Source organism: Stieleria sedimenti (assembly GCF_025060895.1).
In the GTDB taxonomy this organism is placed as follows: domain Bacteria; phylum Planctomycetota; class Planctomycetia; order Pirellulales; family Pirellulaceae; genus Stieleria; species Stieleria sedimenti.
Window position 1 is genome coordinate 1 of sequence record NZ_JANZKV010000283.1, and the last position, 52,360, is coordinate 52,360.

The 52,360-nt window shown below is 58.1% G+C and carries 34 protein-coding genes; 23 read left to right on the top strand and 11 right to left on the bottom strand.

Features of this window, described 5'->3' with window-relative positions; genetic code table 11:
- Window positions 1-64: 64 nt before the first annotated feature.
- Together NZK35_RS30020 and NZK35_RS30025 are read right to left on the bottom strand one after the other, a co-directional pair.
- Entirely contained in the window at window positions 65-2,242 is a 2,178-nt protein-coding gene (locus tag NZK35_RS30020; RefSeq protein ID WP_259636224.1) for a sialate O-acetylesterase, read from the bottom strand.
- 297 nt (window positions 2,243-2,539) lie between these two features.
- Complete coding sequence (locus tag NZK35_RS30025; protein ID WP_259636225.1) at window positions 2,540-5,029, bottom strand: PAS domain S-box protein; 2,490 nt, start codon at window positions 5,027-5,029, stop codon at window positions 2,540-2,542.
- Window positions 5,030-5,364: 335 nt separating this feature from the next.
- Between NZK35_RS30025 and NZK35_RS30030 the strand changes: the two genes are divergently transcribed.
- Together NZK35_RS30030 and NZK35_RS30035 are read left to right on the top strand one after the other, a co-directional pair.
- Window positions 5,365-7,209 (top strand): sulfatase-like hydrolase/transferase, encoded by a 1,845-nt coding sequence (locus NZK35_RS30030; protein WP_259636226.1) that lies wholly within the window; start codon window positions 5,365-5,367, stop codon window positions 7,207-7,209.
- A gap of 186 nt (window positions 7,210-7,395) precedes the next feature.
- Window positions 7,396-9,726, top strand: a complete 2,331-nt coding sequence (locus NZK35_RS30035; protein ID WP_259636227.1) for a sulfatase-like hydrolase/transferase — start codon at window positions 7,396-7,398, stop codon at window positions 9,724-9,726.
- Window positions 9,727-9,829: 103 nt separating this feature from the next.
- Here NZK35_RS30035 and NZK35_RS30040 read toward each other — a convergent pair whose 3' ends face one another.
- Complete coding sequence (locus tag NZK35_RS30040; RefSeq protein ID WP_259636228.1) at window positions 9,830-10,783, bottom strand: WD40 repeat domain-containing protein; 954 nt, start codon at window positions 10,781-10,783, stop codon at window positions 9,830-9,832.
- 324 nt (window positions 10,784-11,107) lie between these two features.
- On the opposite strand from NZK35_RS30040, the gene NZK35_RS30045 reads away from it, so the two are divergent.
- Complete coding sequence (locus NZK35_RS30045; RefSeq protein WP_259636229.1) at window positions 11,108-13,255, top strand: glycogen debranching protein; 2,148 nt, start codon at window positions 11,108-11,110, stop codon at window positions 13,253-13,255.
- 779 nt (window positions 13,256-14,034) lie between these two features.
- Entirely contained in the window at window positions 14,035-14,520 is a 486-nt protein-coding gene (locus tag NZK35_RS30050) for an ankyrin repeat domain-containing protein (protein ID WP_259636230.1), read from the top strand.
- A gap of 196 nt (window positions 14,521-14,716) precedes the next feature.
- On the opposite strand, the gene NZK35_RS30055 is transcribed toward NZK35_RS30050, so the two are convergent.
- Both NZK35_RS30055 and NZK35_RS30060 read right to left on the bottom strand, forming a co-directional pair.
- The gene (locus NZK35_RS30055) at window positions 14,717-15,400 is read right to left on the bottom strand and encodes a hypothetical protein (RefSeq protein WP_259636231.1); all 684 of its coding nucleotides are present in this window, start codon (window positions 15,398-15,400) and stop codon (window positions 14,717-14,719) included.
- A 171-nt stretch (window positions 15,401-15,571) separates the two neighbouring features.
- The gene (locus tag NZK35_RS30060; RefSeq protein WP_259636232.1) at window positions 15,572-17,305 is read right to left on the bottom strand and encodes a sulfatase-like hydrolase/transferase; all 1,734 of its coding nucleotides are present in this window, start codon (window positions 17,303-17,305) and stop codon (window positions 15,572-15,574) included.
- A gap of 153 nt (window positions 17,306-17,458) precedes the next feature.
- Here NZK35_RS30060 and NZK35_RS30065 point away from each other — a divergent pair, with 153 nt between their 5' ends.
- Complete coding sequence (locus NZK35_RS30065) at window positions 17,459-18,181, top strand: PEP-CTERM sorting domain-containing protein (RefSeq protein WP_259636233.1); 723 nt, start codon at window positions 17,459-17,461, stop codon at window positions 18,179-18,181.
- Between the two features lie 192 nt (window positions 18,182-18,373).
- On the opposite strand, the gene NZK35_RS30070 is transcribed toward NZK35_RS30065, so the two are convergent.
- Window positions 18,374-19,753, bottom strand: a complete 1,380-nt coding sequence (locus NZK35_RS30070; protein ID WP_259636234.1) for an ammonium transporter — start codon at window positions 19,751-19,753, stop codon at window positions 18,374-18,376.
- A 910-nt stretch (window positions 19,754-20,663) separates the two neighbouring features.
- Between NZK35_RS30070 and NZK35_RS30075 the strand changes: the two genes are divergently transcribed.
- From NZK35_RS30075 to NZK35_RS30150, 16 genes are all read left to right on the top strand, one after another.
- The gene (locus NZK35_RS30075; protein WP_259636235.1) at window positions 20,664-22,049 is read left to right on the top strand and encodes a hemolysin family protein; all 1,386 of its coding nucleotides are present in this window, start codon (window positions 20,664-20,666) and stop codon (window positions 22,047-22,049) included.
- 277 nt (window positions 22,050-22,326) lie between these two features.
- A complete protein-coding gene (locus tag NZK35_RS30080; RefSeq protein WP_259636236.1) occupies window positions 22,327-23,118 on the top strand; it encodes an N-formylglutamate amidohydrolase in 792 nt (263 codons plus the stop codon).
- A gap of 4 nt (window positions 23,119-23,122) precedes the next feature.
- Window positions 23,123-25,081, top strand: coding sequence for a flavohemoglobin expression-modulating QEGLA motif protein (locus NZK35_RS30085; protein ID WP_259636237.1), 1,959 nt, complete (start codon window positions 23,123-23,125; stop codon window positions 25,079-25,081).
- Complete coding sequence (locus NZK35_RS30090; protein ID WP_259636238.1) at window positions 25,078-26,109, top strand: glutathione synthetase; 1,032 nt, start codon at window positions 25,078-25,080, stop codon at window positions 26,107-26,109. Before NZK35_RS30085 ends, NZK35_RS30090 begins: the two co-directional genes overlap by 4 nt.
- Before the next feature lie 37 nt (window positions 26,110-26,146).
- Window positions 26,147-27,190 carry a glutathione synthetase gene (locus NZK35_RS30095; RefSeq protein ID WP_095739415.1) on the top strand — a complete coding sequence of 348 codons (1,044 nt, stop codon included), beginning with the start codon at window positions 26,147-26,149 and terminating at the stop codon, window positions 27,188-27,190.
- Between the two features lie 17 nt (window positions 27,191-27,207).
- Window positions 27,208-29,142, top strand: a complete 1,935-nt coding sequence (locus NZK35_RS30100) for a flavohemoglobin expression-modulating QEGLA motif protein (RefSeq protein WP_259636239.1) — start codon at window positions 27,208-27,210, stop codon at window positions 29,140-29,142.
- A complete protein-coding gene (locus NZK35_RS30105) occupies window positions 29,142-30,185 on the top strand; it encodes a glutathione synthetase (protein ID WP_259636240.1) in 1,044 nt (347 codons plus the stop codon). The genes NZK35_RS30100 and NZK35_RS30105 overlap by 1 nt, the downstream gene beginning before the upstream one ends.
- A gap of 153 nt (window positions 30,186-30,338) precedes the next feature.
- Window positions 30,339-30,803, top strand: a complete 465-nt coding sequence (locus tag NZK35_RS30110; RefSeq protein ID WP_259636241.1) for a chemotaxis protein CheW — start codon at window positions 30,339-30,341, stop codon at window positions 30,801-30,803.
- Complete coding sequence (locus tag NZK35_RS30115) at window positions 30,803-32,260, top strand: CheR family methyltransferase (protein ID WP_259636242.1); 1,458 nt, start codon at window positions 30,803-30,805, stop codon at window positions 32,258-32,260. The genes NZK35_RS30110 and NZK35_RS30115 overlap by 1 nt, the downstream gene beginning before the upstream one ends.
- On the top strand, window positions 32,257-32,877 hold the full coding sequence (locus NZK35_RS30120; protein ID WP_259636243.1) for a chemotaxis protein CheW: 621 nt from the start codon (window positions 32,257-32,259) through the stop codon (window positions 32,875-32,877). The genes NZK35_RS30115 and NZK35_RS30120 overlap by 4 nt, the downstream gene beginning before the upstream one ends.
- Window positions 32,874-35,423 (top strand): methyl-accepting chemotaxis protein, encoded by a 2,550-nt coding sequence (locus tag NZK35_RS30125; RefSeq protein WP_259636244.1) that lies wholly within the window; start codon window positions 32,874-32,876, stop codon window positions 35,421-35,423. Before NZK35_RS30120 ends, NZK35_RS30125 begins: the two co-directional genes overlap by 4 nt.
- 21 nt (window positions 35,424-35,444) lie before the next feature.
- Window positions 35,445-38,438 carry a hybrid sensor histidine kinase/response regulator gene (locus NZK35_RS30130; RefSeq protein WP_259636245.1) on the top strand — a complete coding sequence of 998 codons (2,994 nt, stop codon included), beginning with the start codon at window positions 35,445-35,447 and terminating at the stop codon, window positions 38,436-38,438.
- A 13-nt stretch (window positions 38,439-38,451) separates the two neighbouring features.
- Complete coding sequence (cheB, locus tag NZK35_RS30135; RefSeq protein WP_259636246.1) at window positions 38,452-39,513, top strand: chemotaxis-specific protein-glutamate methyltransferase CheB; 1,062 nt, start codon at window positions 38,452-38,454, stop codon at window positions 39,511-39,513.
- A 115-nt stretch (window positions 39,514-39,628) separates the two neighbouring features.
- A complete protein-coding gene (locus NZK35_RS30140; RefSeq protein WP_259636247.1) occupies window positions 39,629-42,364 on the top strand; it encodes a serine/threonine-protein kinase in 2,736 nt (911 codons plus the stop codon).
- A gap of 123 nt (window positions 42,365-42,487) precedes the next feature.
- Complete coding sequence (locus NZK35_RS30145) at window positions 42,488-42,859, top strand: hypothetical protein (protein ID WP_259636248.1); 372 nt, start codon at window positions 42,488-42,490, stop codon at window positions 42,857-42,859.
- Window positions 42,860-42,869: 10 nt separating this feature from the next.
- A complete protein-coding gene (locus NZK35_RS30150) occupies window positions 42,870-43,889 on the top strand; it encodes a glycosyltransferase family protein (RefSeq protein ID WP_259636249.1) in 1,020 nt (339 codons plus the stop codon).
- Window positions 43,890-43,942: 53 nt separating this feature from the next.
- Here NZK35_RS30150 and NZK35_RS30155 read toward each other — a convergent pair whose 3' ends face one another.
- On the bottom strand, window positions 43,943-45,229 hold the full coding sequence (locus NZK35_RS30155) for a sulfotransferase family protein (protein ID WP_259636250.1): 1,287 nt from the start codon (window positions 45,227-45,229) through the stop codon (window positions 43,943-43,945).
- A gap of 21 nt (window positions 45,230-45,250) precedes the next feature.
- Window positions 45,251-46,480, bottom strand: coding sequence for an aminotransferase class V-fold PLP-dependent enzyme (locus NZK35_RS30160; RefSeq protein ID WP_259636251.1), 1,230 nt, complete (start codon window positions 46,478-46,480; stop codon window positions 45,251-45,253).
- Between the two features lie 119 nt (window positions 46,481-46,599).
- Between NZK35_RS30160 and NZK35_RS30165 the strand changes: the two genes are divergently transcribed.
- Window positions 46,600-47,262 (top strand): glycosyltransferase family protein, encoded by a 663-nt coding sequence (locus NZK35_RS30165; protein WP_259636252.1) that lies wholly within the window; start codon window positions 46,600-46,602, stop codon window positions 47,260-47,262.
- Window positions 47,263-47,369: 107 nt separating this feature from the next.
- On the opposite strand, the gene NZK35_RS30170 is transcribed toward NZK35_RS30165, so the two are convergent.
- Window positions 47,370-48,050 carry a hypothetical protein gene (locus tag NZK35_RS30170; RefSeq protein WP_259636253.1) on the bottom strand — a complete coding sequence of 227 codons (681 nt, stop codon included), beginning with the start codon at window positions 48,048-48,050 and terminating at the stop codon, window positions 47,370-47,372.
- Window positions 48,051-48,326: 276 nt separating this feature from the next.
- Here NZK35_RS30170 and NZK35_RS30175 point away from each other — a divergent pair, with 276 nt between their 5' ends.
- Window positions 48,327-49,025 (top strand): hypothetical protein, encoded by a 699-nt coding sequence (locus tag NZK35_RS30175; RefSeq protein WP_259636254.1) that lies wholly within the window; start codon window positions 48,327-48,329, stop codon window positions 49,023-49,025.
- Here the strand turns inward: NZK35_RS30175 and NZK35_RS30180 are convergent.
- Together NZK35_RS30180 and NZK35_RS30185 are read right to left on the bottom strand one after the other, a co-directional pair.
- Complete coding sequence (locus NZK35_RS30180) at window positions 49,003-50,322, bottom strand: O-antigen ligase family protein (RefSeq protein ID WP_259636255.1); 1,320 nt, start codon at window positions 50,320-50,322, stop codon at window positions 49,003-49,005. The two genes, NZK35_RS30175 and NZK35_RS30180, sit on opposite strands and share 23 nt — an antisense overlap.
- A gap of 21 nt (window positions 50,323-50,343) precedes the next feature.
- Window positions 50,344-51,972 (bottom strand): GumC family protein, encoded by a 1,629-nt coding sequence (locus tag NZK35_RS30185; protein WP_259636256.1) that lies wholly within the window; start codon window positions 51,970-51,972, stop codon window positions 50,344-50,346.
- Window positions 51,973-52,360 lie beyond the last annotated feature (388 nt).

The window sequence follows — 52,360 nt, forward strand, 5'->3', positions numbered from 1 at the left end:
ACTTAGCGGTATTGGGCTTACGCCACTTGGCGGACGCAAGCTGGAAGCTTACGCCACTTTTGGGTCAATGTGCCGGGCGGACGTAGACCCGCAATCGTTTTTTGGCGTAGGAGCCGGCGTTTGCGGTGAAGGTCCAATCGCGGTGCTGGCCGGAGCTATTGCCGATGCCCAGATCGGCGCCCGCCGCGGCACTCCAATGGTTGATGGCAAAGACGGTCTGCCGTTCAGCAAAGTTGTGCACCTGCATCGATCCGTAACCTGCCGTTGGGGGCGACGGTTCGTCGCCGAAGTCATACTGGGTGTTCGATGCGTTTTTGACGCCAGCCTTGTTGGCCGGGCCGTAGTTGTTGGGCCAGAATTCGAGATTGCCGGTAGCGATCGAGCGGCCTTCGGTCACGGTTTCGACAGACGAAAACACGTCCATTGCTTCGACGGCTTGTTGAAACCGGGCTCCCGAGGCAGCCGTCGGAATGCCGATCTTTTTCACATCGTCGGTGAACGCCTTCATCGAGACAAACACGGCCTGGCCCTCGTCGCCCCCCGAGCCGAGTTCCAGCAAGTAGCCGATTCGATCGAACGCGGAAACGTTTTCGCTGTGGTCCACGTCGTACTCAATGCGTTCGTTCAACTTACTTAGATCGAGGTCATAGACCAGTTGATACTCGCGATCGATCGCCAGTGTGCTGACGAAATCGGGTTCTTCCCCACCTCGGAACGCCCCGACGGGCAGTCCGGTGCCACCGGTCAAGTTGGGCTCGGCCAGTTTGTGCCACGCGAATCGGAACGCGACCGGTTTCTCGACTTCGTCGGACGAAAGGATGACGGCGTCGCCATCGATGGTTGCGACGGCCGGCTGGTAACCGCCAGATCCGACGCCGATCACTTCGAAATGGCTTGGCGGTTTCCCATCGCGCGTTTTCAAGCCGCCCCCGGTGTCGCGGAACGTGATCTTCAGCCGGTCGTCGAGAATTTCCAGTGAATCCATTTCGGGACTGTTGGCGACAAGGTCGTCTTTACCGTAGTCGTTTTTCAAGGCGAGTCGTGCCAATCGATCGCCGACGTCTTGTTTGTTCGGCGGGTGGATGTTGCCGAGTGTGGCGATGTCGTTGATGACGACCATTGCGGTGTTGGGCAATTGCTCGACGGCGGCCTGTGCCTCCCAAAATCGCGGCAGAATCGTGGGGTCTTCATTGCCGTATTGGAAGGGAGCGATCTGGACGTAGTAGAACGGGAAATCACCTTGGCCCCACAGGGTTCGCCAGCCTCCGATCAAGGCCTTTTTCTTTTCGAAGTACAGCATGCCTTCGCCGTGGTTGGATTCTCCTTGATACCAGATGGCACCGCGGATCGGAAAACCGACCAGCGCGTGGATCATGCCGTTGTAGAGCATCGTCGGGTCTTGGTGACTTTGGAACGGCACCAGACCGGCCGGGAAGTCGGGGCTTGGCTGGACGGCAATTCCCGATTTCATCGCCTCGGTGGCCGTCGCGATCCAGGCTTCGGTCGTCTCGACGTGGTTGGCTAACGTCGCGCGGTACGATTCTGACCCGGGAGTTCTCTGAAGGACGGACTGATAAATCTCGCTCAACGCGTCGACTTGGCGAAATCCGATCGGCGGGGTCCAGGGTTCGACGCGGGTGCCGCCCCAAGACGAATTGACCAATCCGATCGGCACCTCCAGGTCTTGGTGCAGCCGACGCGCCATGAAGTATCCACAGGCGGTGAAGCCTCCCGCGGTCTCCGGCGAACAGACTTGCCACGGGGCGCTGATGTCCTTCAGCGGTGTGGTCGACGGTTTGCGAGGGATCTTGATGTGTCGAATCATCGGATACGTCGCCGCCGCGATTTCGGCCTTGGCATTCGCACTTGCCGCGACCGACCATTCCATGTTGGATTGTCCCGAACACAGCCAGACTTCGCCGATCAGGATATCCTTCACCTCGATCGTGTTGTTTCCCGTGACGGTCAGGGAATGGGGTTGGTTGCCGGCTTTCATGGCGGGCAATTCGACCTGCCAACGTCCGTCTTCGTTTGGCGTCGCGGTGGCTTTTTGTCCGGCCAAGGCGACTTCAACGGATTCTCCGACGTCGGCCCAACCCCACAGGCGAATCGGAGTTTGTTGTTGGAGCACCATGTGGTCGCCGATGAAGCCCGGCAAACGCACGTCGGCCCTCAGCGGTGAGCACGACATCACACCCAGCAACGTCAACACGATGACTTTCAACCCGGCCAGTTTCTTCATCCGACATTTCCTCTAGAGATCAACCCTCAATCAAAACTGCAATCGCGGATTCTACTCGATCGGCCGGCGCGTTGGCGGCCTGTGGATGGAATCACGCTCGAAATCTGAAGGGTAGGCAGTCGGCAGAAGGCCCATACCGCTGAGTGAAGCGTCATTTCCTTTCGTTTGGGCCCGTCGGCTTGAGTCAACCCGTCGGCTCGCGTCAACCCGTCGGCTCGCGTCAAACGGCTGGTCATCGTTTGGAATCAGCCGGTCCGCGCGATCGCGAGCGGCTTCCTCGTTGATGTTGACGTTGCACTAGGGACCGTCAGGCACCGGCAAGGCGGTGGCAAGGGTGAACGAAAAGACGGCGCCATGTTCGGGACCGTTCTTCGCTTGAAGCGTCCCGCCGTGTGCTTTGGCGATCGTGGTGCCGATGGCCAGTCCCAAGCCGAGCGCCTTCTTTTTGGTGGAGCAAAAGGCTTCGAAAATGGGGATGCCGTCGGGCAGACCGGGGCCGTTGTCGGTCACGGTCACGGCGACGCGGTCAGCTCGCGGCTCCGCAGAAACGCGTACCAGCGGATCGCCGTGCGATTCTTCCAAGACTGCGTCAAAGGAATTTTTCAACAGATTGACGAGGACTTGTTGGATTTGAACCGCGTCGGCTTTGACCGGTGGCAGTCCTGGGGCCGGGGTGTATTCCACGCGGATGCCGGCGACTTGGGCATCGTGTTTGGTCAGCATCAGCGCCGTCTTGATGATTTCATCCAGATCGCAGGTGGTCTTGTGAATCGGTTCGCGCGACACGAAACTCCGCAACCGCAACAGGATTTCGCCGGCGTACTGTGCGGTGGAGGTGATTCGGTCCAGCCATTGATGGAGGCGATCGCGGTCGATCTCTCCTTCGGCTGCGACGAGGTTGCCGCAGGCCTTGCCGAAGTTTTGAATCGCGTACAACGGTTGATTCAACTCGTGTGCCAGACCACCGACCATTTCCCCCATGGTCGAAACGCGTGCGACGTGGGCTAATTCGGATTCCAACCTCTTGAGTGATTCTTCGGCACGTTTCTTTTCTGTCACGTCCGTAACGCTGCCGCGAATGATCGTCCGGCCGTTTTCTTCGAGCGACAGCAGACGGATTTCGCAGGGGATCTCTGCTCCTTTGGCATCTCGATGTAACCATTCGAAAATCGGCGTTTCGCCGGCGCAAGCTCTCGAGATGACTTCGCGACTCTTATCCGCAGACGGCTGACCATCGGGCTGGATTTCGGGGCTGATATCGAGCGGTCCCATTTGGAGAAGCTGTTCGGCGGAGTACTTGTAGAGTTTTTCCGCCGCCTGATTCACCATCACAAAGCGTCCGGTCTGGGTGTCCAACAAGACGACGGCTTCGGGCGCGTGTTGAATCATCCGGCGAAATCGTTCTTCGCTCTGGACCAGTGATCGTTCGACGCGTTTGATTTCACTGATGTCCTGGGCCAAGCCGATGGTGCCGATGATGGTTCCGTTCGGATCACGCAGTGGTTCCACGTGGACCTGGAAAACGCGACCGGACCATTCGATCTCAGACGATCCCGAAACGCCTTGGAGCGCCGCAAAATGGATCGCGATGGGGCCAAAGCTCTCGTCATCGGTTTGGAAGTACTCGAACAGTGTGTGCCCGACAAACTGATTGGGCTTTTGGCCCATGCTTTTCAGACCCGCGCCGGTGGAGTGTGTGAAGCGAAGCTGAAGATCGGTGGTCCATAAGACGGTCGGCATCTGTTCGGTCAGAATACGCAGACGCATTTTGCTGGCGTGTTGTGCCGCTTCATTGACGGAGCGTTCGATCTCGATCGCCGTTCGATCACCAAACAACGCAATCATCTCACGAATGTCCGCGCGGTCCTCCATCGGCTTGTCGTCCAACACCGCCAGAATGCCCAAGACCTCTCCCGTTGAACTGATTAACGGTGTTCCGAGGTAGCTTTCCGCCTGGAACCGGGTCAAGGTGATGTCGTTCGGAAACCGTTGTTGAAGGTGTTCGGCACAGAATTCCATGGAATGGTTGACCACGTTGGCCGCCGGTGTTCCCGCCAGGTCGAATTCAAAATCGTCCTTCAACTGGCCCTCGGCAAAAAACGCGATGGTCCGTGCCCGCTGTGGCGAATCCTTGTCAATACGGGCGACGAACACGTAGCGGAAACCGAGCGATTCGGAGATGTATCGGACGAGCGCTTGAAAAAATGCCAAGCCGGTCGAACGGGCCGTGCCGACCGTGATCATCCGCATTGCGTTTTGAATGTGCAGCATGTGGCTCTCGACGCGCACACGCTCGGTCACGTCGTGGGGCAGCGAAATCGCGGCGGTGATCTGTCCCTGATCGTCGCGACGGACGGCGTTGAACCACTCGCAGTTGAGAACCGTTCCGTCTTTTCGGACATTGCGGTTGAAGCATCTGTTGAAGTCGACGTTTCTTTCCAGCAATTCTCGAACGGACTTTTCAACCAGGGGGATGTCTTGTTCATGCACGAATGAGAATTCGTCCCAACGCTTGCCCAGAACCTCGTCCGCTTTCCAACCGAAGATTCGCTCCGCCTGTGGGGTCCAACGGCGGATGGCACCGTCTGCGGCCCATTCGATCAATGCGATGTCGGCCTGCCGGGGATGGTCCGAGTCGACGAAATAAGATGCCGCCGAGCCCGTGTCGGCGTGCGGGGGATTTTCTTCGTGCTCGGGCGAATCAGAATCGTCCAATGTTGCGAGTTTCGCTTGTATTTCCGCGAGTTGTGCCAGCAATTCAGCGCGAGTCTCATCGACTCTGGGCATCTCCCCTCTCCCGTCGTTTCGTGATCCCGTCGTCTTCCGCTCCTGACGTACCGCCCGCCTGTGACGCGCGTCGCAGAGACCAGTTTACAGGGTTTGCCAGCGAATGGGTTGATTCGTGCACGGCACCGATGTGTTCGGCAATGCCCCGGTCCAACGGGCCGCGACGTGCATTCCGGGTTTTCCGCACTTTTGGTATCAATCGGCTCCATCTCGCCGTGTTGCAGCACCCCGACGCGAAGGGACGAGTTAAAATCGTCGGTTGATACCTGTGGGCCGTTGAAATGACGGTCCTGATATTCCCTCCCCCCGCCCCCATCTCCTCCAGCGGTCGTTCCATGCTTCATCGCTTTCTCTGGAATCTAGGTTTGCTCGTCGCCACCTTCATCGGCGGAATCGCGCTCGCCGACGAGCGTCCCAACATCCTTTGGCTGACTTGTGAAGACAACAACGTCAACTGGGTCGGGTGTTATGGCAACCCGTACGCCGACACTCCCCACATCGATGCCCTGGCGGCCGAGGGATTTCAGTACATGCATTGCTATGCCAATGCCCCCGTTTGTGCTCCCTCACGCAGCACCTGGATCACCGGTGTCCACGCGATTTCGATGGGGACGCATCCGATGCGGAGTCGCTATCCGATCCCGCACGACCGAATCCGGTACTACCCCGACTTGCTGAAGGATGCGGGATACTTCGTCGGCAACGAAAAGAAAACGGACTACAACATCGGCGGCCGAGACGATAAGAGTGCGTGGGATACCGACAAAGCGGATTGGGATCAGCTCAAGCAGCAGCAACCGTTTTTCATGGTCATCAATAGCACCAAGTCGCATGAGTCCAAGGCGTTCGGCGATGTCAACCACACCGAACACGATCCCGATCGAGTTCGGCTGGCAAAGTACCATCCAGACATTCCAGACATTCGCAAAAACTACGCGCACTACCATGACCAGATGAAGAAGATGGACGCCGACATCGGTCTCGCACTGCAGCAGTTGGAACAAGCCGGTTTGGCCGAAAACACGATCGTCATCCACAACTCGGACCACGGCGGAGTGATTGCCCGCAGCAAACGTTTTCTATTCAACAGCGGCACACACTGTCCATTGATCATTCGCATTCCCGAAAAATTCAAACACTTGCGTCCCGCCGAACCGGGCACCAAGGTCGACGATTTGGTCAGCTTCATCGATATGACCAAGACTTGGCTGGACGTGTGCGGTGCCGAGAAACCCGATTACTTGCAAGGCAAGGTGTTCTTGGGGCCGAACAAGGAGTCACGCGATTACCACGTCAGTTTTCGGACGCGGATGGACGAACGCTGTGATAACGTCCGGGCGATCCGCGACCGGCGGTTCTTGTACCTTCGAAACTACATGCCCTACGCGCCATGGGGACAGCACCTCAACTACCTGTGGATCATGCGGGCGACACAGGCGTGGGAGGAACACCACAAGGCCGGAAAGACCGATGCCGTGACCGGCCGATTCTTCGGCCCCAAGCCGATGGAAGAACTTTATGACACCTCGGTTGATCCAGACAACGTCAACAACTTGATCGACGACCCCCGCTACGCCGCCGACGTCAAGCGATTGAGCCAGGCGCTCGACCGTTGGCAACTCGATCACTTTGATGCCGGCTTGTTGCCCGAAAGCGAAGTGGTCCGCCGAAGCGAAGCGAGCGGCAAGACGATCTTTGAGATGGTGCGAACCCCGTCACTGTACGATGTGCCCGCGTTGCAACAGGCGTCCGCTCGGGCGTTGGCACAAGATCCCGAGAACCTCGATCGATTGTACGAGGACCTGCGGGCGAAAGATTCCGGTGTGCGTTACTGGGCCATCGTGGGCTGTTTTCTTCTGCAAGATTCCACCCCGTTGGACAACAACGAAATTCGCAAGGCGATTCAGGATGAATCACACCACGTGCGTGCGATGGCGGCCTGGATTCTGTATCGGGCAGGCGATCGAGCGGCCGCGCAACAGTGCTGGAACCAACTGCTGCAAGAAAGTTCTTACGCATCGTTGAAAGTGTTCAACATCATCGATTGGATCGGAGACGGGATCGAGCCCTATGCCGAGTCGATGAAACAGTGCAACTTTGATCATGGAGGCTACGTCGGCCGAATGAAGGAGTACATGGGGGTTGCCGAGAAGCCCGAAAAGAAGAAGCGGGCCAAGTAACGGAGACGCCGTACCGACGGCCTGCATGGACTTGATCCTGGCGGAAGTAATCGGTTTTTTGGGCCTCGGGTGTCACGAAAACCGATGTGGGATTGGAATCCAGGCTGCCAATTAGGATTCGGCAGTCGGGATACCGATTTCACTCGTTTCGCAACGGACACGGGCCATTCAGAGAGGGCTGTTTTTATGAGTGCCGGCTTCTACCGCAGGGTGTTGACAAGCTTCGTGATGATCGCGGCGGTCTGGGACGCCACTCCTTTCTGCGCGTGTGGCCAGCAGAGCATAGACCGCCTCGCCAAACCGAACGTGTTGTTCATTGCCGTGGACGACTTGCGGCCCGAACTGGGGTGTTATGGTGAAACGGCGGTTCATTCGCCGCACATCGATGCGCTCGCCCAATCCGGCGTCTTGTTTGAGCGTGCGTACTGCCAACTCGCCGTCTGCAATCCGTCGCGCGTGAGCATCATGACGGGGCTGCGTCCCGATACGACCAAGGTTTGGGACTTGGTGACGCGTTTCCGCAACACGCTTCCCGATGCGGTCACCCTGCCCCAGCATCTGATCCGACACGGCTACTATGCCGCGTCCTTCGGAAAGATTTTTCACAACCCTTGGCCGGACCATCAATCCTGGAGTCAGCCACATCGATGGCCGGAAAACCGCTCGCTGTGGTCACCCGAGGCGAAGGCCCGACAGGCTCAGTACAAAGAGAAGATGCGTGCCGATGGGCGTCCGGAACGGCGCATCTCGCGAATTCGGCCTCAGGCGACCGAAGTGGTCGACATCGACGACCACCTGCACATCGACGGCGCGATCGCGAAACAGGCGATCGAGGCGCTGGAGCGACTTTCAAAAAGCGATCAACCATTTTTTCTTGCCGCCGGTTTCGTGCGGCCGCACTTGCCGTTCGTGGTCCCACGCAAGTACTGGGATCTGTACGATCGGGAATCGATCGCTTTAGCACAGAATGCGTTTCTGCCAAAACAATCGCCCGGTTTCGCGATGAACACGATGTACGAACTGCGCGACTACATCGATTTCGATCAGACGCCGTCGCCCGATCAAGGACTGCTCGATGAAGCTCAGCAGCGACGGCTCAAACACGGTTATTACGCATCGGTCAGCTTCATCGACAGCTTGATCGGCGAAATGCTGGGGCGTCTGGATGCGTTGGGGTTGGCTGACAAGACCATCGTTGTGCTCTGGAGCGATCATGGTTGGAAGTTGGGCGAACACAACAGTTGGTGCAAGCAGACGAATTATGAGATCGATGCCCGCGTTCCGCTGATCATTCGAAAACCCGGTGCAGCGGGCAACGGCCAAGTGACGCCGGCGGTTGTTGAATTGGTCGATCTTTATCCGACACTTTGTGAATTGACCGGGCTGCCGGTTCCGTCACAACTCGAAGGCGAGAGCCTTGTCCCGTTGTTGGCCGATCCGAAAAAGAAATGGGAACGGCCGGCGTTCAATCAGTTTCGACGTCGAGTCGATGGCGAGCCGTTGATGGGGTACGCGATGCGGACCGATCGCTACCGCTATGTCGAGTGGCAGAATCGACGCACGGGCAAGGTCGTCGCGACGGAACTGTACGATCATCATCGCGATCCCGGCGAAAATTCGAATGTTGCCGAGGCGACCGAAAATAAATCGTTGCTCGAAGAGCTTCACCGTCAAATGTGGGCATCGCTTCCACCGCCTCCGAAATACAGTGTGCAACCCAAACCACGCCCGGAGATCGTCTTTCGCAATCATCGCGATCAGCCGCCAAAGGAAACCCAGGCGGCCGTCGATGGGCCGAAGATCGACACCCAGAAATCGTCGATGCGTTCGCGGCAGAAGCGAGAGGCCGAACGGATCAGGAGCAACGATCCGCGAGCCGCCGTGCCCGGATACGTGTCGCGCGCCGTCGAGGGCTGGCCGGTTCGGGTCAGTGAGCAATTGTTGCAAACACAAGCCGAGGCTACTGAGCGTGCCCTCGAACTGCTTGCCGAACAATTGCGGATGGTCAAACGGCTGATTCCGCAGTCCGCTGTCGCGCGGTTGATCGATGTCCCGATTTGGTTTTCGCCGAAGTACGAAGGGTTTGGTCCTTCCGGCGAATATCATCCGGGGGCCGATTGGTTAGCGAAACAAGGGCGACATCCGAAGTTGCACCGCTGTGTCGAATTCACGAACATCCCGATTTTTGAACGTGAAGTCGAGCGGATGCCGGTGCTGGTGATTCACGAACTCGCCCACGCCTATCACGATCAGGTGCTGGGATTCGACAATAGCGAAGTGCGCACGTTGTACGAAATCGCCAAGAACAACGGCAGCTACGATGCCGTGTTGCGGGGCAACGGCAAGACCGAGAAAGCGTACGCGATGACCAACGAACGCGAGTACTTTGCCGAGACCTCCGAAGCGTATTTTGGTCGCAATGATTTTTATCCCTTCGACCGCACCGAGCTGGAAGCGCATGACCCCAGAATGGTGAAGCTGCTGGGGGAATTGTGGCAGGATCGCAGCGAGCCGTGATCCTCGCGCGTTCGGATCGGAGGGCTCGCGCCCTGCCGCCAAAATCGTAGCGTAACGGCGCAAGCCGTCCGGTCTCACCCTACTTTTTAAAGTTGACGAAGCACTAATCCGCGGCGGACCACAAGTGGATGACACCGTCGTAGGATCCGCAGGCCAAGTGCTTACCATCCGGCGAAGGGTTGACCGACAGAATGGTCTCTCGGGGGCCGTAGCGCTCGTCGATCGGTTTCAGGGCCGGCATCGTCCAGGTGCGAATGACGCGTTCGCGCCCGCCGGTGAGAATCTGTTGGCCGTCGCCGGAAAAGCTGAGTGCAAACAGGGAATAGCGATCCGCCGTCACAGTCGCGACCTTCTTGAGCTCAACGGCGTCCCAAAGCGTCACCTTTCCATCGCTGCATGCCGACGCCAGCCAGCGACCATCGGGCGAGTAGGCGAGCTGATAAATCATTCCCTCGCCGGCGTCCAACTCCTTGACCAAGCGGCCGTCGGAGACATCAAAGAAATGAATCAGGTTTCGGGTTCCGCACGCAAGCTGTTCTTGGTTGGGAGAAAACGCGACGGTGAAATAGAGATCCGAATGCGGCGTCGCCCAGACTTCTGTTTCGCCTCGCCAGACTTGAATGTGCGAACCGGCCGTCGCCAGTTTCGTTCCGTCATCGGAAAAGGTGACGTCGATCATCGGGTCGCCGTGACCGGTCAGCGTCCGTTGCTTGGTCCAGCGACCGATCTCCCAAACGAAGGTGTGACTATCCCCGCCACAGGATGCCAGTGAGTTTCCGTCTGGTGAAAACGCCAAGCGAAATACCTGATCGGTGTGGCCCTCGAGTGTCGCGAGAAGCTCGGCATCGGCGACACGCCAGACCTTCACGGTGTTGTCGTAGCTTCCCGAAGCCAGGAGTGTTCCATCGGGAGAGAAGGCAATGTCGTAAACGGCGTCGGTGTGCCCCATTAGCACAGTTGGCTCCATCGCGCCGCTCTGGTCACGGTTCAAAATACCGAGGCCAAGGACAAATAGGCACAACGCCATGATTCGCGGTATGTCACGTGCATCGAGCATGGTGATTCCTCCACCCAATGCGAGGCGGCATTTTTTGTGCCGTTCCAAGCGAGGCCGGCCAGCTGACGATCGATTGGGGAAGAAGTGTCGGATTGATTGGAGTGGGATAGGCTTCCAGCCTGCCACCTGGGCGTCGATGCGCCTGGCGTGGGATTTGCACCCTGCGAATCGAAGCGAGACGCAGTGACACATCGTCACACGCGTCCGTTGGCGACGTTGCGGAGCGGGCACACCGGGGCGTTTTCAAATCAAATCCAGCAGGACGCGACACATCGAAGGGAGTTCTGACGTTGAGCAGCACCTTGAACAAGCGAGAGCATGGCCGTGGGAGCGATTGGAAACACGACCGTCACGACCGGTTGGTATAGCCGTGAAGGCAGCCCGAACCCGCTGGGGGTGGTTTGGTTGGAGGAAGAACGCGCCTTCAATTTTGCACTGTATTCCAACCATGCCACCGGCGTGTCGCTGTTGTTTTTCAAACCGGATCAACTTGCCAAACCCTGTCGACGGATTGACCTGGATTATCTGGTGAACAAGTCGGGGCGGATCTGGCATTGCCGCGTGCCGGAGTCCGATTTGGCCGGCGCGGTGTATTATGGCTATCAGGTTCAAGGCCCGCAGGGCGGTCGCAAGTACGACCTTCATGCGTTTGACGAACAGAAGCTGTTGATCGATCCCTACGCGACCGAAATCTATTTTCCCGAAACCTTTGATCGCTTGGCTGCGATTCGGCCGGGATCCAATGTCGGGAAAGCGCCCCTGGGCGTCCTTCCCAGCGTCAAAGAGCAGGAGGCGTATCCATGGAACAGTGATCGCGTGCGGTTCCATGAGCATGATCTGGTGATTTATGAACTGCACGTCCGCGGATTCACACGCAACCGCAATAGCGGTGTCGAAGCATCCCGACGCGGGAGCTATTTGGGCGCGATCGACAAGATTCCGTATTTGGTCGAGCTGGGAATCACGGCCGTCGAATTGATGCCGGTGTTTCAGTTTGACCCTCTCGAAGACAACTACTGGGGCTACATGCCCTTGAACTTCTTCGCCCCGCACTCCCAGTATGCCAGCCAACAATGCAACGCCGCTCGCGAGTTTCGCCAGATGGTCAGCGCGTTTCATCATGCGGGCATCGAAGTGATCTTGGATGTTGTGTTCAATCATACAACCGAAGGCGACGAGCATGGTCCCTGCTACAGCTTCAAAGGAATCGACAACAGCAGCTACTACATCACCAGCGGCGACCCGGAACATCCCTTCGCGAATTTTTCGGGCACCGGCAATACGCTTCACACCAAGAACCGTCACTGCGTTCGCATGATCCTGGACAGCATGCGGAGCTGGGTCAATCAGTACCACGTCGATGGATTTCGATTCGACCTTGCTTCGGTCTTTAACCGCCGTGGTGACGGCTCCGTCTCGTCCAGCCAATCGCGATTGGTCGCCGCCATTCGCGCCGACCCGGTGTTGGGGAAAGTGCGCTTGATCGCCGAGCCCTGGGACGCCGCCGGTCTGAACCAACTCGGGCGCGCGTTTCCGGGAAAACGCTGGCTTCAATGGAATGGTCTGTTTCGTGACGACGTTCGCCGCTTCGTCAAGGGCGACGCGGGACTGTTGCCCAACATGGTGCGGCGGTTGTACGGCAGCGATGATCTGTTCCCCGACTCGCTTCACGAAGCGTGCCACCCCTACCAAAGCGTCAACTACGTCAATTCGCACGATGGGTTCACCCTGTACGACCAAGTCTCATACAACCAACGACACAACTGGATCAACGGGGAACAGAATCGCGACGGGCACCGTGAGAACAACAGTTGGAACTGTGGTGTAGAAGGCGATGCCGGTGCGACCGATGAAATCATGAAGCTGAGGGTGCAGCAGGCAAAGAATTTCTGTTGCCTGTTGATGCTTTCCAACGGCACCCCGATGTTTCGCGCCGGAGACGAATTCTTACAGACCCAACACGGCAACAACAATCCCTTCAACCAAGACAACCAATTCAGCTGGCTCGACTGGGACCGTCTCAAAGAGCACGCATCGTTTCACCGCTTCTTTCGTTTGATGATCGCGTTTCGCAAGTCGCACCCGACGATCGCGCGGAGTCGTTTTTGGCGCGACGACGTCCGCTGGTACGGAACGGGGCCGCAGATCGACTGGTCGAGTGAATCACGACAGTTCGCCTATCATCTGCGAGGTGAATCGCAATACGATGTCGATCTGTACGTGATGGTCAATGCCGACTGGCACCCGCATACGTTTTCGATCCAAGACTACGATGCATCCGATTGGGAAGTCGCCGTCAACACCGCTGCCGAGTCGCCCGACGACATCCACGAAGCCGGGTACGGCCCGCGCGTCAGGTCGTCACAATTCCGGGTCGCCGACCGCTCCGTTGTCGTGCTCGTGTCGTGTCCACCGGCATGTCGAGAAAAGGCGGACCCGGCCCTCGAAGGCCCGCCGCTGAAGCCTCGTTAACAACCGTCAGGCCATCGCTCGATCGCTTCTCGACCGAAACGGACGACGTTTTGATCATTGATGTCGAACATCACCCGATTTTGACCTTGGACCGTCTGGTCGTTTGAATCGCGGCGAGCCCGGCGACTCGTGGGCGTGTTGTGCCTTGAAGGTTCACAGGCGAGACCATCGCGCGATTCCAAGAGAGGAGGGAAGACCGAAATTCAGCGTGCGCTGTTTCGGCCGTCGACACCGAGTGCAGGAAGCCGATCGCACATCCCAATGCGGGAGGGCCACCCAGCCATTCGAACCGATCCCGTATCGGCGCGGAGGTCTGAAATACCGACGCGCGCCAGAAAAAACAGTTCAGCGCGGCGGTTGGTCCATCCGAAGCGCTGAAAGCGGGCGTTTCAATCTGCGTCCTGCATTGGACAGAGTGCGAATTAGCGATCGCACCGAACAGAGAAAACGCGATTTCTTCGCGCAGTCGGGTGCATCGACCGCTCGGACTTTGCTCGGATTCTTCGACGCACGCGTCGCAACACCCCGGACAAGGTTCATCGAAAACTGCATCGAATCAGCGCCGGTCTGGGCACCGAAGCGATGCAGCGGTTTTGCTCCGAGGCAGAGGCTGGTAAATCAACATCGTCGAGTTGGCGTCGCGTGCAAGAACGTCACGAGTGACTGCAGAATCACCCTTGCCATAGTCAATCGTTCCCTCGCAGCGGTAATAGACGTTAAAATCTGACCTGACGAACATTCTCAGATCTGGCTGCGCGCCTCCCAGAAGGTCGCGCCTCTTGAAACTCGATTTAGCAAACGAAGGTACTTTTGTGTTTGGCCTGAGCACGCCTGAATTCGCCATCGTCGCATTGATGTGCCTGCCGATTGTCTTCGTGATCGGCGTGGTGCTGAAGAAGATGGGCTATTCGGATTTGACCGCCATTGGTCTGGCCCTGCTAATGCTAACGCCGTTGAACTGGCTTGTATTGGCGTATTTGGTTTTCGTCAAATGGCCGATACACGAAGAATTAGAACTGCTAAGACGACAGGTTGACGACAAAGTAACGCTCGGGGGAATCCAACCGACGGTTCGAGAAGGCCAATCGAATCCGCTCCATGTTGCCATCTGCAAGGGATACTCGGACGTCGTAGGAACGCTAATTTCACAGGGCGTGGACGTGGACGCAAGAACCGCGGATGGTCAGACACCGCTTCAGCTCGCCGTCGCCTGTGGGCAGAATGAAATAGCAGAGTTGCGGCGCCGGCATGGGGCCACAAGTTGATTTCAACCGAACACCATGGCTCAGCTAAGTTGGCAAGGGAAGAGGGCGGCGACGCTCGTCGAACGATTGCAGAAACACTGGCGAATGACACTCGGGCACAGTTATTGGAGATGGCACCATTCATCGGTGGCACCATTCATCCGGCAGCTCGCCGGCGAACTGCCGGTTGCGGTTTCTCGCGTGCGATGCGGCCCAGCTAATCGTCTGCCAGCAGCCAGTTGTAGTTCCAGACCGGGTTGCCGCATTCCACACAGGTTTCCCCGTTGTCCAACACGCCGCCTTGGCAGTTCGAGCAATCCAGAATACCCGGCAGCAAGAACGCCTGATGGTCGCGTTGTTTGGCCGCCTGCTGGGTCGCACCAAAGGCGACCGCGACGACGATCCGAACCGCGAACGGCATCAATTGATAAAGCACCAACGGAGACTTGCGGGCTTCCGGATAGACCTTTTCCAGGCAACTTGCAAAATGGCGCCGGCGGCCATCTGCGTCCAGTTCCATGTACTGGCCCACTCGCTCGGTGATCGGCCCATTCCCGTAGCTGCCGCCCAGCCGCAATTCACCAAGCCAACGACGAATCCAGTCGGCATCGCTGACAAAGTCGGACTCAACGACGAATTCAGCGGCTTCGATGATCTGCCAAATGTCGATCTCAGCCTTGGCGTTGTATTCGCTTTGATCAAGCGAGAGCGGAATGCACATCGAGTCCATCCCGAAATAACGTTCCACGTCGAGATGAATCCGGTGAAAAACCAGGTCTCGAACGGTGTTGAGTCCGGCCGATAGACTCTCCACAATCCCGATTCCCCGCCCCGAACCGACGATCTGATCCAAGACCGCCGCGGATTGAAGATGTCTGGATGAATGATGTGCACTGGACATGTTCGCTTCGTCCTCCCTCGTTCATCTCACTATAGCGTTCCCGTAACGCTTCGACGATTATGATTCGAAATGAAATGTTGGCGAAACGAAGAAAGCGTTGAAACCGCACACGTGAGGGTCCGATTCCGCACGGTCCCCGCGGCTCGCGTCGTCGGGTGATGGTTCGCGGTGTCATGGTCGCTCCGCATCAATCACTGCGTGCGCCGTTCGATCGCCGACGACAAAGTAACCGAGCGGGTTTTCATCTCTGTCGGTGATCAACCACACGGCTCCGGGACGCGATTGCTGGGGCTTGCGCCAACCGGATTCCAGTGTCCCGAACGACTTCGGTTTGCCATCGCGATCCATCCAGAACACCTTCACCGGTTGGTCGCGACGATTGGTGAAGACGACGTCGAAACGGTTGCCATCGGGTTTGGATGCTGGCACAGCCGAGTCTGTTGCAGGATGCCACGTCAGCTTCGGAAGGGCCGCGTCACTGGGGGCGACAAACGCTGCAAACTCCGTCGGCGCGAGCGCTCGCAGACGGTCGATCCGTGAAGCGTGTCGGGGATCCTCGGCAAGATTGGTCCACTCGTATGGGTCGGCGTCGGTGTCATAGAACTCGTGGTCACCGTTGTCGTACTGGACCAATCGCCATCGACGGCCGCTCAGCCCATAGTTGCCAGGCCGACTCAGATAGGTGATCGAGACGTGGGGCCACTCGGTCTGCGCGTTTTCCAGCAGCGGAACAAGCGACGGCCCGTCGTTGGACTCTTGCGTTGGCAACCCGGCCAATTGGGCGAGCGTCGGATACAGACTGAGCAAGTTCACCGGCGCGTCGCAAACGGTGTTCGCCTTCGTGCCGGCGGGTAAACCTGGCGTCCCAGTTGGAACACGGACGATCAGCGGGACGCGGGTGCAGACTCGCCAGGGCGTGTACTTTTGCCAATGCTGCTTTTCACCCAAGTGCCAACCGTGGTCGCTCCACAGCACGACGATCGTGTTGTCTCGGTTGGGGCCGCGTTGTAACGCATCGATCACCCGCCCGACCATCTCGTCGGCGAACGAGATCGATGCGAGATAGCCCTGCAGCGCTTGCTTCCACTGGTCGTGCTTCAGAATGTGTTCAAAGTATCGATTGGGGCCACGCCGCTTTCCCGCCGGTGGCAAGTCGTCCAAGTCGTCGGCACGGTATCCCGGCGGCAGCTCAATGCTCTCCAGAGGGAAGCGATCGAAGTATTTTTTGGGGACGAACCAAGGCTCATGGGGCCGATAAATTCCGCATGCCAGGAAGAACGGTTGGTCATGTTGTTTCCCCAGCTGTTCGCCAATCCACTGCGACACCAAGTAGTCACCGCCGAATTCCTGGTCTGAAACATCCAGCGGTCCCCAGTCGGTTTCTCGGTACTGCCAGGGACCGCCGACGGGCAGGCTGACGGGGCGTTTTTCCGGATACAGCGTGCGAGGAAACGGGTCTTCGGTTTCCTTGGGCGGGAAATACTGATCCCATGATTGTTGATCGATGAAATAGTGCAGAAGTTTTCCCGATCCGGCGGACCAATAGCCGTGTCGAGAGAAGTACTTGGGCAGCAATTCCGCATCGGGCAACAATTCGCGCATTTTTTGTCGGTTGTCGTACAGCCCCGACACGTGCGGCGAGATCCCGGTCATGATGGCGGTCCGCGATGGATTGCAAGCCGGCGCGGGGCAGTGGGCGTTGGTGAACAAGACACCGCTTTCGGCCAGCCGGTCGATGTTCGGCGTTTTTGATTGCGGGTGCCCGCCCATGCACCCGATCCAATCGTTCAGATCATCGACGGCGATGAACAGAACGTTCGGCGGCGCGGCGACAGCGTGGTACGGAACCACTCCAACGGTGACGGCGACAAGCGAGAGTGCCGGAATCAAAAAGCGATGCATCATGGTACCTGACCCGTTTTCCGCTGGCCAAACGCAACCCAAAGTTCTGATCCGGACAGAGCACTCGGGATCCCCAGGCGTGGGAAAGTTGATGTGGCGTGATGACCCAGTTTATACTGGGCCGTCATCAGTTGGTTCACCCGAGGGATAGCTTCAATGAAAACGTTTGCTTTTGTGACGAGTCTTTTGTTCGTGCTGACCCAGGGAGCGTCTTCGCACGGCGCCCTGGTCAGCACCATTTTGACGCTTGATGCGGCGACACCGACGGTGAACACGCTGGATTTGTCGTTGTCGGTGACGGAGATGGGGATGGTGATTCCGCTCGGCGCGTCCGCGACGGAGTTGTCGGGCACGATGAACGCCGAGATCGAAATCGATTTTGCGACCGGCGTGATCTCGTCGTTGAATTTGACCGGCGGCACGTTGATCGGCAGCGAGTGGAGCATGGCCAATGTTCCGACAGGGAACCCCAATGATCCGACTGAGACGATGACGTTGGTGGGGGCGGGAACGACTGCGACCGCCGACACCATTCCTGCATCCAGTGCCGTCGCCGGGGGCAACTTCAACGGGACCGAACACTTGATTCCGTTGACCGGTGGAACCGTCGCACCGGTGGGCGTGACGCTCGCCGGGACCGACATCAATGGAAGCGGAACCGGAACACTGACGGCCACGAAGAACGGCGATCAGTACGATTTGTTTTTCAGCATGGACATCGTAGATTCCGAAACCCTGGCCGGTGGGGATCTGGGCATTACCGGGACACTCGTCGCGCGTGGCACGGTGACGGCGATCCCCGAGCCGACGGCCGCACTGGCACTGATGGCCGCGATCGTCGTCGGCGTCGTCGTTCGTCGCCGACGCTGGTGTGGCTGAACCAGGAGCGCCGGGGCCACGCCGCGAACGGTATTGATTCCACTCGTTGGAGGATTCAAAGCCGGCGGAACAACAGCCCCATAAAATACCCAGACCCGGGCATGTTAAAACACACCCGGGTGACTGGGATCTTCTGGCCCAGGCAAGAGCCGAGAAGTTTCAATAAATCACAACGTTATCGTTGCAGCGGTCTCACGCCGTTTCGAAGCCGTTGTAAGCAGCCATGCCGTGTTCGCTGATATCCAAACCGAGGGTTTCTTCTTCCAGGCTGACTCGGACACCGAGGGTGACTTTGAGCAGACCGAAGACGACGGCGGAGAACGCGAAGGCAAATCCGCCGATGGCCAGGGTGCCGATCAGCTGGGTCACGAAGCTGTGACTCGAATCGAGCGAGAAGATGCCGACCGCGACGGTGCCCCAGATGCCGCACACACCGTGGACGGAAATCGCACCGACCGGATCGTCGATCTTGATTTTGTCGAATCCGAGGATCGCGACAACCACCAACAGTCCGGCGATGGCACCGATCACGATCGCGGATCCTTCACCGACGGTGTCGGCACCGGCCGTGATTCCGACCAGACCGGCCAGGATCCCGTTGAGAGCCATCGACACGTCGGGCTTCTTCAACAGCACGTAGGAGGCAACGATCGAGGTGATTGCACCCGTTGCGGCTGCAAGGCTGGTCGTTACGAACACGTAAGAGACGGCTTTGGGGTCAGCCGAAAGGGCGGAACCGCCGTTGAACCCGAACCACCCGAGCCACAACAAGAACACACCGATGACGGCCAACGGCATGCTGTGACCGACGATCGGCTTGATGCCGCTCTCGGTGTACTTACCGGATCGCGGGCCGAGGATCAAAACACAGGCCAAGGCTGCGAAGCCGCCGAAGGCGTGCACGATGCTGGATCCAGCGAAGTCGTAGAAGCCCATTTGATCCAACCAGCCGCCGCCCCACTTCCAGCTACCGATGATCGGGTAGGCGAAGCCGACCAGCAAGGTCGAGAACAGCATGAAGACGGGAAGTTTGACACGTTCGGCAACCGCACCGGACACGATCGTTGCAGCGGTCGCCGCGAACATCGCTTGGAAGATGAAGTCACCCCACCAGGTGTAACCGGCGTTGTAGTCCGCGGTGGTCATGCTGACGTCGTTGAGCGATTGCCCAAACCAGCTGCCCATCGCGAAGTAGCCGTTGAAGTCGCCGGGGTACATCGCATTGAAGCCCCATGCGGCGTACAGCAGGATGCCCGTGCAGACGATCCAGACGTTCTTGAAGATAATGTTGACCGCGTTCTTCTTCTGCGTCAGGCCGGCTTCCAGCGTGGTGAAGCCGAGGTGCATGATGAACACCAGGGCAGCGGAGATGCAAATCCACAAGTTGTTCACCGCGAAGACGGCATAGCCATCCGATGCAACGTATTCTTCGGACGAGTAGGCGCTTTCGGCAGCTTCTGCAGCGACTTCTTCGGCTTGAGCCAACACCTCGGGCGTGAACGCGGCTCCGAGGCAGAGCGCCCCGGCAAAAAACAGACCTGTGAGCAATGGTGCTCGCATTAACTTAGACATTCGATTCCAAACCTTCTCGAAATTAGGAAATTTGCTGAGCGGTCCCGGGGGATCGGGGACTCTCACTCACTTGTTCAGCCAGGGATCAGATCGAGACGCCAGAAACTCCTACCTGGGCCATCTTTCACGATGCTCAAGAGTCGAAAGCGTTCTCAATTCTGTGGCATGCACATCGGAGGCACCGAGTTGGCAATTGGCGGACCAATGTCCATCTCGCTGGTCTGATCAGCAGCGCAAACCCTTTGCTGGCAATCACTTAAAAAAATCTGAAAATCGCGGGGAATCATTCAAGTCAACCAAACGCATGTTGCCATGCTTAGTCCGTGTGCAGACGACCCGGCGGATGCCAGTTTTGTGAGCACACGTGAGCAGGCGTGTTTGCGACTCCGGCGTGGGCCAGCACTGTCGTCGGGAGGCGTCGCTGCAGGCACCCGACGGCGGCCTCGATGCGACGGTGGCAGAACGATGGGGTGGCAGAACGATGGGGCGGCAGAATGATGGGGCGGCAGAATGATGCTGGCTCCACGACCCCAGCGGTCGGAACATCATTCTGCCCCGTATGATTCTGCCACTTCAAATCGTTCGATCATTCCGCCGTTGAGCGCCCCGTCGTCTCGAGCGGACAGTGACGGTCTACAGTTGCGTCATTGCTGACCCCTTTTCCGTGGCACCCTAAATCAGTTGGCAATGCTCTACCGGCCGCAGCGAATGTCGCGTCGATCCGTAGACGCGAACTTGCTTTTTGGCGATGATCCGGCCTTCACCTGCCGCGCCGCAGTGGAGCAATCCCCGTAGAATGCCCCCAATGGAAAGTTCTTTTCCACTGGTCGGAGGTCGTTTCCACGGTTCGGACGGCTTCCCTTGTCGTCGCTCATCCAAAGCCGAACCTTCATCACACTTATCCATTCGCATGATCGGATCACTCTGTTGTTTTTGTCTGGCGTTGTTCGCCGAAGTCGAACCGGTCATGGAGGGCGACGAGGCGGGAGGCGGCGGTCGGACGCTGCTGTTTCTGGCGATTGCGGTGTTTCTGATCATTCTGAACGGCTTTTTTGTGGCCGCGGAATTTGCGCTCGTCAAAGTGCGGATTTCGCGGATCGAGCAACTCGCCCGTGAAGGCAAACTGTTCGCCAACACCGCCCGATGGCTTGCCGAGCGTTTGGACGAATCGCTGTCGGCATGCCAACTCGGGATCACGATGGCTTCCCTGGCGCTCGGTTGGGTCGGTGAACCGGCGTTCTCCAAATTGGTCGAGCCGCTGCTCGGTTGGGTGGGGGTGACCGATGAAGCCGTCGTCAAGGTGATCGGATTCGCGATCGCGTTTTCGGTGATCACCGGGCTGCACCTGGTGACCGGCGAACAGTTCCCCAAAATCTTTGCCATCCGCCGGCCCGAACAGGTGTTGTTGTGGTGTGCGATTCCACTCAAGTTCTTCTACGTCATCCTGTATCCCTTTCTCACGATTCTGAACATCGTCACGACGTATCTGTTGAAACTGGTGGGCATCCGGGGAGCGTCGGATCACGAATCGGTCAGTACGGAAGACGAGATCCGTGCGTTGCTGACCGAGGCGCATGTCCATGGCAATCTGACGCGTAGCGAACACCGCCTGATCAACAACGTCTTTGAGTTCGACGATCTGATCGTGCGGCGCGTGATGTTGCCCCGCGGCGACGTCATCTTTTTCGATGTCAATGAACCGATCTCGGTGCTCCGCGAACTGGTTCGGACGACCATGCACACCCGCTACCCGGTCTGTGACCGATCGCTGGACAAGGTGTTGGGCGTGGTGCACATCAAGGACCTGTTGACCGTTCCCGAGTCGGATTCCGACTTCGATGTCAGGACCATCATTCGTCCGCCCAGGAAGGTCCATGAAACGATGCCGATCAGCAAGGTGCTGAGGCATTTTCAGGCGACGCATCAGTTGATGGCGTTTGTGATTGACGAATATGGCACAATTACGGGAATGGTGACGCTGGAAAATGTGCTCGAACGGATCGTCGGTGAAGTCGACGATGAATTCGATAATGCCGATCCGAACATCGTTCCCGAAGGCAAGGGCGAATTTGTCGTCAACGGCACGACGCCGATCGAGGAAGTGCGACGCCGACTGGCCATTCCACTCAACGAATCCGACGAGGCGGACACGATCAGCGGCATGCTGATGGACTTTCAACAAAAAATCCTGGCCCAGGGAGACCGCATCGAACTGGACGGGGCGGTCGCCGAGGTTCTGGAGATGAAGAACGATAGCGCGACCAAGATTCGGTTCCGCCTGACGAGCCCGGAGTGATCGGTCGAACCACCGAGGAGGAAGTGGAAAAAACTTTTCCACTGGTTGAAAGGGATTTCCCAGTCTTCTGCCCTCCGTCGTCCCTCGGCCCGAGAATTCCTGGCTGGAAGTAGTTTGTCAACGCGATGGCATGCGTTGTGCTCTATGTCACCGTCGGATGTTAGCGGTGCAGTCTCGCACATCGACCCGATCTTCGCAGTTGTTGTGGATCGTTCGATCGTACTGAATCCCGCGCGATGTTAGCACGAAGACGGCAACCGACCGGGGGAGACTTGGGATGAGCGACCAGATTTGGCAACTTCAGCGAGGCAAAGGTCCGCTGGTGGCGACCGCGGTCCACGATGGACATGCGATGCGTGACGATGTCTTGTCGCAGGTCAAACTCGATGACCCAGGTCGGCTCCGAGAAGAAGACCCTTTCACCGGACACTGGACGAAGTGTGCGCCCACGCAGGTCGTCGGATTGCGATCACGGTTCGAAGTCGATTTGAACCGTCCTCGCGACAAAGCTGTCTATCGGACCCCTGAGGATGCGTGGGGGTTGACGGTTTGGAAGGAGAATCCGGCCGATGAAATGTTTGCAAAATCATTGGACGAGTACGATGCGTTTTATGATGCGATGCGAGAGATGCTGAGCGAAATCGTGGCCGAGCAGGGACACTTCGTCGTTTATGATCTGCACACCTACAACCACCGACGTGCCGGGCCGGCCGGACCGGTCGCCGATCCGCTCGAAAACCCACAGGTCAACATCGGCACAGGAACCATGGACCGGCGACGTTGGGGACATGTGGTGGACGCGTTGGTCGAAGGGCTGCGCGAGTTCGACTTTCCCGGCGGCAAGCTTGATGTCCGAGAGAATGTCAAGTTTCGAGGCGGCAACTGGCCGCGTTGGATTCACGAAACCTTTCCGACAACCGGCGTCGCGATCGCGATCGAATTCAAAAAGTTCTTCATGGACGAGTGGACCGGCCAGCCGGATCCCACCGCCGTCGACGCGATTTCCGAAGCCCTCCAATATTCGGTGCCCTTTGTCATGGACGCCATCAACCACCCGCGGCTTGTTTAGAGTGATGACCACGACCACGCACGGAAAACGAACGATTGCCAAGGCCGACAAGAACCGCGTACCGGAATCGTTGATCGCAGCGGTTCGCGATCGATTGTCGCGGAACGAACGCGTGCGTCGGACGTTACCCCACAAGGGGCGTCTGCACATCGACCGACAAGTTCCGTTTCTGTGTGTTTATCGCCAGCCGCCGGAGTACGACGATGCCGGGACCGAGCAGCTGGTGCGGGGCGAGGCCTCGTATCTGATCGGGGCGGGCGCGGCAGAGTTTCATGACAGTCTGTCGAAGCTGGTCGGGACGGTCGTCGAAACGCTGTCGGCCGAGTTTGGCGCCTTTCTGATCGTCGAGATCTGGTCGTCGCCCGATGGTGGCAAGGCGAACGATCCGGCGGTGCCGTCGGTGTTGCCAACCTTCACGATTCAGTCACCCGGTACCGCCAAACTGGACAACACCGTCGAGTCGCTTCGCAAACGGCTTCAGAAAATGAAGATTCTGAAACACGGCGTTGAGGTTCAAGTGGTTCGCGGCGGCACGATCTGTCCGCCGGGCATGAAGCCGCTGATTGATTCGCCGCGTGCGCGTGAAATGAACTGCTGGAAGATCGGTTTGATGGTCCCGCCGGTGTTCCGCAAAGCGAACACCTCCGTCGAGTTTCCGCTCTTGATGGGCCAGTTGCGCAGGAGTCTCAGTCATGCGCTTCGACACGCCTATTTTGAGTTTGCTTGTGACCGGACGACACACAGCCCCGATCACTTTCATACGCTGGGTCGCAAAGCGGTGGTCAAAGCGGTTTGGGACATCGACCGGCAGCTCGCCGAAGTCAGCAACCAATTCGATTATTTGCTTCAACTAACACCCGTCAATCCGACCAGTGCGTGGAGGGAGTTCGAAGCCGGTCAGTGCAAGCATCCGCCCGAGTTTCATTATCGTCCGCTGCCGGTCGATCCGGCGCTGCTGAAACGACAACTGTATAAGATTCCGATCGAACGCGTCGAAGATCCCTCGTTGCAGCGACTCTTTGAAGAGAAGCAGGAAGAGCTGGAATTGAAGCTCACCATGCTGAGGGATCGGGACACGCCGCGTTTCAAGCACCTCAGTATGGCGTTGTTTGGCGGTGTCAACGATGCCGTGCTCCGCGTCGCCAAAGAGTTGCTGACCACGCTGCCGGCGAAGTCTTCCACAAGCAAGGCGAACCTGTTTTCGGCCAAGCAGTTCGCCGCGTGTGTCCAGAACGAGATTGATCACTACCGTGGTGTTTGTCCCGATTTCAAAGCCAAAGTTGTGATTTCGGACGACGCCAGCGGGCTGATCGTCTCTCGCGGTAAACTGATGGTGAACTCCGATTTGACGCTCGCGGAAGACCGCGTGGCGGCCTTGCTGGCACACGAAGTCGGTACGCATCTGGTGACGTATTACAACGGGCGCTTGCAACCGTTTCAACAACTCTATTCGGGGCTGGCCGGATATGAAGAGTTACAGGAAGGTTTGGCGGTGTTGTCGGAGTATTTGGTCGGCGGATTGACGAACTCGCGGATGCGGCAGTTGGGCGCCCGCGTCGTCGCGGTCCGTCAAATGGTCGACGGTGCGTCTTTCGTCGAGAACTTTCATTCGATCCATGATGATTACGGTTTGAGCAAACGAGCGGCGTACAACGTCGTGATGCGGGTCTACCGTGGCGGCGGATTGACGAAAGATTGCGTGTACCTGCGTGGGCTGGTCGCGATCCTGAAATACGTGCAAAAGGGCGGCGACTTGAATCCGCTGTTGGTCGGAAAAATGGCGGTCAAGCACATTCCGATCATCAAAGAGTTGCAGTATCGCGGTGTGCTCGGCAAGGCACCGATCACGCCACGGTTCATGCAAGACCCGGTAGCGATCGAGCGGTTGGCAAAGCTACGTGGCGGCGCAGGCTCCGTCGTTGATTTGGTGTCAGACCTCAAGACAAATGGACGTGTCGAATGAGATTGGGAATTGTTGTAAACGTGATGGGAAGCGAAGAGGCCGGGGCGACCACGTATCGGTTGGCCGCCGAGGCGACCAGTTTGGGGCATGAGGTCTGGATCGTCAGCACGGGAAACCTGTCGTACGACGCCGATGACACGATCGGCGCGTTCGCCCGCATGGTGCCGCCGGGAAAATACAGTTCGGAAAAATACCTGACGGTGCTCAAGGGACCCAAGGCGATCAACGAGTGGATCACGGTCGACGATCTAGACGTGCTGCTGTTGCGGAGCAATCCATCGGTTCAGCGTGCCTGGGCTCAATCCGCCGGAATTCACTTCGGTCGACTCGCGATGCGACGCGGCGTGATCGTGTTGAATGATCCCAACGGATTGTCCAAGGCGATGAACAAGTTGTACTTGCAGACATTCCCCGAACCTGTTCGCCCAAGAACGTTGGTCACCCGCAGTCTGAGCCGCGTGACGAAATTTTTGAACGAAGAAAAAACGATCATTCTGAAGCCGCTGCAGGGTTCCGGCGGGACAGGCGTTTTCATTGCTCGGAGCGATGAAAACCACAACATGGAAGATATCTTTGAGTCGGTCAGCCGTGACGGTTACGTGATCGCCCAACAGTACTTGCCGGCCGCGGCGGAAGGCGACACGCGGTTGTTTTTGATGAACGGGCTGCCGATGCGTCACAAGGGAAAATACGCGGCGTTCCGCCGCGTTCGCACCGGCGATGACATTCGCAGCAACATTCACGCCGGCGGTCGGCTCCGCAGGGCCGTTGTCAACGACACGATGTTCGAGCTGGCCGAAATGGTTCGTCCGCGACTGGTCGAGGACGGCATGTTTTTGGTCGGGCTGGACATCGTGGGCGACAAGCTGATGGAGATCAACGTGTTCTCGCCGGGCGGCTTGGGCAGTGCCCAAAAATTCGAAAAAGTCAACTTCACCCACGCGGTGCTCGATGCTTTGGAAAGAAAGGTCGACTACATGCGGTATTACCGGCGCAACTTTAGCAACGTTGAGCTGGCTACTCTTTGATGCTGTTTTACTACTCTCGTGCCCCAAAGGCGGATCGATGAAAATTGGATTTGTAGTCAACGATGTTTTGACCGAAGAGGCGGGTTATTCGACCACGCGTCTGGGCTGTGAAGCCGTCAATCAAGGCCACGAGGTGTTTGTCATCGGTGTGGGGGATTTCGCTTATGACCCGGACGAATCGATCCGCGCCCGGGCCCGCAGCGTGCCGCAAAAGAAGTACGGCAACCACGAAGCGTATCTAAAAGATTTACAAGGGCAAAAGTCCGTCAAGACACGTATCACGGTGGACGATCTGGATGTGTTGATGCTTCGCAACGTGCCTTCGGATGACTATCTCAAGCGCCCCTGGGCATCCTCCTCGGCGGCGGAATTCGGTCGCGTGGCGATGCGGCACGGCGTGATCGTGGTGAACGATCCGAACGGATTGTCCAAGGCCTCGACCAAGATGTACTTTCAGCTGTTCCCCGAGGAAGTGCGGCCGCGAACCCTGATCACCCGTGACCGAGACGAGATCAAGGAGTTCGCGAAGTCCGAAGGCCGCTGCGTGCTCAAGCCGTTGCAGGGTTCGGGCGGTGCCAGTGTGTTTCTGGTCACCGAGAGCGACATTCCGAACTTGAACCAGATGATCGACGCCGTCAGCCGGGACGGATTTGTGATCGCGCAGGAGTATTTGCCGGCGGCAGCTGATGGTGACATGCGGTTGTTCATCATGAACGGTCGACCGCTGCAAGTGAAAGGGAAATACGCCGCGTTTCGACGTGTCCGCAGTGGCGGGGACATGCGCAGCAACATCCACGCCGGCGGCAAGCTTGCGGCGGCGGAGATCGGTGAATTGGAATTGAAGATCGCCGAGATCGTGCGTCCCAAACTGGTCCAAGACGGGATGTTCTTGGTCGGCTTGGACATCGTCGGCGACAAACTGATGGAGATCAACGTGTTCAGCCCCGGTGGGTTGGGCAGCGCCCAGAAGTTTACGAAAATCAATTTCAACAAATACGTGATCGCGGCGCTGGAACGCAAAGTGAACTACATGCAATACTACGGACGAAACTTTGACAACGTCGACATGTGCACGCTGTAATGTCGCAGTCAGAGAGAGTGCAGTCTGACGTCAGTGAGGACCATGAGGCGATTTCCGATACCGTCATCGACGGGATTTGTGCGCGGTTGGCCGAGGACAAGCGGATTCGCCAGCGGTTGCCCGGCGGCGGGATACTGCAGATGGATCGGTTGTTGCCGTTTCTGTGTGTTTATCGCCGCAACCCTCGACGACGCGATGAAGGAACGGCGCGGCTGGTGATGTCCGAGGCGTCGTTCCTGTGCGCTCCCGGGACGGCTCCGGTGCGGGCGGGGTTGACGCGTCTGGTCCGCCGGATTGCCGAAACCGCGATCGAGCGGCTCGGTTCGTTTTTGATCCTCGAAGTTTGGGCCGGCGAAGATCGCCCGGAATACGATCCGTCGACGGGCGAGATCGAGTTGCCGCGTCCCGAGTTTCAATTGCTGACGCGGCGTCCGCATCGACCCGAAGGCACCGTGGCGACGTTGCAGTTTGCGTTGCAGCAGATCAGTCTGCATCGAAAGAAGGCCGCCGTGCAAGTCAACATGCACGCTCAGAATCATCCGCCCGGAATGACGTCGCTGATTCGCGAAGCGATCGAAACAAAGATCGGATGCCATGTCTTGGGGTTGCAGGTCCGACCGGTCTATCGCGACCCGGCATCAGGAGAGGTCTACGATCGTGTGGCGACAACGTTTGTTCGCGATGTGTCCCATTCACTGAAAAAGGGATTTTTTGCCTTTGCGCTCAATCGAACGGAGGTTCGTCCGGAGCACTATTTCTCACTCGGCGTTAGTCGTTTATCCAAGCAAGTGCTGGTGATCGATCGTCAGTTGGCCGACCTGAGCAGGCAATTCAAATTCCTGTTGTTGGTCACTCCGATCAATGCCGAGCGGGCCTGGGACAAGTTTTCGGAATCAGGGTTCCGCAAAACACCGACCTTTCAATACCGCCCGTTGGATGTGGACCCGCTGCTGCTGAAGCGGCGGTTGATGAAGATCCCGACCGAGCGGGTGACCGATCCGACGTTGTCATATGTACTCAGGCAAGCCCAGTCAGAACTGGACCGTCAGATTTCGATGCTCGCCGATATCGGGACCCATCGGTTTTTGCCGGGCAGTCTGCAAGTGTTTGAGGGCGTCAAACCGGAGCTTCGCGACCTGTCGCTTGGGATCTTGCAAACGTTGTCCAATCGCGACTCAGCGTCCAGGGAGTTGGCGACGCTCGACGCAACCGCGTTTGCCCGACTCGCGAATGCCGAAATCCAATACTATCGGTCCCAATCGCCCGCGTTTCTCGCCCAGGCCAGTGTCCGCGACGACATGTTTTCGGGGTTGATGGTGGCCGGCGCGGAGCTGTTGATCGGCCGCGAAACTCGGATCGCGGAACGACGCGCCGACGCGCTGCTGCAACATGAAGTCGGAACGCATTTGGTCACCTACTTCAACGGAGCGACTCAGCCTCTGCGATTGTTGCAGGTCGGGTTATCAGGTTATGACGCGTTGCAAGAGGGACTGGCGGTGCTGTCGGAATACCTGGTCGGCGGGTTGAGTGGTGCGCGGTTGAGAACGCTGGCCGCACGTGTGATCGCTGTTGACGGTATGATACGTGGCGAGACATTCGTGAGCGTCTTTGAGCAACTCGTCGACGGGTTCGGATTCGAGCCACGAACAGCCTACACGATCACGATGCGAGTGTTTCGTGGTGGCGGATTGACCAAAGACGCGTTGTACCTGCAGGGCCTGGTCGAAATCTTGGACTATTTGGGCGGTGGTGGTGAAGTCGAACCGCTGTTGATCGGCAAGATCGCCGTCGAACATGTTCCCGTCGTCCGCGAGCTGCTGTTTCGAGGCATCCTGCGGCCGGCCGCACTGAGACCCAAATACCTTGATTCGCCGGAAGCGCAATCGCGACTCGACGGCATCCATTCCCGGACCTCGGTCCTTGATCTTCTCGACAACGAAAAGGGTAGATAATGCGAATCGGCTTCCTCGTTAACGACGTGACAACCGAAGCGGGCAATTTCACGACCAGTCGGTTGGGCCAGTCGGCGGTCAATCTCGGCCATGAAGTGTGGGTGATGGGAGTGGGCGATTTGGCCTACGACCCCGACGGCATGATTCGCGCTCGGGCCAGCTCGGTTCCCAAGCAACGCTATAGCAACTCGGAGACCTACACGGCGGACCTGCAAGGCAAGAAGGCCGTTCGTAGCCGCATCACCGTCGACGAGCTGGATGTGTTGATGCTGCGCAACGTGCCCTCGGACGATTATTTGTCGCGTCCTTGGGCGGCAACCACGGCCAGCGAATTTGCCCGGACCGCGATGCGGCACGGGGTGATCGTGTTGAGCGATCCGACCGGTCTGTCGCAAGCATCGAGCAAGATGTATTTCCAATTGTTTCCCGAAGAGGTGCGGCCGAAAACGCTGATCACCCGTGACCGCGACGACATCAAACAGTTCGCCAAGGAAGAGGGAAAGATCGTCATCAAACCGCTGCAGGGTTCCGGCGGCGCGAGCGTTTTCTTGGTGCGTCCGGAAGACATTCCGAACCTGAACCAGATGATTGATGCGGTCAGCCGAGACGGTTTTGTGATTGCCCAGGAGTTTCTGCCCGCGGCCGAACAGGGGGATACACGGTTGTTTGTGATGAACGGTCGACCGCTCCGCGTCAAAGGAAAGTACGCTGCGTTTCGACGCGTCCGCAGTGGTGGCGACATGCGAAGCAACATTCATGCCGGGGGCCAGAAGGCGGCCGCCGAAATCGACCACATCGCGCTTCGGATTGCCGAGATTGTGCGTCCCAAGTTGGTTCAAGACGGCATGTTCCTGGTCGGTTTGGACATCGTCGGTGACAAATTGATGGAAATCAACGTGTTCAGCCCCGGCGGGCTGGGCAGCGCTCAACAGTTCGAAAAAGTCAACTTTTCGGCGCATGTGATCGAGGCGATCGAGCGAAAAGTCAACTACATGCAGTACTACGGACGAAACTTCGACAACGTCGAAATGTGCACCTTGTAAGCAGGCGGCTGTCGTACGTTGTGCTTGTTTCGCCGCTTCGCACACGGGATGGACACGCTCTTGTTCGGTTCCCAGTAGAATATCGGCTGCGTCTTTTCGCTCCTTAGGAGAATCCCGCTGACGGCCGGCGTCTGCGTCTAGATCGAGGTCAATGTGGCGAAGAACATCCTCGTATTCGAGATCGATGAGCGTCAACTTGGCGTTTCCGCCGATTTGGTGGTCGAAGTCGTCCGCGCGGTGACACCGCTGTCGTTGCCCCGTGTCCCTGAAACCGTGATGGGGATCATCAATCTTCGCGGCGAGGTGGTTCCGGTGCTGGACACCCGCAAGTGCTTGCGATTGGCGGCGATGCCGGTTCGTCACACGGACCATCTGGTGATCATTCGCGACGGTGCATTGTGCTATGCCTTGCACGCCGATCGTGCGGTCGATCTCGCGATGCTGCAGTCCGATGCGACCGACGAAGCGGAGGAGGATTCCGGGCCGACCGGGCAACTGGCCAAGACCACACTCGGGTTTGTTCAGTTGCTCAATCCCTGGGATTTGTTGAGTGCCGATGACCGGGCGGAGTTGGCGTCCATCGTCTCGTCCGCACCGACGAGGGAGGCGAACGGCTGATGAGTGGTGCGGAAAACGAGTCCGAGTTTCGACACCTGTTGGATTGGTTGACGAAACACACCGGGCTCAAGTTCCGCGAAGACCAACATCGGCACACGATGACGACGATTCGGCGGCTGATGAAAACAGTAGCCGTCGAGGGGTTCGCGGAGTTTCGCTACGGTTTGGGACGGAATCCCCAGTTGCTCTCCGACACGATCGATCAATTGACCGTTGGCGAAACCTATTTCTTTCGCGAGCATCAGCACTTTGAGTTCGTCCGCCAGAAGGTCATTCCTGATTTCCGCGTGCGTTCGGGGCATCACGAGCCGATCCGCGCTTGGTCGGCGGGATGTGCCACGGGCGAAGAGGCCTATTCCTTGGCGATCGTGTTCACTCAAGAACACACCCGGTCGACGATTCTGGCCACGGACCTTTCCACCGCCGCGATCGAAAAGGCGCAGCGAGCCGTGTTCCGGCCCTGGTCATTTCGTGGTCAAGCTTCCGATGCGGTCCGCCCCTTCGTGACCGAGTCCGGGGATCACTTCACCCTGTCGCAGCGTATCAAACGACGCGTTCAATTTCAGCGGTTGAATTTAGCGACCAACACGTATCCTTCTTCGGCCAACGGAACATGCAACATGGATCTCATTCTGTGTCGCAATGTGCTGATCTATTTCGGGGCCGAGACGGTTCGCGAGATCAGTCGCCGCTTGTTCGAGTGTCTGGCGCCCGGCGGATGGTTGATCACCGCTTCGGGCGATCCGCGGCTCGTCGAACATGCCGGCTACGAGGTCGTTGCGTGCGATCACGGTGTGTTCTATCGCCGTCCCCTGAATGCCGAATCGGCGGCGAAAACGGCGGCCACGGGGCGATCCCGTTCCCCGGCCTCGAACGACTTCGATGCCCGCCATCGGGCGACCGAATCACTGCCCGCCGAATCACTGCCCGCTAAAACGCCCTTCCCGCCGCCCTCGCACCCGGTGGCGAAACAGGTTGCCTCGCTCACGACCTCGAACGCCGGCGACGATTCCGGTGGGGCGAGTTTATTGCTGGAACTGGCGGACGATTCCGATGCCTGCCTGGCGCAGATCAAATTGGTCGCCGCGACGGATCCGAGCCGGGCGCTTGAGATCTGCCGCACGGCCACCGTGCGGCATCCGTTGGTGGAAGAGCTTCATTATCTCCATGGAGTCTTGCTGGTTGATGCGGATCAGCCGCTGATGGCGCTCGAATCGATACGAAAGGCGATTTTTCTGAACCGATCTTCGGTGATGTCGCATTTTCTATTTGCGTCCATCCAACGCCGGCAGGGACAATATGTCTCTGCACGCAAACACTTTCGTCGGGTTTGTGAACTGTGCGCCCTCGGGAATCCGAACGATGTCTTGCCGATGTCCAATGGCGAGACGGTAGCCGATATCGCTGTGGCGGCTCAGTCACAACTGTCACGAATCGAATCGAGGCGAGATCCATGATCATCAACGAAGGATCGCCCAGGGAATCATTCGACTGGCAAGGCATCAAGACGCGTCTATCGCGTGCACAAGAGTCTCTCCGCAGCGCGGAAAACCTGTCCGAATCGCAGATCAAGTTGCTGATGGCCGAGCGGTCGCGGCAACTCGCCCGCGTCCCCGAACGCGTGATCGATACGAGTGAGTTGATCGAGGTGGTTCGCTTTCGACTCGGCAGCGAAGAAGCCGCAATCGAAACTCGATTCGTCCTGGCGCTCATGCGACCGCAGTCGATCACGCCGATTCCCGATACCGACGACTTTTTCTTGGGGCTGACGAATCTGCGTGGCGAGATCACGGCCATCATCGATTTGGGATGTTTCTTGGGGCTTTCCGGCCAAACACAACGCGATTCTCAGGTGCTGGTGCTGGGGACGGAAAAACCCGAGTGCGCGATTCTGGTGGATGAACTGGAGCACGTGACCACCATTCGTAAACAAGATATCCGTGAACCGAGCGGCGGATTGGGAAGTGTCGTCGATCTGTTGGTCGGCTGCACCGCCGACGCGGTGATGATACTAGACGGCGACGCGTTGCTTCGATGCGACCGAATTTACATTGATCAGAACGATCAACCTTGATTGACCATCCCCCTTCGATCGAGGATTTCGGCATGAGCTGGTCCGAACGATTTCAATCGATCTCTCTACGTTGGCAGTTTAGCGCGTTGACGGCGATTGCGATTGTCATCTCGATGGCGGCGATGGGCTGGATCGCGTTCAACCGCAGCCGTGACGTTGTGACGGACATGACGTTGGACAAGATGCGGGCGGAAACCGACGCGGTCGCCAATCAGATCATGAGCGTCGTCGACCAGACCCGGGCGGACACGCTGACGATCCCCACGTTTCCACCGATTCCCGGAATCGTCAGGTGTTGGGAAAACGAGATCAACCCCGGAAAGGATCCTGTCCAATCGGGGTCGACCACCGAACTTTGGATCACCCGCCTGGGACAAATCGTATCGGCGCAAATGGCGTTTTATCCCGAGCGGATTCGCTGTGCGGTGTATAACGCCGACGGCGAAGGCGTGATGGCGGTGGACAAGCAGGCAACGTCATCGGTGCTGATCACCGAAGGGCTCGCTGCGATCGCATCGGAAGACTATTTCTTGTCGGCGGCCGGGTTGAAGCAGGGGCAGGTGCATGTTTCGCCGATGATACAAGATCGGTCGGGGAAGGTGGCGGTTCACTTCTGCACGCCCTTCTTTTCCGCGGGGGCGGGCCGCAGCGGGCAGACGCTCAAGGGCATTTTTATCATCACCGTCGATGGCCGGCGGCTGCTGGGAAAAGCCGTCGCGTTTAACCCTTCAAAAATGGACACCGACCGTGAACTCGATCGCCTGAAAATCGAAATCGCGGACGAGTCGATGCAGTTTCTCTACTCCAGTGGTGGCGACGCGTTTCCGCTGTTCAGCCCATCGGCCTTCACTGAGGTCCGCCCCGTCCGTGCGGAACGTCTGACGCGTCGCGATACCGCGGGAGCCTACGATCGGGAATTTGACACGTACGCCGAATTCGTCGACACCGCCGAGCGACCGGACGGCCGCGGAATGGTGGCGACCTATCGACGGATGTTCTACAACGCACCGGAGGACACCGGTCGATTCTGGTTTGTGGCCTTGAGCGAATACAGCGAAACGTCGCTGGCGAGCATCAATGAATTGGCAACGACCTATGTGGTGATCGGATCGGTCGTTACTCTCGCCGCTTTGCTGCTGGTTTTCTTTATCGCCAGAAAACTGACCGCTTCCCTGTCGGCATTGTTAGCATCGGCCGACCAAATCGCGGCCGGCAATTTGGAGACTGAAATCGCCGTCTCGAACGGTTTGGGGGAGGCGGGGAAGCTGGAGTCGTCATTCCGTTCGATGACGGAAAAACTGAACGCGATGATTCGCGAGGCTTCTGATCAACAGGCTCGAACCAAGGCGCTCTTCAATGCGACGGCCGACGGTCTGGTGACGATCGATTCGTCAGGAATCGTCACGTCGTTCAACTTGGCCGCCGAAGCCTTGTTCGGCTATCGAGCCGATGAGGTGATCGGAAACAACGTTTCGATGTTAACGCCCTCACCGCATCGCGAACAACACGACGACTATCTGCGTCGCTACTTTGCTACCGGCGAGGCCCGAATCATCGGACATGACCGTGAACTCGATGCGGTCCGCAAAGACGGATCGATGTTCGCGATCTCGCTGCGTGTCTCGGAATTGAAACGCCACGACGAAACCGTCTTCATCGGGCTGATCCAAGACATCACCGCGCGCAAGCAGGCCGAAGCCGAACGGGTCAAACTGTTCCAAGCCATTCAGAACGCCGTCCATCGTTTGGCCGTGGCCACCCAGCAGATCCTAGCGACCACCAGTCAGCAGTCCGCCGGGACACAGGAGCAAGCGGCAACGGTGGCCGAAGTCGTGGCGACAGCGGATGAAATCGCGCAGTCCGCGGCACAAGCGGCGCTGCGGGCCGATGACGTCGCCAAATCGGCTCGGCACACCGATGAAATCGGCAACGTCGGGCTCCGCGCCATCGAAGATTCGGTCCAGGCCATGGACAAGGTCAAGCTGCAGGTCGAATCGATTGCCGATAGCATGTTGTCGTTGGCCGAACGCGCCACCGCGATCGGTGAAATCACTGCGACGGTCAGTGAGATCGCCGAACAAACCAACGTTCTGGCACTCAACGCCTCGGTCGAAGCTTCCCGCGCCGGAGAACACGGAAAGGGGTTCGCGGTTGTCGCCGCCGAAGTCAAGTCGTTGGCTCAAGAATCCAAGCGGGCCACCGCCCAGGTTCGAGTGATCCTGGGCGAGATTCAACAAGCCACCAACGCCGCGGTGCTGTCCACCGAACAGGGAACGCGTACGGTGCACGATGCCAATGAAGTCATCGGCCAAGCCGGCGGCACCATCCATTCGCTGGCAACGACGTTGGCCCAGTCCGCGCAAACGGCGTCACAGATTTCGGCGACCGCCAATCAGCAGGCCGCCGCCGTGGGACAGTTGAATCACGGTATCCGCAACATTGATACGGTCACCAGACAGAGCGTCGAAGCGATCGGTCACATCGAAGATGCCGCCCGAAACCTGGCCGCGCTGAGTGACGAATTGGCGTCACTGACCGACCGCTAAACCCCATGGAAAATCGACCCGATGAACCGTGATCAACTCGTGCAGCAACTGATGGCCACGTTCCTGGATGAACTGCACGTGCATGTGAGTAGCCTGGGACGAGATCTGTTGGCCTTGGAGAACAACCTTTCGGCCGACGAAAAGGCTGAGGCTTGGACGTCGATCTTTCGCGCCGCCCACAGTCTCAAGGGGGCTTCGGCGGTGGTTCACGTCGAACCGATCCATGTCGCCTGTCATCGGCTGGAAGACATTTTCGAGTACTATCGCGACTCCGATCAGACGTTGTCTCAAGAAACAACGTCGATTTTGTTGAAGGTGGTTGATGCGATTGAAGAGATCGGCATGCGGATTCGCGCCGAGCAAGGGATCGAAGACGCTCCGTTGACCGACATGTTGCCTCAATTGGAGCGACTGGCCGAACAAGTCACCGGCAGCGACGCGGCAACGACCGACGTCGCCCCCGCAAACACGGCCGCGCGTGATGCGGTGGTGGCAGATTCGGTCGACGAAGACGATGACATGTTCGATGACGACGAAGAATTTGAGTTTGACGAAAGTCCGCCGAACCGCGAGGCGGAACCGCAGGAAACCGAACGCGATGCGGCGCCCAAAATGCCCCCCATCAACGCGGCATTGCTTCCCGTCTTCCTGGAAGAATTGGAAGACCGCTGTGCGAGTCTCAGCCGGGATGCGATTGCGATGGAAAGTGTGACGGATCCTGACGAACGGGGCGAACTTTTGACGAGCCTGTTTCGTTCGGCGCACAGTCTGAAAGGCGCTGCGGGCGTGGTCAAACTCGTTCCGGTTCAAGCCTTGTGTCATCGATTGGAAGACGAATTGGAATCGATCCGCGCAGGCACAACGGAATATTCCACAGGCACGGCAACCGCAATGCTGGAAGCGGTCGATGTGATTCGGGACTCAGGAAACCAGCTCCAATCGGGCCGCGAGTTGGATCTGGGCGAGATTGAATCACGGACCTCAAGAATCGATGAATTGCTGTCGGGATCGGCGGAGCCGGCGGCGGCCGTTGAGCGTTCGACGCCTGATGCCGATGCCGCCCAAACCAAGCCGGCCTCGCCCAAGCCGGCCTCCCCCAAGCCGGCCTCCCCCAAGCCGGCCTCCCCCAAGCCGGTGGTGGAGGCAACGCCGGCGCCGGTCGCGTTCCAGCCTCCGGCAGAGGTCGGTTCGGGCGAGAAGACCGATGGAAAGACTCCGCCGACCAAGCGAGTGAAAGCCGACTCGGGCGCGTCGATTCGAGTGCCCGCGGAGAAACTCGATGCATTGCTTTCCCACAGCGGCGAATTGCTTGTCGCCCGCGGGCGGTTGGCATTTCGCGCCAAGGACGCCGCCGCGGTGCGTGATATGGCTGCGGAACTGCGGGGAACCTGGCGTGAGAACGAACAGGTGATGCGTGATTTGGGCGAGCGGACGTTTGACGATCGCGACGTCACCAATCCCCGTCGGATTGCTGCGGTCATTGAGCACACCGCCAGTCGATTGAACGCACTTTCGTCGCGACTGGACGCGCTGGCCAGTGCGATCGAATCGGATAACCGTCTGCTTCAGCAAACCTGTGGGCTGTTGGATGACGAAGTCTACAACGTGCGAATGTTGCCGTTTTCGGATGCCTGCGGCGGGCTGCAACGGGCCGTGCGTGACATCGCGACCGGCGGCAACAAAAAGATCGATTTAAAAATTGTCGGCGCCGAGGTGGAAGTCGATCGATCGGTGTTGGAGGGGTTGAAGGATCCGCTTTTGCACTTGGTGCGAAATTCCGCCGATCACGGAGTCGAGTCCCCGGCGCAGCGTAAAGAAACGGGCAAACCGGAGCGGGCAACGATTACGGTTTCGGCGGAACTGCGCGGCGGGCAAGTTCAGGTGCGCGTCGAAGACGACGGCGGCGGACTGGATTTGCGACGCATTTGCGAGATCGCTCGAAAACGAGACATCGAGGTTCCCGACGATCCGAGAGAACAAGCTCGCTTGATCTTTGCCCCCGGTTTTTCGACCGCGAAGCTGATCACCGACATTTCCGGTCGCGGTGTCGGTTTGGATGTCGTGCAAAGCCAAGTCGAATCCTTGCACGGATCGGTCGATGTGTCGTTCAAGCCCGGTCGGGGAACCCGCTTTACGCTGAACGTTCCGCTGACATTGACCACGATTCGTTCGATGATGGTCAAGGTCGCCGACCAGACGTACGCCATTCCCACTTCAGCGATTCAGCGTCTGGTGCGTTTCAGCCCCGCCGACCTCCGCTCCTCGGCCGGCCGTGATTCCCTGCTTCTTGGCGAGGCTCCCATGGTGGTCGCTTCGCTGGCGCAGACGTTGCGTTTACCTTCGAAGGGACCGCTGCCGGGGAGCGCAGCCAAGGGGCTCGCCATCGTGTTGCATGTCGCCGACCAGTCCGTCGCCGTGGTTGTGGATGAGGTCTTGTCCGAGCAAGAGGTGTTGGTCAAGAATCTAGGATCGCGAGTGCGTCGGCTGCGGCATTTTTCGGGCTGTACGTTGTTGCCGACGGGCAAGATCGCGTTGGTCATCAACGCGGCCAACGTGGTTCGAACGGCATTGGGGCTGAAACTGGATCAGTTGGCGGCATCGCGGACGTCGATGAGTTCGGGTAAACAAAGTGTCGCCGGGCCGGAGACGCACGGCAGGACGCTGCTGTTGGCCGAAGACTCGGTCACGACACGGGTGCTGTTGCGAAATATCCTGGAATCGGCCGGCTATGAGGTCACGACGGCCGCCGATGGGCAACAAGCGTGGGAGCTGATTCAGGAAAAAACGTTTGACATTCTTGTCACCGACGTGGATATGCCGAGGATGGACGGATTCGAGTTGACCGCGGCGCTGCGCGGTTTGGAATCGGCGGCGGATTTGCCGGTCGTGCTGGTCACCGCACGAGGCTCCGATGCCGACAAACAGCGGGGCGTTCAGGCCGGCGCGAACGCCTACATCGTGAAAGGAAATTTCGAGCAACAGCATCTGCTCGAAACCGTTGCCCAACTTATCTAGGAAGCCGCAGAGCATGCCGAGGGTCTTGATCGTCGATGACTCGCCGACGGCGCGCGAGGTGCTGGCAACCATTTTGGGCTCCGATCCGGACCTGGAGGTGGTCGGTTTTGCCAGGAACGGACGCGAAGGGGTGGCACAGGTCAAAAAGTTGAAACCCGATGTGGTCACGATGGATTTGAACATGCCGGTCATGGACGGGTTTGTCGCAACCCGTGAAATCATGATCGAGGAACCCACGCCGATCGTGATTATTTCCGGGGCCGATCGAGCCGCCGAAGTCGAGACGGCGATGGAGACGCTGCGAGTGGGAGCGGTGAACCTGTTGCTCAAACCGGTCGGACCGTCATCCCCGGAATACGACGCCCGTGCAAAGGAGGTGGTCCGAGTCGTCAAAGCCATGGCAGGTGTCTTTGTCATTCGGCGGCGGCGACATCTGATGCCCAATCAGGCCGATCAGGTTCACGCGGTGTCCCCACCGGACTATCTGTCGAAACCGCACCGGATCCGCGTGATCGCGATCGCCGCTTCGACCGGCGGGCCGCCGGCGCTCGTCAAGATTCTCGGTGCGCTACCGACCGATATCCCGGTGCCGATATTGATCGTCCAACATATCGCCGACGGATTCATGGATGGTTTTGCGAACTGGTTGGACGAAGTCATTCCGCTGGACGTGAAGATCGCCAAGGACCATCAGCCGTTGTTGCCTGCGACGGTCTACTTTGCGCCCCAGGATCGACATCTCGGCGTCAGTCAATCACGCATTCGACTCTCCGACGCGGCTCCGATCGGCGGCTTCCGCCCCGCCGGCACCCATCTGTTCGAGACCGTGGCTGAGGCGTTCGGCTGCGATGCGGTGGGCGTGATTTTGACCGGGATGGGCAACGATGGTGTTGAGGGATTGATGAACATTCACCAGGCCGGCGGCGTGACGATCGCCCAGGACGAAGCATCGTGCGTGGTGTTTGGGATGCCGCGTGCCGCCATCGAAGCCGGTGCGGTCGATTCGGTGCTTCCCCTCGATGCGATCGGTCCGCGTTTGGACCAATTGATCGTCAACCGCTCGTCCGGCAATTGACGCTGCTCCAGTTCGGTTCAATCATGGGGGAGGGATTTGTTACAATCGTATACTCGCGACACGCGGCCGGTCAGACGCCTGTGCTGAACTCCAACGTCCACCTTGGTTTGAGACGATGACGCCAGAGCAACGCGATGAAAGGATCGAAGAGCTATTCTCAGAAGCGGTTCGTCTTGATCGACGAAGCCAGATTGAATTGCTCGAATCGTCCGGTCTGCCAGAGGATATCCGACGGGAAATCGAAGGGCTTCTGGAAGCCGAACGGCGGCTGGAGTCGGGCGAAACGCAAGTCCTGATGAGTGACCAGGAGGGTGGATCTGAGCTGCAGGCGTTGTCTTTCTTTGACCGGACCTTGGCGGGCGTGACGATCAACGACCATCTGGACACTCCGTCGACGGGGACGGCGGAATCGGTGGAAGCGGCGGCCGAGCCGAGTACCATCGGCAAGTTCCGTATGCTGCAGTTGCTCGGAATCGGAGGCTACGGACAAGTTTGGAAAGCCTACGACACGGTTTTGGATCGTTTCGTCGCGCTCAAAATCGCGCGTGATGACGTCAGTTATCGTTTCAATCGAAAGATGGTCGAACGCGAAGCGCGAGCGGCGGCGCAGTTCCAGCATCCGAACATCGTCACCATTCACGAAGTTCATTTTTACGGCGACCGTGCGCTGATCGCCAGTGAATTGATCGAAGGGGTGACGCTGTCCAAATTGATCGTCTCGTCCTCCCTGACGGTCAAGCAGGTCGCTGAAATGTGTGCCAAGTTGGCCGATGCCATCCACTATGCACATTGCCGGGGCGTCATCCACCGCGATTTGAAACCGTCCAACATCCTGATCGATCAGGACGGCGAACCACACGTCACCGATTTCGGCTTGGCCAAGCGGGAACTGGCCCACGCGACACTTTCAACGCAAGGCAGCGTGTTGGGGACGCCGACCTACATGCCGCCGGAACAGGCACGCGGTGACTCGCATACCGCCGACGCTCGAAGCGATCTTTATTCCCTGGGGGTGATTCTGTTTCAGATGTTGACGTCGGAATTGCCGTTTCGCGGCGACCGCCAGGCAGTGATTCAGAAAGTGATCTATGTCGACCCTCCCAGTCCCCGTTCGTTGCGGCCAGCCATTCCCCGGGATTTGGAAACAATCTGTCTGAAGTGTCTGCAGAAATCTCCCGCAAGGCGTTACCAGAGTGCCAAAGACCTGGCGACCGATCTCGAACTCTGGATGCAGAAAAAGCCGATCCACGCGCGGCCGGTCACACGGGTGGAGCGGGCGATGCGGCTGTGCGCACGCTATCCAGTGGTTTCCTCACTGGCGACCGCAATCACCGTGCTGATTGTGGTCAGTTTGGTCGCCATCACCAGCTTGTGGATCCGCGCCGATCACAACCAAAAGACGGCATTGCGTCACCTAGAACGCCGGACCGCAAACTTTGACAAGACCATCGAAGCGGTGGAAGTGATGCTGAGCCGCGTGATCGAGCGGGAGGAGCCGGAGTTCATCGCCATCCAGCAAGAGCTGCTTCAGGAGGCGTTGAAACTCTACGAACAGCTCGTCGACACCAACGGTGATGATTCCGACAGCTTGATCGAAAATGCGCGCATCCGGACTCGCATGGGATACCTGCACGAGTCGTTGGAGAATCCGGCCGCTGCGCTGGCTGCGTTTCAGTCGGCGATCGAACAGTTTGAAACCGCGCTGGCCGCTTCGAGCGAGGCGCGAACCAGTGAAGAGTTGGCCGAAAGCTATCGGAGTGTCGCCAGAACGATTGTGCAGATGCCCGTCGAGGGAGACCCTCAGTGGGACGTTTGTGAAGACGCCATTGAACGCGCGATCGAAATTGACAGCGCGGCGATCCCGGCGGAGCAGGGACGGCGTTTTGCGTTGGCAAAATCGCACAACTTGCGGGCGCGGATGTGCCTTGCCAGAGCCGAACCCGAACGTGCCGAACAAGAATACCTGCGGGCGATCGAACTACTCGGCGAGGTGAGCGAGAATCGCCCCGAAGCGATCGTGGTGACGATGTCGCTGATTTGGAACAAACATCAATTGGCCGACATGCTTTTGCGGCAAGGCGACTTCGAAAGGTCACGACAGATTCACGAGGATCTTTTGGAGCAACGCCTGGCACTGCAACGCGTGGCTGCCGACGCGTATCGATTTCATCCTTCGACGGTCGTTCAGTTTCCATCGCCCAATCAGACGTTTTCGTTGCGTCGTGATTTGGCGGCCAGCCACCGCTCGTTGGGGCAGATCTGCGAAGCGGAGAACGACGATGTCGCTGCCGCGGCGCATTTCCGAGCGGCGGCGGGGTTCATCGATGAAGTCGTTCGCGATTACCCCCATCGCCGCGGCCACCGAGACGCCAAGGGCGGAATTCATACGCGGTACGCCCAAATCCTGATGCGATTGGGAAAACACGACGACGCCCTGGAACACTTTGAGATCGGATTGCAGAGCTGGAATCAAGCGGACCCGGTCACGCTGGAGAAGAATCGACTGAGAAACTTTGCGTCCCAGCATGTTACCGCCGGTTCACTGGCCAAGTCCATCAACAACAATGAATCCGCAATCCTTCATTTCATCGCCGCACTCGAGTTTTATCACCAACTCAGCCGGATCGTCCCCGAGGAACCTTCGTTGATCTTGGCGAGCATTCGGGTTTCCCTTGATCTGGCTGAACTGAGGCGTCAAAGCGGGGACGAACGTGCCGCCGAGGAGTTAATCCAACAAGCGACCCAGTGGACCGAATGGATGAGAAACAGCGACGAGCCGACTCGGGAGTTGCAGGATGCACTGCAAAACGCCGAGCGATTGCTTCACCGATATTCGGCAGGACGCCTCTGAGCCCCTGCACCGCCAAACTACACGAAACCTCGTTTATTTTTTTGGGGTTTCACATCGCAACGCGGCCGCGACTTTCCGCTAATCTATTGTTCGACTTTATTTCTTCCTGCGAGAGTGTGCAGCATGAGCAAGAAAAAACAGAACCGAGCACGACGAACGGCCATGCAGCCCTTGGTGGACTTGTCGGATCGATTGGCCACGACTCGGCTTCAATCGGCACGGATCCGCGTCCGGCGAGCCGAGCTTCAGCTCAAACGCGAACGCGTCCAGACGATCCCTGACGAACGATCCGTTCTTGGCACCGCAGAATTCACGGCACGCATCAACCGCTTGGCGGATCGTTTGCGCGAGAACCGGCGCCGCATCGGTCGGATCCGTCAGGCGCGACAGCGCGAAGTGGGGATTCTGCTCGGTGCCGAATTCAGCTACATGGAAATTGCCAAGCACAACGAAGAGTTTTCACTTTACACGGGTTATTTTTGTGGCAATGACTGACGACGGCGGAATGAGCTTCCAAGACGGAACGATCATGTTGGTCGCCGACGCAGCCCCGTTTTCGACGCGAGATGTTTGGGAGGGCTATCTGGAGGGACTGACCGAGGCGGGGGCGAATGTGTTGCCCTATCCGACGTTTTCCATCTTGGAGTTACTCAGTCCCAATTTGCTCGGCAGTGATCTGATTGGCAAAGCGATGGACATCCGAAATGGCGTCCACGCCGTCGTCTTCATCAGTGGGATGTACTTCCGCGAGACGCGCAACTGGGTCGTCGAATCGCTGACCCGACGCGGCATGCCGACCATCTTGATCGCCACGGACGATCCTTATGAAGACATCGGAATGCGAGATTGTTATTCGATCCGGTTTACAAACGAATTGTCCTGCGCCAACGGCAAGGCGGCCTATCTACCGACGGCGACGCTGTTTCCGCCGGCGTTGGACCATGACCCGTGGGTGCGCGAGCTCGTCTTCGTGGGTACCGTTTTCGAAGACCGCTGGGAATGGATCCGGCAGATTGCGATGTACTGCGAACTGAACGAACATCGGTTTGATATTTATGGGCATTTCCCGACGATGCGGGATGGGCTCCAGGATCTGGAGTACGTGCGTGTCATTCCCGGCACCGTGTCTGCCGAACAGAAGTGGAGTCTGTACAGCCAGAGCAAACTGGTGCTGAATGTTTTTCGCGATGCAGGGGAGAAGCAGCCACAGTCGGCCAGCCCGAGGGTGTACGAGGTCGCCGGGTTGGGACGGCCCGCCTTGATCAGCAACCGCCGAGACGAGGTGGAGCAACTTTTCGGCGACGCGATCTATCTGTTTGATGACATCGAAAGCTTTGGCGAAGTCTTTGAAGAAGCGATCGAGTCGGATGCGGAGAGACAACAGAAAGTCCGGCAAGCCCAGGAGATTGTGTTGCAGGGGCATCTTTATCAACATCGCGCCTCATCGCTTCTGGGCGAAATTGAGAAGCTTTTGACGGACGAAGGATCGAATGGAAAACACGTGTCGGATCTTGCCAGGGGATAGGTTTCCAACGAACCATCCCGGTGTCGACAGGCCGGAAGCCTCTCCCACTCGGTTTACACCTCGTATCCGGCTTCGTGCAACAGTTCGCCAAAGACGTCGTCGCAAAGCACGCGTAATTTTTGTGGGAGATCGGTTTTCCATCGTCCCACCGAGGCGCGCTCGTCGGCCGTCGTCCGGTGAAAGTCCAAGTCTTGGCAGATCAACCGGTGTGCTTCGATGACGCCCGCGACGGTGGCCGAGTCGCTGCCGATCTGCAGGTAGTCGAAGATCCGCGTCAACGTGGATTCGGGTTGCAGCACAAGGTCTTCATATCGTACGCACAAACACTGTTCTTTCCGGGCTTCGGCGACACCCAACAGGCGGGCAACGTCGTGCCGTTTCATGCGGATGAATTCCGCGTCACTTTCCACGTTCTCACGACCAAACGTTGCGAAGCCGCGTTTGTGGTTGAACGCGATCATCGAACAGACCATGTCGCGAAAATCGCGAATCAAGATGATCTCCTTGGCGTTTGGGTACAGTTCGCGGGCGATCCATTGAAGGTGGCACGGAAGTGATTTTTCAGCAAAATACCTGACGTCAGACGATTTGTTGTTGATCGCTGCGATTTCGCTGTAGAGTTCGTCGATATTCTCCAGGGCAAACGCAGCGGTACGGTCGATGTAGGCGTTTCCGAACCAGTTGCCGAGGGTCGGCCGATTGGAGATGACTTCGCTGTTGAACGGGCACGGCGGTAAAACGCCCAGATCGGATTCGAAGGTGTTCTTGCCATGTGACGGTTCGGCGAGGATTTTCAACATGTGAAACCAGTACCCGGCCGGACGTGCTTCAAACGGGTATTGGGCGTCGAGCACGATCGAAGGGTGCTGCTGAAGCGTCTGCATCGCCCGCGTGGTTCCCGTCCTGGCGAGCGACGTGATCGTGAGTGGAGAAAGCTTGGGGGTGTAGGCAGAACGCAGGGGATCTCGCTCGCCGCAAATCGTGGCGCAGGGCACACGGCGACCGTTTTGCAAGACCGCGAATACGTCAATTCGAAACGTGGGCGGCAGGCCCAAGGTTCCGAAACTGCAACGAAAACCGCACGTCGACGTGCCTCGAACGTTCGCGTGTCGACTCGCGGCGGTCGCGTTGTGAAGTGTGACGGGGATGGATTTCCAAGGGACGCCGCCATGCATCAACTGAAGACGGCGAACCTTGCCGCGTCGGGCTAACGCCCAACCGTCCAGACGGATGCTATTGGAGCCGATCTCCGTACCAGGGCTCGGCTCATGCAGTTCAAAGCCGTGCAGGATTTGGTCCAGATTCTCGTGGTAGACCACGTCAATGCGATGAATCGTCAAACTGGCTGCTCCAACGGTTCTTCAACCGAGCGATTCGATGACGGAAAGTCCCGCCCGAATGTCGCGGCGGTTGGTGTACAGGCCGAACGAGAATCGCATGCAGGGGTTATCGTAGGGGCTGGCACTTGCAATCACACCGTTGCGACACAGTTCGGTTTCGAGCTCGTTGGGATCCCAACCGTTGACGTTGAAACAAACGATTCCAGATGATAAATCTTGGGACATCGGAGTCAGCAATTGAACATGCGGCATCTCCGCGAGTTTCCGTTTACAAAACCGCGCCAAACGGTGGATCCGACGCTGGATGCGTTGTTTGCCGATGGCGAGTTGGAAATCAAAGGCATCGGCGAGCGCCCAACGGTGTTCATAACTGTGGTAGCCGCCCGGTGTCATCCGTCTTCCGATGGCCGCAGAATCGACGAGTCCCTTGCGCCAACATTCGATACGTTCCGCTCCGAACGGCGGGATCGTGGGGCGGACTCGTTTCCAGCCCGCTTCGCTGCCCCAGATGATGCCGGTTCCGCGTGGACCGCACAGTGTTTTGTGGCAGCCGGCGATGAAAAAGTCGCAACTTCCTTCCTGGAGGTTGAAATCTTCAACGCCCAACGCGTGGACGCCATCGACGATCAACAGAATCTTTTGCTCGGCGTTGCGGTCCTGATTCAGATCGGCGATGCGCTCAGCGATCATGGACAGCGGCAGCTTGACACCTGTTGATGAATGCACCCAGGTGACCACGACCACGCGGGTGGCATCGCTGACACCGGAAAGCAATTGGCTCACCATCACGTCCGCACAGGCATCCATCGGAGCATCGTGATCGTACAGCGCTCTTTCGACACGCTTGGCATGGTAGCGATCCGACGCGTAGCCGACGGATGCATCCGACGAATAATGTCCATGCTTGCTTTGAAGGATCTCGTCGTTTTCGTGGAGATCTAAACCGGTCAGCACCAGTCCCAGCCCCATCGTCGTGCTGTCGGTCAGGGCGATCTGATTCGGCGAGCAGCCGAAATACGATGCCACTCGGCAAAGAACGTGAACGTCATTGATTTCCAAATCGTCGTGCGCCCGCTTCGGGTTGCGATCCAGGATTCTTCGGTATCTGGACAGGGCGCGACGCACGGGGCGCGGATGCGAGGCAAACAGCATCGGGGCGAGGTGGACCAGATCGGGCGCGAGTCGAAATTGGCGACGCACCTCAGCCCACGAGTAGGGGCGGCCGGAATGGTTGCCTCTTTTGGAATTCATCTTCGTCTCCACACCGTACTTGTTGAAAGGTACGCTCGAAGCAGAGAATATACTTCAAATCACTCCGTCTGATTGCCTGGTTGTAGAACTGACCCGCCCTCCGAACCAACCGAACGCCCGTGACACGCGATCTGCTTCTGACCGTCAGCATCGGCGAAGACGAGGTCGCAAAGCACACGATTCCTCGGATGCGTCGCTATGCCGAGACGCATCGGGCCGCGTTTCGTGTGATGACGCGAAGCCAGACGTATCGTCGTCCTGTTTTCGCCTATTGGGAAGCGTTGGTTGAACTGTGCGACTCCGATTATGACCGGATCGCGATCCTGGACAGCGATATCCTGGTGCGACGGGGGGCGCCGAGTTTGTTTGAGGTCCCGTTTTCCAAGATCGCAATGAAGCCGTCCGGTTGGGTGGCGCCACGTTTCTTGCAACGCATTCACGACGAAATCGCCGACGATTTCACTGTTCCGGACATGTACAACAGCGGCGTGATCCTGATCTCACGCGACTACGTGAGGACGATCGCCGATGCGATTCAATCGCTCGGAACCCGCATCGAAGAAACGCGTTTTGCCGACCAGGTTTACTTTTGCGTGATGGTCAAGCAAACCGGTTTGACCCCGACGCCCCTGTCGTGGCGTTGGAATCAGCATGATCAAGTGCCCAATTTCAGGGCCGAACTGGCCCACTTCTTGCACTTTCGTGGTCCCGACAAACTGCCTCGCGTCGAGCAGTTTTTGCAGAAAAATCGTAATGATCAATGGGGAGCGGCTTTGTCTTGATTGGCTCGCCGGCGTTGCAGGTTTCAAGTCCTTGATGAGGGATCCGAACGCAAAAAACGGCAGACGCAGGGGTGCGTCTGCCGTTGGCGTTTACCAATCAGAAGGGATCATTGAAGCTGGAAGTCGTAGCTGTCACCCTCGTTGCCGTTGTAATCCATGAATCGGTTTCCGCTGATCAGGGTGTAGCGTCGCGAGCCAGGGTTGCGTTGGTAGACGATTCGTCCGAAGTAGTCGGCACCGTCGCCGCCGTACATTTCGTCACGAATTCCGTCGCCGTAGTCACTCATGTCGTCATCGCCGTCGCCGCCCATCAAGATGTCGAAATCTCGTCCGCCAGCCAGGTCATCGTTTCCGCCTCCTCCGAGCAAGATATCTTCGCCGTAGCCGCCGCGTGCTGTGCTGTCGATGTCGGTCTGGTTGTCGAAATTGTCGTGATGATTTCCGCCTTCAAAATAGATGTAGAAAAATTCGGGGAAATCGAGTGCGACGTCCTTCGCGACCAACGTGTCGCTTCCGTTCCAGCCACGAAACACGACATACAGTCGGGTGTAAGGACCGGCCACGGCTTCAAATTCATACTCCTGGCCATTGAATTCCACGTCGACTCGACCGGACTCGATGGCATCGTTTTCTTCGTCGTCGCGAAACTTGATTTCGCACTGGTCATTGGCCGAGGTCCCGTCAATGATGACGACGCGAGTCGGGCCGTCGTCAAAGGCGAACACGCCTGCGTTGGCGACGCCGCAAAATCCTGCCAGAGCGAGGCAAAAGGTCAATGTTCTAAGCATGGTTCGAGTTTCCGTGACTGAAGGGGGCTGGTGAAGTTTCCGTTGATAGGAATCCCAGCGGACAGCAGCGGGAACTGTTTCACGCGATTCGGCGGATTCGCCAACGCTTTTTCAATTCGGGCACCCGTCTCGCTTCCGATGCCGGCCGTCACTTGCGATGCCACGACCTGACGTTTGCGTATCGTTTTTCCACAGAGCGAACATTGATGATCGAAGCGAGGGCCGATACGATTGACCGCGAAGGACGTTTCGTGCCCTCGCTTTGGACGTTTTCCCATGTCAGAAAAGCCCGCCTACCAGTCGCCTGCACGCAGTTTCGTCAAGGCGGAGAGTCGTCGCGATGCGGTTCGTCGGATGATTCGCCCCGATCCCCTGCTGTCGTCTCTGTACGTCGACGGGGAAAACAAGGACGGGAAAGTGGGCTGGGTCAACGCCATCCGAGATCAATCGGGGGCGGTGTACCGGCTGTTGTTCTATATCGACAAGCTGCGAGTCGCTCCGGAGTTTTCCGATCTGGAGATGTACGAGGTGCTCTACGGTGCCGTGACCGAGCACCAGGAATTGAATTATCCGCGTGCCTTGTTCACGACCACCGGCGCGATCAACCTGATGCGGGACGGTATTCCCGGACAACAGTTCGTCCAGGCGGTCAAACGCGGGATCCTTCAAATCGTTCCCTACACGTTGGGCAGAGACATCAAGACCGCTCATCTTCGCGAGAACGGATACGCCTACCTGTGTATCTATGACCGCGACGGGCAGGGGATACGGGTACTGAACCTCCTGGACTACTTGATGGTGTATGACCATCGAGCGGCCGAAGAGATCCAAGTGCACCAGGAAGACGAATTGGTGATCGGTGACACCCGTTTCGTCCGGCCGTTTTTGCTGAAGTACGCCCAGGGCACGAAGGCAGAGGTCCTGGACACCGCCAGTGTGGCCGAGAGAACGCTCAGGTCAAAAGGGGCGTTCTAGCCTGTCGGCTTGTTTTTCTTGTTTCCCCGGCAAGACTCGGTAGCCGGCCCATTGCGATCCCGATCAAGGCAAAGAAGACGACGGATTCGGATCGCACCGGACCCATGAAGGAAACACACAGGAGCGACCAGCCGAGGTACCAAATGGCGACCACCGCAAGTGTGACGGCTAAGTTTTGCATCGAACGATCGCCTCGGAACAAGCGGCTGAATTTGACAACCAGGTTGCTGATCGCCGCGAGGAACAACAGCAGCCCGATGACTCCGGTCGACACCAGGATTTGAAGATAGATATTGTGCGCCGTGTGATTGGATTTCTGCGACCAGACTTCAAGTTTCCCCTCTTCGCTGGTGATGAAGTAGCCGTGCCCGATCCATTTGGATTTGCTGTACTCCCGCCAAACTTTCGTCCACATTTCTTCACGGCCCGACACCTTGGTCAATTGTCGGGCGGATTGACCACGCGTGATGTACTGAACGGTCGAACTCTTGGAATCCAGGACTGAGCCGAACGACGGATCGACCAGCACGATCACCAATAACAGCACCGCGAACAGGCTGATCGTTGCGGCACGAACCAGGTTGTCAGCGTAGAGAAAAAGCACCAGGCCGACGGTCACCGCCGCCATCAACAACGCCATCCGGCTACTGGCATAAAACAAGACGGTCCCATGAACCAGGCCGCCGACCAGCGCCGCACGCAGCGCCCACCTGTATTTTCCGACAAACAGGCAGAGCACGCAGATCAACAAGCCGATTGACGCGTTGGCACCTGCCGCTGTCGGGTGAACGATTCCCGAGTTGCCGCCCATCATCATGCGTCGATTCAATCCGGAAAGGTCCGGAACCAAAAGTTGAACGGCGATCACAAAGATGCTGAACGCCAGCAGCATTTGTCCGAGCATCCGCAACAGTGATTCGGTGCGGTCTTGCCGGGTTGCCACCAACGCGATCAGCGACGCCAGCACTAGCAGACTCGCCAGCCCGCCGGCTTGCCCGATCGAAACGGCCGGCCGCGGCGTCCACAGCACACTCAACATCGCCCAGGCGAAATACAGGTAGAACGGCAACAGTGGCCGCAAGACGGACGCCGTCTTCGCGTCGCCAAGCCGGGCGAGGAGGGCAGCCGAGCCGCCAAAGAAGACGACCAGCAAAATCAGCAATTTGACGATCGCGAGCGCATCAAGCGATGCGACAGTGGACGGTTCCAGACGACTCGGGATCGTGAACGTCAGGATCGGTAATGCCCAAACCCCGAACGTCGTGATGCGGTGCAAGTAGGCGTCTGATCGAAACATGACTTTCCAAGGGGACGATGATCAACGTGGACGCGTGGCCACGGAAGCTTCAGCCTCGGTCTCACGCCTGACGACTTCCCCTTTGTCGATCCGGATCGGTACCGACGGACTGACGCGATCCGGCGTCTCGGCCAAGTCAGACGATGATTCCTCCCACAGTGCCGCGGATTCAGGATCGAACGAATGGGGCACCGGTTCGATCGGCAGGTACGATCGAAAATCCAGCAAAACGGGAACCCCCATCGCCAAGCCGAACGCAGCGATCAGCCCGGCCATCGCACACAGCGGCTTGTTCGGCGAGACAGGCCGTTCCTCCAGGGTCGCCGGCTGGGACACATTGATACTGGTGATCCGGTGTGATTCCAATTCCTCGTTCAACCGCGCCTGTTCAAGCATCACCGAATGCAACTTGTATCGTTCCTCCAGAACCAAGGCGTTGCGCTGCAGTTTGGATAGCTGTTGTTCATGTTCATTCAGCGCGTTGATTTCGGTGAGCAGGAAGCCCCGTTGTTCTTGCAGTTTTTTTCTGCGTTCCAAAAGCGACTTTTCCGAAGCCAGGTCCACGATCTGGCTGGCGAACAGTTGTTGGTGCGTCGGGTTGATCACTTCCCGTGACTCAGTCAATTCCGAGTCCTGAGCGTCAACGATCTCGCGAGCTTTCTCGAGTTGTTCGCGAATCGAAGTCAGCTTGGGGTGGCCCGTTTTGAATTTCGCCGCGTACTCGTTTTCAAGCACTTCCAATTGGAACAGGGTCGTCCTCATGTCATTGTGCGCCTTCCGTTCAAGTCCGCTGGTTTGTTCCGTCACGGTGCGAGCGACCGAGTTGGCCAATAGGTCGGCATAGGTTTCCGCGCGCATCCCAAATTCGACCAGATCCGCTTCGACTTTGAACAGTTCGCTGGAAACTTTTTCGAGTTGGGTTTCCAATTGTTTTTGGCGGCCATCCAGGGTGGCAAATCCGGCCGCGTTCTTGGCGTCTCGGATTTTGCTCTGAACCTCATCAAGTTGCTGCTTCAGTTCCGCGTCCTGTTCCCGAAAGAAAGCGTAGGTGCCGCGCGTGCGGTTGACTTGTGCATGATGGGCCAAGTAGGCATCGACCCAATTGGAGACGATCGTCTGAGCGACCTGAGGGTTCGTTGATTTGAATTCAACCTTGACCAAGCTCGATTTCTCTGACGCCGAAATATCCATCGACTGCTCCAACGCCCGGATCGCTCGCTCTTCGGTACTGATCGGATCGATGTTGCTGACCCAGGTCTTCAACGAGCCGATCCATGTTGCCAGACGATTTTTCGATGGTTCTTCAGACGCACCGCCGGCGCTGGGGAGTTTCTCGTCAAGGATCAAGTCGGGGCCAAGACGCTCGACCACATCCTCCATGATCGTCCGACTGTGCATCACATCCAACGTCGTTTCGACCTCGTCTTCGCGAGTCTTGACGGGGGCGTCGGGGTTCCCGACGACCGACATGGTGGGGTCCAACGTCGCGCTTTCGTAGCCGACGCGCAGCAGCAGCTTGGAAACGGAACGGTACTGCCGCGGGGCGTACAACACCACAGCCACCGCGATGGCAATGACAGTGACGAAGGAAAACGCAGCGGCAAACCAGTGACGTCGAAGCGAAGTCCGCCACATGAAAAAGGAGTTCATAGAATTCGTGCAACGATTTGAACGGGAGGACGTGAACTGGGGAGAAACCGATGGCGAAGACAGACTCGATGCTAATTTCGAGCCGGTACAAAGCCCCCGCCACGGTCTGGTTCTCGGGTAGAAACAAGCGTCCGGGGTGCGTTTTTGAGATTATGAACGGTTATCCGGTCCCACGTCGACGCCCCCCAGGCAGCCCCGGCGAAACAATCGCAACATGATTGACGACCGGCGGAATTCACTCAAGTTGGTTGGACACTTGGGTTTTAGGGCAGCCCGGGCGCCAGACGGAACCGCGTCGTGTCCTCGCGTTTGTGCCCGTAGGCTCGCGCCAAACGGCTGATCATCGTTCGGTATCAGTCGGTTCGCGTCAGCGCCCGGGCACCTGGTT

Excerpts from the sequence above, each read along its gene's own strand:
- NZK35_RS30090 (WP_259636238.1), top strand. The coding sequence starts at position 25,078 with ATGAGATTGGGAATTGTTGTAAACGTGATGGGAAGCGAAGAGGCCGGG.
- NZK35_RS30025 (WP_259636225.1), bottom strand. The coding sequence starts at position 5,029 with ATGCCCAGAGTCGATGAGACTCGCGCTGAATTGCTGGCACAACTCGCG.
- NZK35_RS30170 (WP_259636253.1), bottom strand. The coding sequence starts at position 48,050 with ATGCTTAGAACATTGACCTTTTGCCTCGCTCTGGCAGGATTTTGCGGC.
- NZK35_RS30055 (WP_259636231.1), bottom strand. The coding sequence starts at position 15,400 with ATGTCCAGTGCACATCATTCATCCAGACATCTTCAATCCGCGGCGGTC.
- NZK35_RS30060 (WP_259636232.1), bottom strand. The coding sequence starts at position 17,305 with ATGATGCATCGCTTTTTGATTCCGGCACTCTCGCTTGTCGCCGTCACC.
- NZK35_RS30075 (WP_259636235.1), top strand. The coding sequence starts at position 20,664 with ATGATCGGATCACTCTGTTGTTTTTGTCTGGCGTTGTTCGCCGAAGTC.
- NZK35_RS30175 (WP_259636254.1), top strand. The coding sequence starts at position 48,327 with ATGTCAGAAAAGCCCGCCTACCAGTCGCCTGCACGCAGTTTCGTCAAG.
- NZK35_RS30085 (WP_259636237.1), top strand. The coding sequence starts at position 23,123 with ATGACCACGACCACGCACGGAAAACGAACGATTGCCAAGGCCGACAAG.
- NZK35_RS30020 (WP_259636224.1), bottom strand. The coding sequence starts at position 2,242 with ATGAAGAAACTGGCCGGGTTGAAAGTCATCGTGTTGACGTTGCTGGGT.
- NZK35_RS30140 (WP_259636247.1), top strand. The coding sequence starts at position 39,629 with ATGACGCCAGAGCAACGCGATGAAAGGATCGAAGAGCTATTCTCAGAA.
- NZK35_RS30080 (WP_259636236.1), top strand. The coding sequence starts at position 22,327 with ATGAGCGACCAGATTTGGCAACTTCAGCGAGGCAAAGGTCCGCTGGTG.
- NZK35_RS30070 (WP_259636234.1), bottom strand. The coding sequence starts at position 19,753 with ATGTCTAAGTTAATGCGAGCACCATTGCTCACAGGTCTGTTTTTTGCC.
- cheB (WP_259636246.1), top strand. The coding sequence starts at position 38,452 with ATGCCGAGGGTCTTGATCGTCGATGACTCGCCGACGGCGCGCGAGGTG.
- NZK35_RS30130 (WP_259636245.1), top strand. The coding sequence starts at position 35,445 with ATGAACCGTGATCAACTCGTGCAGCAACTGATGGCCACGTTCCTGGAT.
- NZK35_RS30120 (WP_259636243.1), top strand. The coding sequence starts at position 32,257 with ATGATCATCAACGAAGGATCGCCCAGGGAATCATTCGACTGGCAAGGC.
- NZK35_RS30030 (WP_259636226.1), top strand. The coding sequence starts at position 5,365 with ATGCTTCATCGCTTTCTCTGGAATCTAGGTTTGCTCGTCGCCACCTTC.
- NZK35_RS30185 (WP_259636256.1), bottom strand. The coding sequence starts at position 51,972 with ATGAACTCCTTTTTCATGTGGCGGACTTCGCTTCGACGTCACTGGTTT.
- NZK35_RS30040 (WP_259636228.1), bottom strand. The coding sequence starts at position 10,783 with ATGCTCGATGCACGTGACATACCGCGAATCATGGCGTTGTGCCTATTT.
- NZK35_RS30115 (WP_259636242.1), top strand. The coding sequence starts at position 30,803 with ATGAGTGGTGCGGAAAACGAGTCCGAGTTTCGACACCTGTTGGATTGG.
- NZK35_RS30145 (WP_259636248.1), top strand. The coding sequence starts at position 42,488 with ATGAGCAAGAAAAAACAGAACCGAGCACGACGAACGGCCATGCAGCCC.
- NZK35_RS30150 (WP_259636249.1), top strand. The coding sequence starts at position 42,870 with ATGAGCTTCCAAGACGGAACGATCATGTTGGTCGCCGACGCAGCCCCG.
- NZK35_RS30035 (WP_259636227.1), top strand. The coding sequence starts at position 7,396 with ATGAGTGCCGGCTTCTACCGCAGGGTGTTGACAAGCTTCGTGATGATC.
- NZK35_RS30065 (WP_259636233.1), top strand. The coding sequence starts at position 17,459 with ATGAAAACGTTTGCTTTTGTGACGAGTCTTTTGTTCGTGCTGACCCAG.
- NZK35_RS30180 (WP_259636255.1), bottom strand. The coding sequence starts at position 50,322 with ATGTTTCGATCAGACGCCTACTTGCACCGCATCACGACGTTCGGGGTT.
- NZK35_RS30105 (WP_259636240.1), top strand. The coding sequence starts at position 29,142 with ATGCGAATCGGCTTCCTCGTTAACGACGTGACAACCGAAGCGGGCAAT.
- NZK35_RS30160 (WP_259636251.1), bottom strand. The coding sequence starts at position 46,480 with ATGAATTCCAAAAGAGGCAACCATTCCGGCCGCCCCTACTCGTGGGCT.
- NZK35_RS30095 (WP_095739415.1), top strand. The coding sequence starts at position 26,147 with ATGAAAATTGGATTTGTAGTCAACGATGTTTTGACCGAAGAGGCGGGT.